The sequence below is a fragment of the Nonomuraea sp. NPDC052634 genome, from assembly GCF_040678535.1.
Classification (GTDB): domain Bacteria; phylum Actinomycetota; class Actinomycetes; order Streptosporangiales; family Streptosporangiaceae; genus Nonomuraea; species Nonomuraea fastidiosa.
The window spans coordinates 285482-343152 of the sequence record NZ_JBFATY010000007.1 but is presented as its reverse complement, the minus strand read 5'-3'; the positions used below and the strand labels follow the sequence as shown (position 1 = coordinate 343152).

Annotated in this window: 47 protein-coding genes (2 of these 47 running past the window's edge); 34 read left to right on the top strand and 13 right to left on the bottom strand. The window is 71.2% G+C overall.

Translation table 11 applies throughout. The annotated features are described in order from the left end of the window. A protein-coding gene (locus AB0K67_RS29030) for a protein kinase (protein WP_364066680.1) crosses the window boundary here: on the bottom strand, positions 1 to 1732 show its 5' portion. Its footprint begins 920 nt before the window's first position; 1732 of the gene's 2652 nt are visible here — the first part of the coding sequence; the start codon lies at positions 1730 to 1732; its stop codon lies beyond the left edge, outside the window. A 168-nt stretch (positions 1733 to 1900) separates the two neighbouring features. Next, complete coding sequence (locus AB0K67_RS29025) at positions 1901 to 3262, bottom strand: FAD-linked oxidase C-terminal domain-containing protein (RefSeq protein WP_364066678.1); 1362 nt, start codon at positions 3260 to 3262, stop codon at positions 1901 to 1903. Positions 3263 to 3314: 52 nt separating this feature from the next. Between AB0K67_RS29025 and AB0K67_RS29020 the strand changes: the two genes are divergently transcribed. Continuing rightward, a complete protein-coding gene (locus tag AB0K67_RS29020) occupies positions 3315 to 3887 on the top strand; it encodes a hypothetical protein (protein ID WP_364066676.1) in 573 nt (190 codons plus the stop codon). Between the two features lie 32 nt (positions 3888 to 3919). Here AB0K67_RS29020 and AB0K67_RS29015 read toward each other — a convergent pair whose 3' ends face one another. Beyond that, entirely contained in the window at positions 3920 to 5200 is a 1281-nt protein-coding gene (locus AB0K67_RS29015) for an aminotransferase class I/II-fold pyridoxal phosphate-dependent enzyme (RefSeq protein WP_364066674.1), read from the bottom strand. 164 nt (positions 5201 to 5364) lie between these two features. Here AB0K67_RS29015 and ctaD point away from each other — a divergent pair, with 164 nt between their 5' ends. From ctaD to AB0K67_RS29000, 3 genes are all read left to right on the top strand, one after another. After that, positions 5365 to 7074: a cytochrome c oxidase subunit I gene (gene ctaD / locus AB0K67_RS29010; protein WP_364066672.1), complete on the top strand. Its 1710-nt coding sequence runs from the start codon at positions 5365 to 5367 to the stop codon at positions 7072 to 7074. A 223-nt stretch (positions 7075 to 7297) separates the two neighbouring features. Then, positions 7298 to 9994 (top strand): immune inhibitor A domain-containing protein, encoded by a 2697-nt coding sequence (locus AB0K67_RS29005; RefSeq protein ID WP_364066670.1) that lies wholly within the window; start codon positions 7298 to 7300, stop codon positions 9992 to 9994. 47 nt (positions 9995 to 10041) lie between these two features. Then, on the top strand, positions 10042 to 10980 hold the full coding sequence (locus AB0K67_RS29000) for a diacylglycerol kinase family protein (protein WP_364066668.1): 939 nt from the start codon (positions 10042 to 10044) through the stop codon (positions 10978 to 10980). A gap of 92 nt (positions 10981 to 11072) precedes the next feature. Here the strand turns inward: AB0K67_RS29000 and AB0K67_RS28995 are convergent, their stop codons facing one another. Together AB0K67_RS28995 and AB0K67_RS28990 are read right to left on the bottom strand one after the other, a co-directional pair. Then, entirely contained in the window at positions 11073 to 11873 is an 801-nt protein-coding gene (locus tag AB0K67_RS28995) for an SWIM zinc finger family protein (RefSeq protein ID WP_364066666.1), read from the bottom strand. A gap of 16 nt (positions 11874 to 11889) precedes the next feature. After that, positions 11890 to 14871: an SNF2-related protein gene (locus AB0K67_RS28990; RefSeq protein ID WP_364066664.1), complete on the bottom strand. Its 2982-nt coding sequence runs from the start codon at positions 14869 to 14871 to the stop codon at positions 11890 to 11892. A 645-nt stretch (positions 14872 to 15516) separates the two neighbouring features. On the opposite strand from AB0K67_RS28990, the gene AB0K67_RS28985 reads away from it, so the two are divergent. The 11 genes from AB0K67_RS28985 to AB0K67_RS28935 all read left to right on the top strand — a co-directional run bounded on the left by AB0K67_RS28985 (position 15517) and on the right by AB0K67_RS28935 (position 24281). Further along, entirely contained in the window at positions 15517 to 16332 is an 816-nt protein-coding gene (locus AB0K67_RS28985) for a methyltransferase domain-containing protein (RefSeq protein WP_364066662.1), read from the top strand. A 9-nt stretch (positions 16333 to 16341) separates the two neighbouring features. Beyond that, entirely contained in the window at positions 16342 to 16527 is a 186-nt protein-coding gene (locus AB0K67_RS28980; protein ID WP_364066660.1) for a hypothetical protein, read from the top strand. Positions 16528 to 16588: 61 nt separating this feature from the next. After that, a complete protein-coding gene (locus tag AB0K67_RS28975) occupies positions 16589 to 16969 on the top strand; it encodes a phage holin family protein (protein WP_364066658.1) in 381 nt (126 codons plus the stop codon). Continuing rightward, positions 16966 to 18357 (top strand): DUF3618 domain-containing protein, encoded by a 1392-nt coding sequence (locus AB0K67_RS28970; protein WP_364066656.1) that lies wholly within the window; start codon positions 16966 to 16968, stop codon positions 18355 to 18357. The genes AB0K67_RS28975 and AB0K67_RS28970 overlap by 4 nt, the downstream gene beginning before the upstream one ends. A 64-nt stretch (positions 18358 to 18421) precedes the next feature. After that, complete coding sequence (locus AB0K67_RS28965; protein WP_364066706.1) at positions 18422 to 18877, top strand: protease inhibitor I42 family protein; 456 nt, start codon at positions 18422 to 18424, stop codon at positions 18875 to 18877. 25 nt (positions 18878 to 18902) lie between these two features. Continuing rightward, a complete protein-coding gene (locus tag AB0K67_RS28960) occupies positions 18903 to 19637 on the top strand; it encodes a DUF1838 family protein (RefSeq protein ID WP_364066654.1) in 735 nt (244 codons plus the stop codon). A gap of 21 nt (positions 19638 to 19658) precedes the next feature. After that, positions 19659 to 20063, top strand: a complete 405-nt coding sequence (locus AB0K67_RS28955) for an HIT family protein (protein WP_364066653.1) — start codon at positions 19659 to 19661, stop codon at positions 20061 to 20063. 270 nt (positions 20064 to 20333) lie between these two features. Then, positions 20334 to 21515: a histidine kinase gene (locus AB0K67_RS28950; protein WP_364066651.1), complete on the top strand. Its 1182-nt coding sequence runs from the start codon at positions 20334 to 20336 to the stop codon at positions 21513 to 21515. A gap of 33 nt (positions 21516 to 21548) precedes the next feature. Next, positions 21549 to 22298, top strand: a complete 750-nt coding sequence (locus tag AB0K67_RS28945) for a LytTR family DNA-binding domain-containing protein (RefSeq protein ID WP_364066649.1) — start codon at positions 21549 to 21551, stop codon at positions 22296 to 22298. Next, positions 22295 to 22768, top strand: coding sequence for a hypothetical protein (locus AB0K67_RS28940; protein ID WP_364066647.1), 474 nt, complete (start codon positions 22295 to 22297; stop codon positions 22766 to 22768). The genes AB0K67_RS28945 and AB0K67_RS28940 overlap by 4 nt, the downstream gene beginning before the upstream one ends. Positions 22769 to 22793: 25 nt before the next feature. Continuing rightward, positions 22794 to 24281 (top strand): cation acetate symporter, encoded by a 1488-nt coding sequence (locus AB0K67_RS28935; RefSeq protein WP_364066646.1) that lies wholly within the window; start codon positions 22794 to 22796, stop codon positions 24279 to 24281. Here AB0K67_RS28935 and AB0K67_RS28930 read toward each other — a convergent pair. From AB0K67_RS28930 to AB0K67_RS28920, 3 genes are all read right to left on the bottom strand, one after another. After that, positions 24278 to 24406: a hypothetical protein gene (locus tag AB0K67_RS28930; protein WP_364066644.1), complete on the bottom strand. Its 129-nt coding sequence runs from the start codon at positions 24404 to 24406 to the stop codon at positions 24278 to 24280. The genes AB0K67_RS28935 and AB0K67_RS28930 overlap by 4 nt on opposite strands. Then, on the bottom strand, positions 24399 to 25394 hold the full coding sequence (locus AB0K67_RS28925) for a hypothetical protein (protein WP_364066642.1): 996 nt from the start codon (positions 25392 to 25394) through the stop codon (positions 24399 to 24401). Before AB0K67_RS28925 ends, AB0K67_RS28930 begins: the two co-directional genes overlap by 8 nt. A gap of 68 nt (positions 25395 to 25462) precedes the next feature. Next, complete coding sequence (locus AB0K67_RS28920; protein WP_364066640.1) at positions 25463 to 26509, bottom strand: LacI family DNA-binding transcriptional regulator; 1047 nt, start codon at positions 26507 to 26509, stop codon at positions 25463 to 25465. 11 nt (positions 26510 to 26520) lie between these two features. Between AB0K67_RS28920 and AB0K67_RS28915 the strand changes: the two genes are divergently transcribed. The 11 genes from AB0K67_RS28915 to AB0K67_RS28865 all read left to right on the top strand — a co-directional run bounded on the left by AB0K67_RS28915 (position 26521) and on the right by AB0K67_RS28865 (position 39601). Then, the gene (locus AB0K67_RS28915; protein ID WP_364066638.1) at positions 26521 to 27678 is read left to right on the top strand and encodes a PLP-dependent aspartate aminotransferase family protein; all 1158 of its coding nucleotides are present in this window, start codon (positions 26521 to 26523) and stop codon (positions 27676 to 27678) included. A gap of 163 nt (positions 27679 to 27841) precedes the next feature. Further along, entirely contained in the window at positions 27842 to 29002 is a 1161-nt protein-coding gene (locus AB0K67_RS28910; protein ID WP_364066636.1) for a sugar ABC transporter substrate-binding protein, read from the top strand. Next, positions 28999 to 29883, top strand: coding sequence for a sugar ABC transporter permease (locus AB0K67_RS28905; RefSeq protein ID WP_364066634.1), 885 nt, complete (start codon positions 28999 to 29001; stop codon positions 29881 to 29883). The genes AB0K67_RS28910 and AB0K67_RS28905 overlap by 4 nt, the downstream gene beginning before the upstream one ends. Beyond that, entirely contained in the window at positions 29880 to 30731 is an 852-nt protein-coding gene (locus AB0K67_RS28900) for a carbohydrate ABC transporter permease (RefSeq protein ID WP_364066633.1), read from the top strand. Before AB0K67_RS28905 ends, AB0K67_RS28900 begins: the two co-directional genes overlap by 4 nt. A 205-nt stretch (positions 30732 to 30936) precedes the next feature. Continuing rightward, positions 30937 to 31266: a DUF485 domain-containing protein gene (locus AB0K67_RS28895; RefSeq protein ID WP_364066631.1), complete on the top strand. Its 330-nt coding sequence runs from the start codon at positions 30937 to 30939 to the stop codon at positions 31264 to 31266. Between the two features lie 17 nt (positions 31267 to 31283). Further along, on the top strand, positions 31284 to 32882 hold the full coding sequence (locus tag AB0K67_RS28890) for a cation acetate symporter (protein WP_364066705.1): 1599 nt from the start codon (positions 31284 to 31286) through the stop codon (positions 32880 to 32882). A 340-nt stretch (positions 32883 to 33222) separates the two neighbouring features. Beyond that, the gene (locus AB0K67_RS28885; RefSeq protein WP_364066629.1) at positions 33223 to 34614 is read left to right on the top strand and encodes an extracellular solute-binding protein; all 1392 of its coding nucleotides are present in this window, start codon (positions 33223 to 33225) and stop codon (positions 34612 to 34614) included. A gap of 49 nt (positions 34615 to 34663) precedes the next feature. After that, on the top strand, positions 34664 to 35548 hold the full coding sequence (locus AB0K67_RS28880) for a sugar ABC transporter permease (RefSeq protein ID WP_364066627.1): 885 nt from the start codon (positions 34664 to 34666) through the stop codon (positions 35546 to 35548). Further along, positions 35545 to 36372 carry a carbohydrate ABC transporter permease gene (locus tag AB0K67_RS28875; RefSeq protein ID WP_364066624.1) on the top strand — a complete coding sequence of 276 codons (828 nt, stop codon included), beginning with the start codon at positions 35545 to 35547 and terminating at the stop codon, positions 36370 to 36372. The genes AB0K67_RS28880 and AB0K67_RS28875 overlap by 4 nt, the downstream gene beginning before the upstream one ends. 8 nt (positions 36373 to 36380) lie before the next feature. Then, on the top strand, positions 36381 to 38090 hold the full coding sequence (locus AB0K67_RS28870; RefSeq protein WP_364066621.1) for a hypothetical protein: 1710 nt from the start codon (positions 36381 to 36383) through the stop codon (positions 38088 to 38090). Then, positions 38087 to 39601 (top strand): FAD-dependent oxidoreductase, encoded by a 1515-nt coding sequence (locus AB0K67_RS28865; RefSeq protein ID WP_364066618.1) that lies wholly within the window; start codon positions 38087 to 38089, stop codon positions 39599 to 39601. The genes AB0K67_RS28870 and AB0K67_RS28865 overlap by 4 nt, the downstream gene beginning before the upstream one ends. A gap of 55 nt (positions 39602 to 39656) precedes the next feature. Here the strand turns inward: AB0K67_RS28865 and AB0K67_RS28860 are convergent, their stop codons facing one another. Then, a complete protein-coding gene (locus AB0K67_RS28860) occupies positions 39657 to 41279 on the bottom strand; it encodes a beta-N-acetylglucosaminidase domain-containing protein (protein ID WP_364066615.1) in 1623 nt (540 codons plus the stop codon). A gap of 32 nt (positions 41280 to 41311) precedes the next feature. On the opposite strand from AB0K67_RS28860, the gene AB0K67_RS28855 reads away from it, so the two are divergent. From AB0K67_RS28855 to AB0K67_RS28825, 7 genes are all read left to right on the top strand, one after another. Continuing rightward, complete coding sequence (locus AB0K67_RS28855; RefSeq protein WP_364066612.1) at positions 41312 to 43159, top strand: MBL fold metallo-hydrolase; 1848 nt, start codon at positions 41312 to 41314, stop codon at positions 43157 to 43159. Next, positions 43156 to 44199 carry a LacI family DNA-binding transcriptional regulator gene (locus AB0K67_RS28850; protein WP_364066609.1) on the top strand — a complete coding sequence of 348 codons (1044 nt, stop codon included), beginning with the start codon at positions 43156 to 43158 and terminating at the stop codon, positions 44197 to 44199. The genes AB0K67_RS28855 and AB0K67_RS28850 overlap by 4 nt, the downstream gene beginning before the upstream one ends. A 1526-nt stretch (positions 44200 to 45725) precedes the next feature. Beyond that, a complete protein-coding gene (locus AB0K67_RS28845) occupies positions 45726 to 46691 on the top strand; it encodes an ROK family protein (RefSeq protein WP_364066606.1) in 966 nt (321 codons plus the stop codon). A gap of 140 nt (positions 46692 to 46831) precedes the next feature. Further along, complete coding sequence (locus AB0K67_RS28840) at positions 46832 to 47416, top strand: SIS domain-containing protein (RefSeq protein WP_364066603.1); 585 nt, start codon at positions 46832 to 46834, stop codon at positions 47414 to 47416. 29 nt (positions 47417 to 47445) lie between these two features. Further along, on the top strand, positions 47446 to 49992 hold the full coding sequence (locus tag AB0K67_RS28835) for a glycoside hydrolase family 38 C-terminal domain-containing protein (protein WP_364066600.1): 2547 nt from the start codon (positions 47446 to 47448) through the stop codon (positions 49990 to 49992). Continuing rightward, positions 49989 to 51986 carry a hypothetical protein gene (locus AB0K67_RS28830; RefSeq protein ID WP_364066597.1) on the top strand — a complete coding sequence of 666 codons (1998 nt, stop codon included), beginning with the start codon at positions 49989 to 49991 and terminating at the stop codon, positions 51984 to 51986. The genes AB0K67_RS28835 and AB0K67_RS28830 overlap by 4 nt, the downstream gene beginning before the upstream one ends. Positions 51987 to 52104: 118 nt before the next feature. Beyond that, positions 52105 to 52815, top strand: coding sequence for a TioE family transcriptional regulator (locus AB0K67_RS28825; RefSeq protein WP_364066594.1), 711 nt, complete (start codon positions 52105 to 52107; stop codon positions 52813 to 52815). Between the two features lie 180 nt (positions 52816 to 52995). Here the strand turns inward: AB0K67_RS28825 and AB0K67_RS28820 are convergent, their stop codons facing one another. The 4 genes from AB0K67_RS28820 to AB0K67_RS28805 are packed head-to-tail and all read right to left on the bottom strand — an operon-like array spanning position 52996 to position 56666. Beyond that, positions 52996 to 53583, bottom strand: a complete 588-nt coding sequence (locus AB0K67_RS28820) for an ATP/GTP-binding protein (RefSeq protein WP_364066591.1) — start codon at positions 53581 to 53583, stop codon at positions 52996 to 52998. Then, positions 53564 to 53905 (bottom strand): DUF742 domain-containing protein, encoded by a 342-nt coding sequence (locus AB0K67_RS28815; protein WP_364066588.1) that lies wholly within the window; start codon positions 53903 to 53905, stop codon positions 53564 to 53566. Before AB0K67_RS28815 ends, AB0K67_RS28820 begins: the two co-directional genes overlap by 20 nt. A gap of 35 nt (positions 53906 to 53940) precedes the next feature. Next, on the bottom strand, positions 53941 to 54363 hold the full coding sequence (locus tag AB0K67_RS28810; protein ID WP_364066585.1) for a roadblock/LC7 domain-containing protein: 423 nt from the start codon (positions 54361 to 54363) through the stop codon (positions 53941 to 53943). After that, the gene (locus AB0K67_RS28805; protein WP_364066582.1) at positions 54360 to 56666 is read right to left on the bottom strand and encodes a nitrate- and nitrite sensing domain-containing protein; all 2307 of its coding nucleotides are present in this window, start codon (positions 56664 to 56666) and stop codon (positions 54360 to 54362) included. Before AB0K67_RS28805 ends, AB0K67_RS28810 begins: the two co-directional genes overlap by 4 nt. A gap of 329 nt (positions 56667 to 56995) precedes the next feature. Between AB0K67_RS28805 and AB0K67_RS28800 the strand changes: the two genes are divergently transcribed. Beyond that, positions 56996 to 57671: the 5' portion of a terpene synthase family protein gene (locus AB0K67_RS28800; RefSeq protein WP_364066579.1), read on the top strand. It continues 362 nt past the right edge of the window; the window shows 676 of its 1038 coding nt (coding positions 1-676); it begins with the start codon at positions 56996 to 56998; its stop codon lies beyond the right edge, outside the window.

The window sequence follows — 57671 nt, the reverse complement described above, 5'->3', positions numbered from 1 at the left end:
CCTGCGCGGGAACGCCCTGTCCGGAAGCGACCTGCCCAGGAACGCCCTGTCCGGGGCTGCCTTGCGCAGGAACGCCCTGGCCTGGGCCGCCCTGTCCGGGAGAGCCCTGGTTGAAGGCATGCGGGCCCTGAGGGTGCGGTCCCGCACCCATGGGGCCGGGAACACCCGGCTGGAGACCGCCCGGCTGCTGAGGTCCGAACGGCATCGCGCCAGGCCCCTGACCGGGCGCGCCCTGCGGCCCGCCCTGCCCAGGAACGCCCTGCCCGGGAACGCCCTGCGGGCCGCCCTGAGCGCCTGCGGCCTGCCCGGGTACGCCGCCCTGCGCCGGTCCGCCGGGTCCGCCGGCGGGGACGCCGGGCGGCAGGGGACCGGTGGTCTGGGGCATGCCCGCGTGAGGAGCGCCGGGCACGCCGCCCTGACCCGGCACGCCGCTCTGACCGGGGACGCCGCCCGGTCCGGCGACGACGGTCTGCCCTGCACCACCCGGACCGGCGACGGCGGTCTGTCCCGCGCCGCCCGGCACGGGGGCGCCGGTCTGGCCTGTGCCGCCCGGCACGGGGGCGCCGGTCTGGCCCGCTCCGCCCGGCACGGGAGCGCCAGGCCCGGTGAGACCGGCCGGGCCGGTCAGGCCGCTGGGCCCGGTGATGCCCGGGTTCTGCGCGCCGGGGCCGGGCTGGGCACCGGCGGCCGGCTGGCCGTAGTCGCCGGTCTGGGGCGGAGCCGCGCCCTGAGGGCCGCCCACGACGTACGGACCGGTCCAGGGACCGGGGTACTGATCCTGCCCGGAGCCGTCACCGCCCGCCTGGGCGCCGCCCTCAAGGCCGGGCTGCCCGCCACCGGCCGGGAGGGCCGGCTGCGCGTTCCCGGCGGGGTCGGCGGCCGGGGTGGCGCCGGTGACCGGCTCGATGGCCGCCCTGGGCGCGGGCTGCCCGGTGAGGCGGACGATCAGCTCGTCCGCGGTGGGCCGCTGGGCCGGGTCCTTGGACAGGCAGGCGGCCACCAGCTCGCCCAGCACGCCGTCCAGCGACCCCAGCTCCGGCTCCTCGTTGAGGATCCGGTGCATGACGACGGGGATGGAGTCGGCGCCGAAGGCGGGCTTGCCGGTGGCGGCGAACACCATGGTGACGCCCCAGGCGAACACGTCGGCCGCCTCCGACACGGGCGCGCCGGTGAGCTGCTCGGGCGCCAGGTACGACGGCGTGCCCATCGCCATGCCGGTGGCGGTGGCGCCCGGCGAGTCGAGCGCGCGGGCGATGCCGAAGTCGATCACGACGGGGCCCTCGGGCCCCATGAGCACGTTCGCGGGCTTGAAGTCGCGGTGCAGAATCCCGGCCCTGTGGATGGCGGCCAGGGCGGTCGCGGTACTGATGGCCAGGCGTTCGAGCGCCGCCCCCCGTCGCGGCCCCTCGTTGATGACCAGCTCACGCAGCGACGGCCCCGGCACGTACTCGCTGACGATGTACGGCCGGCTGCCGTCGAGGTCGGCGTGCAGGACCGGCGCGGTGCAGAACCGCGCCACCCGCTGAGCGACGGCCACCTCGCGCAGGAACCTGGTCCTGGCGTCGGCGTCGGCTACGAGGGCGTTGTGCAGCAGCTTGACGGCGACCTGTTCCCCGGAGTCGCTCTTGCCGAGATACACAACCCCCTGGCCGCCCTCGCCGAGCCGGGCGACGATGTCAAACGCCCCCAGCCGCCGCGGATCGTCCGCCGCCAACGGCTGGAACTGATTCACGTCGGACCCCCATAACAACCCAATAGATGAGGCAAAACGCTACCAGCGCGACGCTTGAGGCGTCTGCCGTACGTGTCAGAAGTTTCGGGTTTTGACGCGCAAAGTCAGCGTTCCTGCGCAGGTCGTGTACACCGCGAACCCCAAGGTCACGGCTTGGTCAACCGAAGATCAGATCGCCTTGCCGGGGTTGAGGATGCCCAGCGGGTCGAAGAGGGCCTTGATACCCCGCTGGAGCTCGGCCGCCACCGGCCCGGACTCCAGCTCCAGCCAGCGCCGCTTGAGCAGGCCCACGCCGTGCTCGCCGGTGAGCGTGCCGCCGAACTCCAGCGCGCGCCGGAACACCTCGTCCGCCGCCGCCCACACCTCAGGCGGCGGTTCGAGCATGCCGTGCTCGAAGATGAAGACCGGGTGCAGGTTGCCGTCGCCCGCGTGCGCGACGGTCGCGATCATCACGTCGTGGCGCGCCGCCGCCTCCTCGATCGCGGTGATCATGTCGGGCAGTACGGAACGCGGCACGCACACGTCCTCGACCAGGCAGGCGCCCAGCCGCTCCTTGGCCCCGTACGCCAGCCGGCGCAGCCCCACCAGCTCGTCGGCCTCGGCCGGGCTGGAGGACACGGCCACGAACGTGGCGCCGTTCTCGGTGCAGATGCGCTGCATGCGCTCGACCACCGCCTGACCGTCGGGCGCGTCGGACTGCCCGATGAGCATGGCCTGCGTCGTGGCCTCCAGGCCGATGTTGCGCCAGTCGTCGATGGCCTTGAGCGTGGCCCGGTCGAGCAGCTCCATGAGCGACGGCTGGCAGCCGGCCGCCATGATCGCCGAGACCGCGGCGCCCGCGTCGCGCAGCGAGCCGAACTCGGCGGCGAACGTCGCGGGCGGCGCGGCGGGCGCGCGGCGCAGCCGCACGGTGGCGGCGGTGATCACGCCGAGTGTGCCCTCCGAGCCGACGAACAGGCCGGTGAGGTCGTAGCCGGTGACGCCCTTCATCGTGCGCCGTCCGGTGTTCAGCACCCGCCCGTCGGCCAGCACCACCTCGAGGCCGAGCGCGGAGTCCCTGGTCACGCCGTACTTGACGCAGCGCAGGCCGCCGGCGTTGGTGGCCAGGTTCCCGCCGATGGTGGAGATCTCGTACGACGACGGGTCCGGCGCGTACATGAGGCCGTGCTCCCTGGCGGCCTTGTCGAGGTCGGCGGTGATGACGCCGGGCTCGACCACCGCGATCTCGTCGGCGGGCGACAGCTCCTTGATCGCGGTCATCTTGGCCAGCGACAGGATGATCGAGCCGTCACCGGCGACGGACGCGCCCGCGAGTCCCGTGCCGCCGCCGCGCGGCACCACCGGCACCCGGTGCTCGCTCGCCCACTTCAGGGTCGTCACCACGTCGTCGCGCGAGGTGGCCAGCACGACGCCGAGCGGCTTGCCGGGGGCGAGGAACGTGCGGTCACGGGCGTAAGAGTCGATCACATCGGGGTCGGTCACGACACGCGCTTCGGGCAGGGCGCTCACCAAGGCATCAATCGGTCTCACACCCTGCAGCCTATGGTTTGCGCAGTGCGTTCCTTAACGCCAGACTGCCCGGGTGAATGTCGAGTGCCCGGTCTGCTCCAAGGACGACCAGGTCGTCGCGGTCCCCGGAGCGGTCGCCGCCGGGACGACATACAAGATCGGCCGGGTGCGCCTACCGGGTGCGCGCGAGGTCGCCGACCTGCCGACGGCGGCGGCGCTCGGCGCGTCCAGACACGTGATGAGCCGCACCCAGCTCGCGGTCTGGCTGTCGTTTCCCAGCCGCCACTACACGCCGTGGACCAGGAACCAGGGCTACGTGCTGCTGCTGCTCGCGGCCCTGATACACCTGGTCATGTCGCTGATCATCGCGATGGGGCAGGACCCGTCCTGGAGCGAGGTGCTGCTCGCGCCGTTCTGCCTGACCGGCCTGTTCTGGGGGTTCGGGCTGCTGAACGTGCTCGGCTCGTACGGCGCGCGCAAACGCGACCGCGTGGAGGCCCCGGCCAGGGAGAAGGCCCTGGCCGTGTGGGAGAGCCTCTACTACTGCGCCCGCGACAACGTCGCCTTCGAGCCGGGGGTCGGCGTCCCGTTCCATCCGAGCGAGACGCGCGAGTACATCTTCGGCTTCAGGCCCGGCGCCCGCTGACGGGCGCCGGGAGGTGAGACGGGCCGGCCGTATCAGCCGCGCTCTTCGGCCACCAGGCGGACGCACACGGCCAGGCCCTCGATGGCCTGCTCCAGCTCGTCCAGCTCGGGGTAGGTGGGCGCGATCCTGATCGTGCGGTCCTCGGGGTCCTTGCCGTACGGGTGCGTCGCGCCCGCCGGGGTGAGCGCGATGCCGGCCGCCTTGGCCTTGGCCACCACCTCTGCCGCGTGCGGCACCTCCAGGCTGATGAAGTAGCCGCCCTTGGGGCTGGTCCAGGTGGCCAGGCCGCTCAGCCGCTCGGTGAGGATCTTGTCGACCAGCTCGAACTTCGGCCCGATCAGCGCGGCGTGCTTGCGCATGTGGGCCTCGACCCCGGCCGGGTCGCGCAGGAACTCGACGTGGCGGAGCTGGTTGATCTTGTCGGGGCCGATGGACTGCTTCGAGGTGTTGTGCAGGAACCACTCGACGTTGGCCGGCGAGGAGCCGAAGAACGACACGCCGGAGCCCGCGAGCGTCACCTTAGAGGTGGAGGCGTAGACGAACACGCGGTCGGGGTTGCCGTGCTCGGCGGCCAGCGTGAGGATGTCGGCCAGCTCGTCGGGGGTGTCGGTGAGGTGGTGGACGGCGTAGGCGTTGTCCCAGAAGATGCGGAAGTCGGGCGCGGCGGCCGGCATGGCGGCGAGCCTGCGCACGGTCTCGTCGCTGTAGGTGATGCCGGACGGGTTGCTGTACTTCGGCACGCACCACATGCCCTTGACGCTGGCGTCGGTGGCGACCAGCCGCTCGACGACGTCCATGTCGGGGCCCTCGGCGTTCATCGGCACCGCGACCATGGTGATGCCGAGCCGCTCGCAGATCGTGAAGTGCCGGTCGTAGCCGGGCACCGGGCACAGGAACGTGACCTTCGGCTCCTCGATCCACCGGCGGGCGGCGCCGGGGACCTTGCTGAGCAGCGCGTGCACGACCGTGTCGTGCATCAGCGCGAGGCTCGCGTTGCCGCCGACGACGAGCTGCCCGGCCGGGACCTGCAGCAGCGGCGAGAACAGCTCGCGCAGCTCGGCCAGGCCCTGGAGGTTGCCGTAGTTGCGCCCGTCGGTGCCGTCGGCCGCCCGGTAGGAGGTGGGCAGTTTCAGCAGATCGTTGGAGAGGTCGAGCTGGCGCGGCGACGGCTTGCCCCTGGTGAGGTCGAGCGAGAGTCCTCGCTGGACGAGGTCGGCGTAGTCACGCTGGGCGGTCACGAGCATCTCCTCCGATTCTGGTTGGCTTACGCAGGATAGAAGATGCCGCCCGCTGATCCGGCGGGCTTCCGTCATGTGGACAGCGCGCGGGCCCCGCCTGTCACGCACGTTCCGGCGGGCAGGGGCGCGGGCGCAAAGCTTTCGGCGAGCAAACCCAAAGAACGCCTTCACGAGCGGCGGTCGTTGGCGTGCAATGGGTAGATCGGGGCAGGCACAACTCCGCGTCGGAGGGAGCAGCCGTGACGACCGTTCGGGAGACCTCGATCGAGCAGGTACGGCGCCGTCGCACCGGGACGGTGATCGCCTCGTGGCTGTCGACGACCGACCACAAGGTCATCGGGTACCTGTACCTGATCACGTCGTTCGGGTTCTTCCTGGTCGGGGGCGTCATGGCCCTGATCATCAGGGCGGAGCTGGCCGCGCCCGGCATGCAGCTGGTCAACCAGCACCAGTACAACCAGCTCTTCACCATCCATGGCACGATCATGCTGCTGCTGTTCGCCACCCCGCTGTTCGCGGGGTTCGCGAACGTGGTCATGCCGCTGCAGATCGGCGCGCCCGACGTGGCCTTCCCCCGGCTGAACGCGGTGGCGTACTGGCTGTTCCTGTTCGGCGGGCTGATGGTGCTGGCCGGGTTCGTCACGCCCGGGGGCGCGGCGGACTTCGGGTGGTTCGCGTACACGCCGCTGGCGACCTCGACGTTCTCGCCGCAGGCCGGCGGTGATCTGTGGATCATGGGGCTGGCGCTGTCCGGCCTGGGCACGATCCTCGGCGCGGTCAACTTCATCACCACGATCATCGGCATGCGCGCGCCCGGCATGACGATGTTCCGCATGCCGCTGTTCACCTGGAACGTGCTGCTGACCAGCATGCTCGTGCTGATGGCGTTCCCCGTGCTGGCCGCCGCGCTGCTGGTGCTCGAAGCGGACCGCAAGCTCGGCACGCAGGTCTTCCTGGCCGACAACGGCGGGCCGCTGCTGTGGCAGCACCTGTTCTGGTTCTTCGGCCACCCCGAGGTGTACATCATCGCGCTGCCGTTCTTCGGCATCATCACCGAGGTCATCCCGGTCTTCAGCCGTAAGCCGATCTTCGGCTACCTGGGCCTGGTGGGCGCCACGATCGCGATCGCCGGGCTGTCGATGACGGTGTGGGCGCACCACATGTTCGGCACCGGGCAGGTGCTGCTGCCGTTCTTCTCGTTCATGACGTTCCTCATCGCGGTGCCGACCGGGGTGAAGTTCTTCAACTGGATCGGCACGATGTGGCGGGGCCATCTGACGTTCGAGTCGCCGATGCTCTTCGCCGTGGGCTTCCTGGTGACGTTCCTGCTCGGCGGGCTCACCGGTGTCATCCTGGCCTCGCCGCCGCTCGACTTCCACATCACCGACACGTACTTCGTCGTCGCCCACTTCCACTACGTCGTCTTCGGCACCGTGGTGTTCGCCATGTTCTCCGGGTTCTACTTCTGGTGGCCGAAGATGACCGGCAGGATGCTCGACGACCGGCTCGGCAAGCTGCACTTCTGGACGCTGTTCATCGGCTTCCACACCACGTTCCTCGTCCAGCACCTGATCGGGCAGCTCGGCTTCCCGCGCCGCTACGCCGACTACAGCGCGGCCGACGGCTTCACGCTGCTCAACCAGATCTCGTCCGTCGGCGCGTTCCTGCTCGGCGCCTCGACGCTGCCGTTCCTCTACAACGTCTGGAAGACGGCCAGGCGCGCGCCCAGAGTCACCGTCGACGACCCGTGGGGCTACGGCAACTCCCTGGAATGGGCCACGAGCTGCCCGCCGCCGCGTCACAACTTCACCCGCATGCCGCCCATCCGCTCCGAGCGGCCCGCCTTCGACCTGCACTACCCGCACGAGGTGACGACCGGGTCGGCCTCCGGCGAGGTCGCAGGCGACGAGACCCCGCAGGTGCCGCCGCGCACCGACGCGCCCGGCTGAGACGCGCCATGCGTGCACGGTGCCCTGATGGGTGCTGTGCGTCTGATGGTGTGATTGTCGTGTTTTGATCACGTTTCAACAACGCACTTTACGATCCGTTGACGCAGGCTCTAGCGTCCGGCATTGCATACCCCATGGCCATGCGCCCGGCGAACCCGGGCAGAGAGGGTTCCTGGTGCCCAGCACAAAGCGCCTGTTAGCAACAGTCCCGGCGGTCGCCCTCTTGAGCGCCGCCCTTGCCGTGCCCCCGGCTCAGGCGACCTCCGTCGCCACATACGAGCCCACGGCCGCGGACTACTACATCAACTACGCACCCCCGCAGGTCCAGAAGGACGTCAAGGAGCCGTCACTCGGCAACCAGAAGGCCCGCTCGCTGACCCCGGCCGAGAAATTCGACCGGAAATTCAGCAGCGGCAACCCGGCCGCCGGCCGCGTGCTCGCCGCCCGCGAGCGCGAAGCCATCAGAACCGGCCGCAACCCGGCTGAATGGATCTTCAAGAAGTCGAAGCAGGCCCGCACGGCCAAGCTCCTGACCATCCTCGTCGAGTTCGACGACCAGGCCAACGACGACTTCTCCGGCTTCAACCGCCTGCGCACGGTGGACAGCGCCCCCGACGACTGCGTGGTCGAGCCGCCCGGCACCCTGCTGAACGGCCCGCTGCACAACAACATCCCCGACCCGGCGAAGCTGCCGTACAAGGACAACAACACGTTCTGGGTCAAGGACTTCAGCCCCGAGCACTACAACAAGATGCTCTACACCGACAAGGGCATCACCGAGCGCGTGCGCAAGGACCTGAAGGACCCCCGCGACGGCAAGCCCGGCATCGACATCTCCGGCCACACGCTGAAGAAGATGTACGAGGAGATGTCCAAGGGCGCCTACTCCGTCACCGGCTCCGCCGTCGGCTGGATCAAGGTCCCGCACTCCGAGGCCTGGTACGGCGCCGCGGCCTGCGGCGGCGCGCCGCAGGACATGTCCGGCCACCCGGACAACCCGCTCGGCGCGCAGCAGCTGCCCATCGACGCGGTCAACGCCCTGGCCGCCGCGCAGCCCGACTTCCCGTGGGAGGACTACGACGTCGAGGACGTCTCCGACGCCGACGGCGACGGGAACTTCGCCGAGCCCGACGGTGTGATCGACCACCTGGTGCTGGTGCACGCCGGCAAGGACAAGAGCTCCGACGGCGGCGCCGAGGGCACGTACGCGATCTGGGCGCACTCCAGCGCGGTCGCCGGCGGCCACCAGATCCCGGGCAGCGACAAGAAGATCGCCAACTACATCGTGCAGCCCGAGGACGCCGGCGTCGGCGTCTTCGCCCACGAGTACGGCCACGACCTCGGCCTGCCCGACCTGTACGACACCACCGGCGCGGCCAGCTCCGCCGTGGACTTCTGGGACCTGATGTCCAGCGGCTCCCACGCCGGCCCCATCTACCAGTCGATGCCCAGCCACATGAGCCTGTGGGGCAAGTGGGTGCTCGGCTGGGCCAACCCGAAGGTGTTCGACCCGGGCGACAAGGCCAGGCTCGTCACCGTCGGCCAGTCGTCGCGCACGCCCAAGCTCACCGAGGACGGCGTCCGGGTCAACCTGACCTCCGCCCCGCTGAAGATGGTCGAGCCGCACAGCGGATCGAACGCCTGGTGGAGCGGCCCCGAGCAGGACTGGGCCAACCTCACGCTGAACCGCGACCTTGAGGTCCCCGCCGGCTCCGACGTCAAGCTGTGGATGTGGAACAACTACGAGATCGAGTCCGACTGGGACTTCGGCTTCGTGGAGGTCTCCACCGACGGCGGCCAGACCTGGACCCAGCTCAAGATGTTCGACGAGGCGGGCAACGAGGTCACCACGCCTGACGACTACCCCGACCCGCACGGCAACCTCGTCACGTTCGGCAACAAGAAGCACGGCGTCACCGGCGGCACCGGCGGGGTCTGGCGGCACGACTACGTGGACCTGACGCCGTACGCCGGTCAGACGGTCAAGTTCCGGCTGACGTTCAACAGCGACGCCGCCTACCAGGAGCGCGGCTGGCACGCCGACGACTTCGAGCTCGTCAGCGACGGCACCACCGTCTGGAGCGACGACGTCGAGAGCGACACCGGCTGGAAGCCCATCGGCGGCACCTGGACCAACACCAGCGGCGGCGGCTGGGTCCGCAACAACGGCGAGCGCGAGATCTCCCGCTTCTACCTCGCCGAGTGGCGGAACTTCGACGGCTTCGACAAGGGCCTCGCCTACACCTACGACACCGACTACCTCCGCGAAGGGGCATGGAAGGTGCAGAAGGTGAAGTACAACGCCCCCGGCCTGGTCGTCTGGTACCGCGACTCGACGTACCCGAACAACAACCTCGTCAGCAGCCTGCAGCAGCCGCCGAGCATCGGCCCCAAGGGCAGCCTGCTGATCGTGGACTCCCACTACGAGCCGCTGCGGCGCACCGGCAAGGCGGCCGAGCTGGACCCGTCGCTCAACAAGAACCTGCAGGGCCGCGTCCAGACCTCCAACGCCGCGTTCGGGTTCGTCAAGACGTACCCGTTCAAGGAGTGCGTGGAGGCTCCGGACGAGCCGGGCAGCGCGTACTGCACGGACTTCAAGGCGCAGAAGCCGGTGAAGAACTTCACCGACGCCAAGACCTGGTACCCGGGCATCGAGGTGATCGACGGCGGCCTGTACTACCGGGACGCCGACGCCTCGGTGGTCGTGCCGTCGAAGAACGACCAGCCCTACAGCACGCGCGTCGTGCACCAGGACGGCACCCCGGCCACCGAGCTGTACGGCCAGGTGGTCGCCGGCTCGACGCTCGGCACCGGCAACCCCGGTGACGAGGGCAAGGCGCTCGGCGTGCAGTTCAACCTGGTGAGCCCGCTGCCGGGCAACCTCGGCGCGATCGTCCGCGTGGTCCCGCCGAAGAAGTGATCCATGGGGGCCGCCGGGCGTCCGGCGGCCCCCTACCATTGATGACCATGGCCGAATTGCGCAGCAAAGACGAGCACACCGCGGCTATCCGCAGGGATCGCCGGGTGGCGGTGGTGGTGAACACCCGCTCGCGCCGTGGCCGACGCCACTACTTCGAGGTGATCGAGCAGATCCACAACCTCGGGTTCGAGCCGCTGGCGGAGCTGTCGGTCTACAACCCCAAGCGGCTGCGCGAACTCCTCGACACCGCCCTCGCCACCGAGCCCGACCTGCTGATCGTCGGCGGCGGCGACGGCACCCTGTCATCCGCCGTGCGCCACGTCGCCCACCGCGACGTGGCGCTCGGCGTGCTGCCGCTCGGCACCACCAACAACTTCGCGCGCAGCCTCGGCCTGCCGCTCGACCTCGCCGGCGCGATCAAGGTGTTCGAGACCGGCAAGGTCGCCGACATCGACCTCGGCCTGGCCGACGACCGGCCGTTCGCCAACCTCGCCAGCTTCGGGGTGTCGGTCGAGGTGGCCGGCAAGGTCAAGCCGTGGCTCAAGCGCATACTCGGCCGGCCCGCCTACCCGCTCACCGCGCTGACCATCCTGCCGGGGCACCGGCCGTTCCGCGCGTACATCACGGTTGAGGGGCAGCGTCACGAGCTGCTGACCCACCAGCTCAACATCGCCAACGGCCGCTTCCACGGCGGCTGGCAGGTGGCCAAGGACATCAGCATCGACAACGGCATGCTGGTGGCGTACCAGCTCGGCTCGGGCAAGAAGCTGCGGCTGCTGGGCGAGACCCTGATCAGGGCGACCACCGGCCGCTGGCGCAGCCTGGCGGGCGGTCCTTTCGTCATCGGCAGGGAGATGCTGCTGGAGACCGATCCGCCGATGGCGGCCGACGTCGACGGCGAGGTGCGGCTGCGCACCCCGATCAGGCTGCGCGTGGTCCCGAACGGAGTGCGCGTGATGGTGCCGGCGGAATTCGAGGATCGCTGAGTCAGCGGCTCACGCCCAGGAGAAACCCATAGCCTTCGCCCTTTCCACGTGACTGACCGATGTACCCACGGTAAACGAGAGATCGCGTTCCGTCACGAGGGCTCTGCGTTCCCCAGCCTCCGGTACGCCTCCATGAGCGGGCCCGCCACCTCGGCGGGCGGCGGGAAGAGCCGCGCCAGCAGGTCGGGCGTGACCGTCACCGGGCGGCGTTCCGGCCGGTGCGCCGTGGCACCCGGGGCGTAGAAGTCGGCGAGCCGCTCGGCGAACGGCACGTCCGCCACCTCGGGCACCCCGCCCGCCGCCGGCTCGGCCGCCAGCGAGCCCAGCAGCCGCTCGCGCGTCCGCCCCCGCCAGGCCAGCACCAGGAACGGATCGTCGTCGAACGACTCGGCCAGCAGGTAGAGCACCGCCGACAGGTGCTTGCACGGGAACCCCCAGTCGGGGCACGAGCACTCCATGTCGAGATCGCGCGGGAACAGGTCGATGCCCATCGAGGCGAACAGCTCCTCGATCTCCGGCGGCATCTCACCGGCCAGCAGCCGCGCCCGGTGCACGGCCTGGGCGGCGATGCCCTCCTCGATGGCGCTCCAGCGCTCCTCGTCGTACGCCTCGATCCTGATCACGACCTCGTACGGCCGGGGCCGCGAGCCCTGCACCGACGCCCGCACCTCGCCCGCCGCCAGGTCGATCGCGAGCACCTGGCCCTTGCGGGCGTAGGACCGGCCGCGCGAGAGCCTGCCCTTGTCGCAGATGCGCTCCAGGATGTCGATGAAGCGGCGCGACCACCAGGTGGAGCCGATGCTGCCGCGCCGGGAGCGGGCCTTGATGCCGCCCTCGACCGCGATCGGGCCTGCGCTGTCGTACCAGTCGCGCCGGTGACGGCGTCCGTCCATGGGGCCCGCCATGGCCTCAGCCCACCCCCTCGGCGCTGAGCCGGAACACCTCGCGCAGCTCCTCCGTGGACAGGTCGGTCAGCCAGTCCTCGCCGGTGCCGACCACCCGCTCGGCCAGCGCCTTCTTGCGCTCGATCATCTCGTCCACGCGCTCCTCCAGGGTGCCCGCGCAGATGAGCTTGCGCACCTGGACGTTCTTGCGCTGGCCGATGCGGAACGCGCGGTCGGTCGCCTGATCCTCGACCGCCGGGTTCCACCAGCGGTCCACGTGGATGACGTGGCTCGCGGCCGTCAGGTTGAGCCCGACGCCGGCGGCCTTGAGCGACAGCACGAACAGCGCGGGCTCCGGGTCGTTCTGGAACCTGTCCACCATGCGGTCGCGGGTCTTCTTCGGCAGGCCGCCGTGCAGGAACAGCACCGGGCGGCCGAGGCGCTGGGCGAGGTAGGGCTGGAGGAGGGTGCCGAACTCGGCGTACTGGGTGAACAGCAGCGCCTTTTCCCCCTCTTCCAGAATTCCTTCTGACAACTGTTCCAACCGGGTGAGTTTTCCGGATCTGCCGGACAGGTGGGAGCCGTCCTTGAGCAGATGCGCCGGATGGTTGCAGACCTGCTTCAGCTTCGCCATCGCCGACAGCACCAGGCCGCGCCGCTCGATGCCCTCACTGTCGTCGATCTTGCCCAGCATGTCGTCCACGACCGCCTGGTAGAGCGTGGCCTGCTCGGTGGTGAGCGCGCACCACTCCTTGACCTCCAGCTTCTCCGGCAGGTCCGTGATGATCGACTTGTCGGTCTTGAGCCGGCGCAGGATGAACGGCCCCGTCGCCCTCCTGAGCGCCCGCGCCGCCTGCTCGTCCTGGCGGGCCTCGATCGGCTCCTGGAACCGCGTCCTGAACCGGGCGCGCGGCCCCAGCAGGCCCGGGTTCGCGAACTCCATGATCGACCAGAGCTCCGCCAGGTGGTTCTCCACCGGCGTGCCCGTCAGCGCGATCCTGGACGCCGCCGGGATCGAACGGACGGCCCTGGCCTGCAGCGTGCCGCTGTTCTTGATCGCCTGGGCCTCGTCGCACACCACCCGCCGCCACCGATGCTCCTTCAGCGTCGCCAGGTCGCGGTAGGCGGTGCCGTACGTGGTGATCACCAGGTCGGCCCGGCCGATCCCGGCGGCGTCGCGGGCGCTGCCGTGGTGCACGTACACGCGCAGGGCCGGCGCGAACCTGGCCGCCTCCCGCTGCCAGTTGCCGATCAGCGACATCGGGCAGACGAGCAGCGTCGGCTCCACGTCCGGTCCTGCGGCGGCGGCGCGTTCGTGGACCAGCAGCGCCAGCGTGGTGATCGTCTTGCCCAGCCCCATGTCGTCGGCCAGCACCCCGCCGAGCCCCAGCTCCGACAGGAAGTTCAGCCAGGCGAGCCCGCGCTCCTGGTACGGCCGCAGCGTCGCGTCCAGGCCCGCCGGCGTGGCAAGCGGTGCCAGCCGCCGCTCCGCCTGCCCCGACAGCAGATCGCCGAGCACCCCGTCGGCGTCCACCTCGAGCAGCGGCAGCTCCTCGTCGTCGCCCTGCACGATCCTGCGCAGCAGGTCGGCGGCGCTCGCCTCGCCCGTACGGCTGCCCTCCAGCGCCCGCAGCGCAGCCTTGAGCTGCCGGTCGTCCAGCTCCACCCACTGGCCGCGCATCCGCACCAGCGGCACCTTCAGCCTGGCCAGCTCGGCCAGCTCCTCCTCGCTGATCGTCTGACCGCCGACCGCCAGGTCCACCCGGAAGTCCACCAGGTCCGCCATCCCGAACCCTTGGCTGGTCGCCGCCGACTGCTTCTTCGTCCTGGTCGTCATCTTCAGGCCCAGCCGCGTACGGCCCGCCCAGCGCGGCAGCTGCACCCCGAACCCGGCCGCCTGCAACAGCGGCGCCGCCTGCCGCAGGAAGGCGAACGCACCCGCCGTGTCCAGCGTCAGCTCGCTCGGCTCCGGCACCCGCAGCGCCCGCTCCAGCTCCGGATAGAGCCGCACCGCCCGCCCGAGCCCGGCCAGCAGGTCGCGTTCGGGGTGCCCGGGCAGCCCCGTCACGCCGCCCCAGACGGTGGCGGCCGGGACGTAGAGGCTGGGGTCGTCGGCCGCCTGCAAGGCCAGCTCCACCCGCCACTGGTCGTGTGGCTCGGCGCTGGGCTCGGCTGTGGGCTCGAGGAGGCGGAAACACACGCGGGTGGCGCCCTCGGCCGCCGTGACGGCCGCGTACCAGCGCTCCAGCTCGGCCCGCAGCTCAGGAACGTCAGGACAGGCCGGGTCGGGCCCGGTCAGCGCGGCCAGCCAGCGATCGGACGGGGTGTCTCGCCCGCTGCTGCGGAGGGGAGCGGTGAGCGCACGGCGGACGATCGCGTCGGTGAACGCCTCCAGCGCCTCGGCCTGCACCTGCGCCGACGGCCGCTCGGCATCGGAGGTGCGGCACGCGGGCGGCATGGCCAGAGCCAGCTCACGAAAGTACGCGGCGTCGGCCCCGGTGAGCACCGGCCGCCACACGGCATGTCCCCGGCCGGCCTGCTGCGAGGCCGGGATGTCAGGGGGAGCGGTGCGGACCAGCTGCGGGATGACGCGTCCCCTGCGTACGAGGTCGCGGGCGAAGCCGGCGACGGCGGCCCAGTGGCGCAGGGTGGCGGTCTCCGTCCGCACCTCCAGCACCCGAAGGGCGTCGGCGGGAGCGGGGACGACGACGGGCACGAGCCAGGGCCGCAACCTGGGCCGTGAGACCTCCACCAGCCGCCCGGTCTCCGGCGACGGCAGCGGCTCCTTGGCCGATCCCGGCAACAACAGGGTCAGCTCGCGCACGTCGCTCGGCGCGCCGTCCTGCCCGGCCGCGTCGCGGAGAGACGCGGCGAGCGCGGAGGCCGGGACAGCGTGCGGATGGGGACGAGGAGCGGCGGTGGTACGCGAAGGCGAGGCACCGGCCGTGTCGGCGCTCTCCGCCCAGAACGCGAGCCCGTCACCCGCCCAGACCCCGTGTACCAGCACCTCGGCAGGCTACCTCCCCACATGCCAAGCCCAAGCCACAATCACGCCCACCCACCCCGACTCGCCCCTGCTCACCGCCGAGCCGCCACCGCCCGCGTGCCGGCCTTCGCTCGCCGCTGAGCTGCCGCCGTGCGTGTGCCGGCCTTCGCTCACCGTTGAGCTGCCGCCGTGCGTGTGCCGGCCTTCGCTCACCGTTGAGCTGCCGCCGTGCGTGTCGGCGCGTCACTGTCGGCCACCACTGCATACCGCCGCCTGTGTGTCGGCATCGGCCGGCCGCCGGGCCGGCGCCGCCCAGCCGAGCAGGCCGAAGTGACGTGCGGCCGCCCAGCCGAGTTGGCCGGCGCGACGCCGTCCCCGGGCGCGACGTCCTCTGGCGGGACGCCATCCCCGGGCACGCCGTCCCCGGGCACGACGTCCTCTGGCGTGACGTCGTCCCTGGCGTGACGTCGTCGCCCGGCGCGACGCCGCCTACCGTCGCCGGGCCGCCGCCACCTCACCCCCTGTGAGGACATCGGTCGGCCGTCACCCCGTCTCCGGGCCGGTCGGCTGACGCCGGCCGCGTGGCGGCGGATCGGTGTCGGCAAGCCGGGATGGGCGGAAAAGGGGCAGTTCGTCTGGAGTGGGGGCATAGGAGGGGGTGTGGTGATGAAGACGAGGAGTGCGGGGATGGGGTTCGCCGGGGCGGAGGGCGCGTGGCGTGAGCGGCTGGGCTCGTTGCGGGACGTCGTACGCCAGGAGCTCGTCACCCGTCAGCTGGCTGTGCACCTGCCCGGACGACCCTGCCGGGTGCTCGACGTTGGCGCGGGCCAGGGGACGCAGGCGCTGAGGCTGGCCGCACGGGGCCATCTCGTGACGGCGCTCGACGCGTCGGGCGAGCTGCTCGGCGTCCTGGAGGCGGGGATCCAGCCGGGCATGCACGTCAGGACCGTGCACGACCGGGCGGAGCGGCTGGACGCGCTGTTCGAGCCGGGGAGCTTCGATGTGGTGCTCTGCCACGGCGTGCTGATGTACCTGGACGACCCGGACCCGCTGCTCGCCTCCCTGGCCCGCCTGCTCGCGCCGGGCGGGCTGCTGTCGCTGCTCGTACGCAACGGCGACGCGCTGGCCATGCGGCCGGGCCTGCTGGGCGACTGGCCGGAGGCGCTGCGCGCGTTCGAGGAGACCGGCTACGTCAACCGGCTCGGCGTCGCGGCCAGGGCCGACCGGCGGGAGGAGCTGACCCGGCGGCTCGCCGATGTGGGGCTGGAGGTACGGCAGTGGTACGGCGTACGCGTGTTCACCGACACCGCACCCGACACGGCCCCCGTGCCCGACGACCTCGACGGCCTGCTGGCGGCCGAGGAGCGGGCGGGCAGGACCGACCCGTACCGGAGCGTCGCCCCGCTGACCCACTTCATCGCCGCGAGCAGCCGGCACCGAGGCGGTGGATTTTCCAGGAACGCGGCGAACGCAGGGGAGTAGGCTGAAGATATGAACACTCCCGGATCGTGGTGTGAGCGGCCCAAGCCGCAGGCTCCCTCGTGCGAGCTGCCCTCCCCGTGGAGCAGGCCGAAGCAGCCCGACAACTGGTGCAAGGCCGACAAGGCCGACGGGCCGGGCAAGGATCCGGTGGTGTCCGTTCTGGGCTTCCTGCTCAAGGCCGCCACCAAGCGATAGATCCGCGATAGAAGACCACCTGTCTGGGTAGTCGCCTTCCTCAGCGGAGGAGGCGAACGTCGTGAACGACACCCACAAGCTGGTCACCGACCTCTCCGAGCAGGTCTCCAGGCTCGTGAGGGATGAGCTCCGCCTCGCCAAGATGGAGCTGACCGCCAAAGGCAAGCGAGCGGGTCTCGGCGCCGGGATGTTCGGCGCGGCGGGGATCACCGCGTTCTTCGGCGGTGGCGCCCTTGTGGCCGCCGTCATCATGCTGCTCGCTCTCGTACTGCCCGGCTGGGCCGCCGCCGCCATCGTGGCGGTGGCGCTGTTCATCGTCGCGGCGGTGCTCGGGCTCGCGGGCAAGAAGGAGGTCAAGCGGGCTCAGCCGCCCGTCCCCAGGCAGACCATCGCCAGCGTCAAGGCCGACATCGACATGGTCAAGGAGAGTGCACGGCGATGAGCGAGACCGACCCCGGATTCAGCGATCACCATGCCGGTTACGTCGGCGCCCGCAGAGCGACCGTGGGCGAGCCGACCGACCGCGAGTCCATGAACGTCCCCCAGACCCGGCCCGGGGCCGCCGAGAACGCGCACGAGGCCGAGCTGGCACGCGAGGGCCACGAGACGTTCATTCCTGAGTCCCCCGTGCGGGACGAGCGCGAGGACGCCGCCGAGCACTCGCGCACCGAGGAGAAGTCGCTGCGGGGATCCCGCGGCGGGAGGGAGCGGCGTACGTCCAGCCGGATGAGCACCCAGGGTGAGGCGGTCCCGGTACGCGGGGACGGCCACGGAAGGACAACTGAACGCGAGGCGTCCGGGCGGCGTTCGCCTCCGATGACGGAGGACGACCTGCGCCGTGAGATCGAGGAGACCCGGCGGGAGCTGGGCGCGACGGTCGGGGCGCTGATGGCCAAGGCCAACGTCAAAAACTGGGCCGGGCACGCGGCCGGCAGAGCCAGGGCCCGCGCCAGGAACCGGGCAGGGCATGCGAGAGAGGTGGCCAGGGAGCGTGCCGAGCATGCCGCCGAGGTCGCGAGGGAGCGTGCCGAGCATGCCGCCGAGGTCGCGAGGGAACGCGCCGAGCATGCCGCCGAGGTCGCTAGGGAACGCGCCGCGGGCGCTGCTGGAGTCGTCAAGGGAAGGGCGTCGCACATGGCCGACGTGGCGATCAAGGCCCGTGAAGGGGTGCCCGAGCACGTCAAGGACGCGGCGGCCGGTGCCAGGAGGCGGCCCGCGCTGCTGGTGGTGATGGTGGCGGCGGGCGCGGCCAGCGTGTTCGCGCTGCGCCAGATGATGCGGCAGCGGTCGATGCCCGCGCGCCGGACGACTCTGGGCCGGACGGTGTTCCACCTGTCCATGACCGGTCGGATGCCGCCGCGCAGGACCCCGTTCGGCCAGGCCGTACTCGGCCGGGCCCTGCCGAGCCGGACGCCGCCGCGCGGGACCCTCGCGAGCCGGACTTTCACGCGTCGGTCCCTCATGGGCCGGACGCTCCCGAGCCGGTCCCTCATGGGCCGGACACTCCTGCGCCGGACGGAGCCGCGCCGGTCGATGGAGCGCGGGATCGAGCCCTACCGGAGCGCGCTGCGCCAGGCGATGGCGACCCGGTCGATGCCGGGCCGGTCGCTGTCGGAGCGTACGGCGCTGAGCGAGTCGGTGGCGCGCCGGGTGATGCCGGCCCGGACGGCGCTGAGCGAGTCCGTGGCGCGCCGGGTGAAGCCGAGCCGGACGGCGCGCGGCCGGTCGATGTCGTTCCTGACGAGGACGAGGCGGCCCATGGCCCGGCGTCGCCTGGTCGAGGTCGGGCGGCACCGGGACCGGATCCGGATCGTCATCAGGCTTCCATAAAGGCGGCAGAAGCCGCAGGGCCTGCGGCGGGACGCAGGGTCCCGGCGGGTAGCCTTCCAGGGTGATGCGTGGAACGGTGGCCGCCGCCCTGCTCGTCCCGCTGCTCGCCGTGTCCGGGTGCGGCGCCGGGGAGTGGGTGACCGACTACGGGAAGGTCGCCAAGGGCGGCAAGGGCACGAGCGTCCAGGTGGAGGTGACGCCGGGGCAGCGGTTCTCGCTGGCCGTGCCGGAGAACCGCTCGGTGGGCGACGACTGGGACCTGGTGGAGCTGCCCGACACGAAGGTGGCCTCGTTCATCAGCGAGGAGCACGAGAGCGAGGGCGACGAGCCCGGATCGAGCGGCACCGCGTACTTCGTCTTCAACGGCAAGCACCCCGGCACGACCGAGATCAGGCTGCGCGACTGCTGGCGCTGCGGGCAGGACAGGACGCCCGCCACCGAGGAGAGCAGGCAGCAGTCAGGCGAGGCGGTCTTCACGGTGACCGTGCGCGAGCGGCCGTCCACCGGCATTCCCCGCTAGCCGAGCCGCCCGTAGGCTGCGCGGCATGGACTTCATCCGGGTCCGCGCGTCCTCCGACGGCGCGGAGACGATCTCGTACTGGACCGGCGACGTCTACGGCTGGCAGGACGACGACGGCCCGCACCACCTGTTCGGCTTCGAGGGCGTGAACGTCGCCAGAGCCGTCGAGACCGGCGACGGGTGGCGGCTGCTCGCCCGTGAGGCGGCGCTCTACCTCGACCCCCGCGACCGGCGGGTCCTCGACACCTGGCACAACCCGCTCACCGGGCGCGACGTCGAGGTCCAGCACGTCTTCAACGACCCGGTCAACCAGCGCCTCGGCGGCCACCCGGTGCCGGAGACGCGGCTCGGCGGGCAGGTCGTCTACAACGTGGACGTCCGGCTCGCCTACCCATCGCCGCTCAAGGTGGCCGAATATCCGGAGAACTCGGCGAGCGACACCTACCGGGCGCTGGAGCTGTTCCAGTTCTTCGTCGCGGCGGCCGACCTGGACTCGGGCGTGCCGGACGTGCCGTGCGTGTTCTCGTGGTGCCGGGTCTCGCCGTGGCTGCCGTGGATGGCGATGGGGCAGCGCGGTGGCGGGCTCGTCTACCACTGCCGGGGCGCGAAGGTGCCGGAGGTCCCCGTACGGCTGCGCGAGCGGATCGGCGAGCACTTCCTGCACGCGCCGGAGCGCTGGTCGGAGCCCAACATGACGAGCTGGACGGCCTTCGCACGCCGCGCGAGAGGCGGCCAGGGCGCAGGCACGGGTGAGCGGTAGGTGGAGCGGTAGGGTCGGCGCGTGAGCACTGACCTGTTCTGCGAGATCATCGCCGGTGAGCGAAGCGCCCACATGGTGAGCTCCGACGACGTGGCGCTGGCCTTCCTCGACATCCGGCCGGTCTTCAAGGGACACGTGCTGGTGGTGCCGCGCGTCCACGTCGAGACGCTCACCGACCTCGATGACGTCGGGCCGTTCTTCGAGCGGGTCAAGGCCGTGGCGCGGGCTGTCGAGGAGGGCCTGGAGGCCGGTGGCACGTTCGTGGCGATGAACAACCGGATCAGCCAGAGCGTCCCCCACCTGCACGTGCACGTGGTGCCGCGCCACAGGAAGGACGGGCTGCGCGGCTTCTTCTGGCCGCGCACCACGTACGAGTCCGCCGACGAGGCCGCCTCCTACGCCGCCCGCATCGCCAAAGCCCTCTGAGCCCCCTCCGGAAACACCCCTGCGCTGAAAGCGCCGAGGGACCGCGTCCGCGAGCGCTCAGGGGACTGCGCTGAAAGCGCCGTGAGACCGCGCCAGCAGTGCTGAGGGGACTGAGCTGGAAGCGCCGAGGGATCCGCGCCCGGAGCGCTGAGGGGACCGCGCCGAAAGCGCCGGGGGTGCGTCGAAGACGCGAGCGGGGCGTGCGGAAAGCGCGGCCGGGGGCTCGCGCGCACTCGGCTGCGCGGCCGCTGTGAGCTAGGCTCAGGCCGCGTGGAGTACCTCGTCGGCTCGGCCGTCGTCGCGGTGCTCGTCGGCGTGCCCGGCGTCGTGCTGTGGCGGGTCATGCGCGGGCGCAGGGAGCTGGGCACCAGCCCGGCCGAGCGGGCGACGTTCGAGACCCTGCACACCGCCTCCATGGCGGGGCCGCCGCTGCGGGCCGGGCTGACCGCCGACGGCGCCGAGCGCGCCTCCCGCCACCTGCGCAAGCTGCTCGGCTCGGCCGCCCTGGCCATCACCGACGGCGAACGCCTGCTCGTCTACGACGGCGAGGGCGACGACCACCACGCCGGCCAGGCGTTCGAGCACGCGGCGGCCACGCTCAAAGACGGCCGCACCCAGGTGCTCACCATCGACTGCGACCTGCTCGAATGCCCCATCAGGCACGCCGTGGTGGTGCCGCTGACCACCGACGACCGGGTGGTGGGCACGCTCGCCGCCTACGGGCAGAACGCCTCGGCCGGGCTGGTCAGAGCCGCCCAGGAGGTGGCCGGCTGGGTGGACTCGCAGCTTGAGCTGGCCGAGCTGGACCGCTCGCGCACGCTGCTCATGGAGGCCGAGGTGCGGGCGCTGCGCGCGCAGATCTCGCCCCACTTCATCTACAACTCGCTCACCACGATCGCCTCGTTCGTGCGCACCGACCCCGAGCGGGCCAGGGAGCTGCTGCTGGAGTTCGCCGACTTCACCCGCTATTCCTTCCGGCGGCACGGCGAGTTCACCACGCTGGCCGAGGAGCTGCGCTCGATCGACCGCTACCTGATCCTGGAGCGGGCCAGGTTCGGCGACCAGCTTCAGGTGACGCTGCGCATCGCGCCGGAGGTGCTGCCGGTCGCGGTGCCGTTCCTGTGCCTGCAGCCGCTGGTCGAGAACGCCGTACGCCACGGTCTTGAGAGCAAGAACGGCGTCGGCCGCATCACGATCATCGCCGAGGACGCGGGAGCGGAGTGCCGCATCAGCGTCGAGGACGACGGGCTCGGCATGGACCCCGAGCGGCTGCGCCGCATCCTCGCGGGTGAGATCGCCCCGGCGGGCGGCGTCGGGCTGGCCAACGTGGACGAGCGGCTGCGACAGGTCTACGGCGACGAGTACGGGCTCGTGGTCGAGACCGCCAAGGGCGCCGGCACCAAAGTCAACATCCGATTGCCGAAATATCACCCAGGTGTCTCCGCCCGTTGACCTCGATCTTCGATGTCGGTTTCATCACTGTCTATGGCACAACTCCGGGTACTCGCGGTCGACGACGAGCTGCCCGCTCTGGAAGACCTGTCGTATCTGCTGCGCGCAGACCCCAGGATCGGGGAGGTGGTCACCGCGAGGGACGGCGCGGCCGCGCTGCGCCTGCTCGACCGTGCCATCGCCGAAGGAAGACCGATCGACGCCGTGTTCCTCGACATCAGGATGCGCGGCCTCGACGGCGTGGTGCTCGGACGGCTGCTGTCGCAGTTCGCCAACCCGCCCAGGGTGGTGTTCGTGACCGCGTACGAGGAGCACGCGGTGGACGCGTTCGAGATCAAAGCGGAGGATTATCTGCTCAAACCGGTGCGGCCCGAGCGGCTGGCCGAGGCGATCAGGCGGGTGGCGGTCTCGGCCGACGTGCCCGCGGAGGGCGGCGAGAGCGACACGATCCCGGTCGAGCTGGGCGGGGTGACCCGGTTCGTCTCCAGCGCCGACGTCATCTACGTGGAGGCGCACGGCGACTACGCCCGCCTGCACACCGCCTTGGGCAGCCACCTGGTGCGCATCCCGCTCGCCACGCTGGAGGAGCGCTGGTCGTCGGCCGGGTTCGTCCGCGTGCACCGCAGCCACCTGGTCGCCGTCAAGCACATCAAGGAGCTGCACATCGACTCGGGCAAGTGCACCGTACGCGTCGGGGACACCGAGCTGCCGGTCAGCCGCCGGCACACCCGGGAGCTGCGCGACCTGCTCGTGCGGCGGGCCAGGAAAGGCAGGCACGAATGAGCCCCGAGCCGCGTCAGGGCCGGCGCTCGCCGCTGCCCCGCACCGACGGGACGCGCCGCTCCGCCGACGGCTCCCGGCGCGCGCCGGACGGCCGCAGGGGCGCCGACGTGCCGCGCCGCGTCGCCGTCACCAGCCCCCGTACGGCCGCCGCCCGCCGCCCGCGCTACCCCGCCACCCGCGAGATCGACGAGCAGACCCGGCTCGGCGAGGTCTACATGCACTCGCTGCTGCGCACCCAGTTCCGGCTGGCCATGTTCGTCTGCACGGTGCTCGCCTGCGTCGTCGGCGGGCTGCCGCTGCTGTTCCTGCTCATCCCCGAGCTGCGCGAGGTGCACCTGCTGGGGGTGCCGCTCCCGTGGGCGGTGCTCGCCGGGCTGATCTACCCGGCCTTCGTCACCGGTGCCTGGCTCTACGTCCGCCAGGCGGAGCGCAACGAACGCCATTTCGCCGAACTGGTCGAACGCCGGTGAAGGCGCGGGCGGGCGGGCGGATCGCATGAGCCTGACAGCGGTGCTGGTCGTCATGGTGGCGGCCGTGCTCATCGGAGCCTTCGGGATCAGGTTCTCCCGTACGACGTCCGACTTCTACGTCGCGTCCCGCACGGTCAGCCCCCTGTGGAACGCCTCCGCCATCGGCGGCGAGTACCTGTCGGCGGCCTCCTTCCTGGGCGTCGCCGGGCTGATCCTGTCCTTCGGCGTGGACATGCTGTGGCTGCCGGTCGGCTGGACCGGCGGCTACCTTGTGCTGCTCGTGCTGGTGTCCGCGCCGCTGCGGCGGTCGGGGGCGTACACGCTGCCCGACTTCGCCGAGGCGCGCCTTGAGTCGATGACCGTGCGCCGCACCGCGAGCGTGCTCGTCGTGCTCATCGGCTGGCTCTACCTCATGCCGCAGTTCCAGAGCGCCGGGCTGGTGCTGCGCACGATCACCGGCGCGCCCGTCTGGGTGGGCGGCCTGCTCGTCGCCGTGGTCGTCGCGGTCAACGTGCTGTCGGGCGGCATGCGGTCGATCACGTTCGTGCAGGCGTTCCAGTACTGGCTCAAGCTGACCGCGCTGGCCGTGCCGCTGGTGTTCCTGCTGATCGCCTGGCACGGCGACGGCGCTCCCGGGCTCAGCCCCGCCGACCAGGCCACCTGGCAGGTGCCGCTCGTCGGCGGCAAGGAGTACGGGCTGTACTCGACGTACTCGCTGATCCTCGCGACCTTCCTGGGCACCATGGGGCTGCCGCACGTGCTCGTGCGCTTCTACACCAACCCCGACGGCCGGGCCGCCCGCCGCACGACGCTGGTCGTGCTCTCCCTGCTCGGCGCGTTCTACCTGCTGCCCGCCGTGTACGGCTGGCTCGGCCGCCTGTACGCGCCCGACCTCGTGCGCACCGACACGGTCGTGCTCACCCTGCCCAGCCGGATGATCGGCGGCACGCTCGGCGACCTGCTGACGGCGCTGGTCACCGCGGGGGCGTTCGCCGCCTTCCTGTCCACCTCGTCGGGGCTGACCGTGTCCGTGGCGGGCGTCATCGCCCAGGACCTGCTCAAGGGCGGCGTGCGCTCGTTCAGGGAGGCCACGCTGATGGCGGTCGCGGTGCCGCTGGCCCTGGCGCTGTGGGCGCGGGCGCTGCCGGTGGCGGACGTGGTGGGGCTGGCCTTCGCGGTGGCCGCCTCGTCGTTCTGCCCGCTGCTCGTGCTCGGCATCTGGTGGCGGAGGCTGTCCACGATCGGTGCGCTCGCCGGGTTGCTCGTGGGCGGCGGGCTGGCCTGCGGCGCGGTCCTCATCACCATCGTCGGCGGGCCGCAGAGCGGTCTGGCGGGCGCGCTGCTCGCCCAGCCGGCGGCCTGGACGGTGCCCATCGCGTTCACCGTGATGATCGCGGTGTCGTTCCTCACGCCGCACCGCGTGCCCGCCGGGGTGGCGCGGACGATGGTACGGCTGCACACGCCGGAGAACCTCGACCTCGACCGCGGCGACTGGCGGCCCCGCTCGTCCTAGCCCCGCCGCTTCTCTCCGTCCTGCGGGTCGGTGAGCGCGGCGGCCACGCGGAAGTCGATGCTGACGTCGCGGTACGTGACGCCGGGCTCGACCTCGTCGGGCAGGTTCGTCCGGTCGCTACCCAAAAAGCACTCGCCATCCGGCTCGACCATCGCGCGGACCACCACCTTGGGTTTGCGGTGGTGGCGCAGCTCCTTCGCCTTCGCCTTCGCGCTGATCTCCACGTCGGGGTTCGTCGGGTGTTGCGGCTTCGGCATCCTGCCTCTCCTCCTCGTTGCCAGGGATCGCGGGTGGTGCGACCTCGCGTACGACGCCCGTCGCGTCGCGTACGGTGTCGCCGGCGCTCGCGCCCACCTCGCGTACGGCGCCTCCGGCGCCGGTTCCCACGTCGCGGACCGCGCCGCCGGCCCCGGTGCCGACCTCGCGCACGGCCCCTCCGGCTCCCGTGCCCACGTCTCGTACGGCGCCTCCGGCTCCCGTGCCCACGTCTCGCACGGCGCCGCCCGCGCCTGTGCCCACGTCACGGACGGCGCCGCCCGCGCCCGCCCCGACGTCTCGTACGGCGCCTCCGGCACCGGCGCCCACGTCGCGCACCGCGTGGCCCGCACCGGCGCCCACGTCCCGTACGGCGCCGCCCGCGCCCGCACCGAGATCGCGCACGGCACCGGCCGCGCCCGCGCCCACGTCGCGGACCGCGCCGCCCGCGCCCGCACCGACGTCGCGGACCGCGTGGCCTGCGCCGGTGCCGAGGTCCTCGACCGCGCGCCCGACGCCCCTGGTGAGGTGTTCGAGGAGCTGCGGGTTGGTGTCGATGGTCTGCAGCACCCGATCGATGATGCGGGCCACGTTGTCCAGCCGGACCTTCAGCAGCGCCTGCGCCTCCACCCCCTTGATCGTGAGGTTGACGCTGCCGAGGAAGACGTCCGCGCCGACGTTCAGCTTGAGCAGGTCGAGCACCTCGGCCTGGAGCGACACCCGGGCCCGCAGGTCCTGCACGTCGAGCGTGATCTCGTCCACCTTGACCTCGGGCACGTCGAGGTAGACGTCCGGGTCGGTGTTCACCCTGGCCGCCTCGGCGCCGTCGGACGCCGGTCCGCTCCCTTGAGCCGTCATCCCGTGTGAGCTACCCGCTCAGCCGGGCGGCGTTCGCGGTCTTGTGGAGACGTGACCAGCTTTTGGACTCAGCGCGGCGGCAGCTCGCCGGAGCCGCGGGCCACCAGCTCGACGGGCACCTTCACCCTGCGCGCCGTGCGTGACGGGTTCAGCAGCAGGTCCACGGCGGCCCTGGCCAGCCGCGCGGTGTCGTAACGCACGACGGTGACGCCCGGGTTGAACACGCCGGCCAGCGCGAAATCGTCGAACCCGACGTACGCGGGCCGCTCGGGGCGCTCGCGCAGCGCCTGCAGGATGCCGATCGCGGCGCGGTTGTTGGTGGCGAAGAAGGCCGTGGGCGGTTCGTCGAGGTCGAGCAGCCTGCCCACCTCGCCCGCCACGCGGGCCGGGTCGTACACCGCGTGCACGACCAGCCGCTCGTCGGCGGGGATCGCGGCGGCGGCCAGCGCCGCACGGTAGCCGGCCGCCCGGTCGCGCACGGAGCTGATGCCCTCGTCGTCGGAGATCAGCGCGATCCTGCGGTGCCCGTGGGCCAGCAGGTGCTCGGTGGCGACCTGGCCGCCGCGCACGTCGTCGAGCAGCACCGCGTCGGCGGTGACCAGGCCGGGCGGCACCCGGTCGACGAACACCGTGGTGAGACCGGGGTGCCGGGCCAGCCAGCCGTGGTCGGCGGGGGAGGGCACGACGATGAGCGAGTCGACGCCCCGGGCGTACATCGACTCGATGAGCATGCGCTCCTTGTCGGCGCTCTCCTCGTACGAGCCGAACACGACGAGCGCCTCGTGCTCGGCCGCAGCGGCCTCCACGGCGGCGGCCAGGCGGCCGTAGAACTCGTTGGAGATGTTCTCCATGACGAGCCCGAGCGTCAGCATGGACGCGCCCCTGGCGAGCCGGGCGGCGGCCTCGTTGCGGCGGTAGCCGAGCGCGTCGATCGCCGCCTGCACCCGCTGCTGCAGCGAGGCCCGCACGTGCGGCTCCTGGTTGACGACCCGGGAGACGGTCTTGAGGCTCACGCCCGCGTGCCTGGCGACGTCGGCCATGGTGGGCTTGCGGGTGACCGCCGCGCGAGCCTCGCCGGCCGGAGCCACCAGGTCGCCCTGCTCGCGCGCTGTCATAGTGTGCCCCCATGGATGACGAATGGATCTGTAGCCGGTTGGGTGAGGACGAGCCTTGGGTGCTGGGCGCGGTCAACCCGCCGGTCTTCGAGAACTCCCTGTTCACGTTCGAGACGGCCGAAGAGCTCGGCGAGGCCGTCAGGAACGAGGACGAGCGCTACGTCTACTGGCGGGGGACCAACCCGACGGTGGATCTCGCCCAGCGTAAGCTGGCGGCGCTGGAGCGGGGAGAGCGCGCGAAGTGCTTCGGCTCCGGCATGGGCGCGATCTCGGCGACCATCTCCTCGCTGGTGTCGGCGGGCGATCACGTGCTGGTGCTCGGCGCGGTCTATGGGCCCACCACCCAGTTTCTGCGCTATCTCGAGAAGTTCGGGGTGTCGCATACGCACGTCGACGACCTCGGGGCGGGTGATAGCGCTATCAGAGCCAGCACCCGCCTACTGTACTTCGAGTCGCCGTCCTACATGGCCTACCGCGTCGTGGACATCGCGGAGGTCACGGCGTGGGCGCGCGAGCGCGGGCTGGTGACCGTGATGGACAACACCTGGTCCACCCCGCTGTTCCAGAAGCCGCTCACGATGGGCGTGGACCTCGTCGTGCACTCGCTGTCGAAGTACATCGGCGGGCACAGCGACCTCGTGGGCGGCGTCGTGGTGGGGCCGTCCCGGCTGATCAGGCCGCTGGCGCTGCAGGAGTACCAGCTCTACGGCGCCGCGATGTCGCCGCACGACGCGGCCAAGGTGATCAAGGGGCTGCGCACGCTGCCGGTGCGGATGGCGGCGCACCAGGAGCGCGGGCTCGCGGTGGCGTCGTTCCTGGAAGGCCATCCCGCGGTGCGTGAGGTGAACCATCCCGGCCTGCCGTCGCATCCCGGGCACGCGATCGCGCTGCGGCAGATGTCGGGCTTCTCCAGCGTGTTCAGCCTCGTGCTGAACACGGAGTCGCGCGCGGAGGTCGGAGCCTTCCTCGACAAGCTGCGGCACTTCCGGATCGGGGTGTCCTGGGGCGGGTTCGAGAGCCTGGTGAACGCGCCCGCGCTGACCACCGAGGAGAGCGTCCGCCGGACCATGGGCATCCCCGTCGGCCTCGTCCGCCTCTCCGTCGGCCTCGAACCGGCCGACACCCTCATCAAGGATCTCGGTCTGGCGCTGGAGGGCGTGTCCGCCTAACGTGAAGGACAGCATGTGATTGACAGCGCTGTCTGTCCCTCGCGGGAGGCTCGTCATGAGAAGTCCCCTCCTAGCCGCCGCAGCCGCCGTCACACTCGTCCTCGCGGGATGTGGCTCCTCCGGATCCCAGTCCGGGGGAGCCGAGGGAGGCGTGCGGCTGCGGATGATCGAGAGTCTGACCAGTCCCCAACGTACGAAGCTCATCAAGTCCCTCATCGAGGGCTTCGAGCAGGAGAATCCCGGTGTCACCGTCGAGCTGGTCTCCCCGCCCCTCGACAGCGCCGACCAGAAGATCACCCAGATCCTGCAGACCAAGAAGGACCTGGACGTGCTGGAGGTGCGCGACCACACGGCCAAGTCCTTCTCCAACAACGGCTGGCTGGCCGAACTGCCGACGACCGAGTGGGAGGGCTGGTCCGACCTGACCGAGCTGGCCAGGAAGAAGGCGGTCGAGGTGGGCGGCAAGGCGTACCTCATCCCGTACGGCTTCTACCAGCGCACGCTGTTCTACCGCACCGACCGCGGCATGACCCGCCCGCCCGCCACCTGGCAGGAGCTGTACGAGGAGGCCAGGAAGCAGACCACCGGCGACCGGTACGGCTACTCCTTCCGCGGCGGCAAGGGCGGCGCCGACTACGCGGTCATGATGATCAGCGCGTACAACGGCGAGGCGCTCGACCCCGAGAAGTCGTTCTTCCTCAAGGACAAGCGGACGATCTTCTCGACGCCGGAGGCGGCGCAGGCGCTCGACCTGTTCGTCAAGATCTACCGGGAGGCGTCGCCGCCCGACTCCGTGGCCTGGGGCTTCCCCGAGATGGTGCAGGGCTTCACCTCGGGCGTCACCGGCATGCTCATCCAGGACCCGGAGGTCATCAAGACGGTCGAGGAGAGCGGCCTGACCAACTGGGCCACCGCCCCCATCCCCAAGGGCCCCACCGGGTACGCCTTCCAGCCCGTCGGCTACGCCGGCTGGGGCGTCACCTCCTTCAGCGAGCACCCGGAGGAGGCGGTCAAGCTGGTGCAGTACCTGTCGGAGGCCGAGCAGAGCATCGCCTTCGCCAAGGGCAACTCGCTCATCCCGATCTCGAAGCAGGCCCAGAACGACCCGCAGTTCTCGCAAGGCGCGTGGAAGGCGTACCTGGAGGCGCAGCAGGACCCGAAACAAGTGATCACGATCAGGCCGGTGGACTACCCGGGCTGGAGCCGGTTCCTCGTGGACTCCGACCGTGACGTCCAGGCCCTGATCACCGGCAAGAAGAGCACGGCCGAGGTCCTGAAGGCGTGGGACGCGTTCTGGACCGACCAGGCCAAGAAGGTCTCTTGAGGACGTTCACCGTCCGGCGCGCCCGCTTCATCGCGCTGTGCCTGCTGCCGGGCGTGGTCTTCGTCGCGCTGTTCACCTACTACCCGATGATCCGCGGCGCGGTCATCGCGTTCCAGCGCTACTCCCTGTTCGACCTGACCTCGACCCCGTTCACCGGCCTGGAGAACTTCCGCGCGGTGCTGGCGGAGGAGCGCTTCTGGACGGCGCTGCGCAACACCGGCACCTGGGTGGCGGTCTCGCTGTTCTTCCAGTTCTTCCTCGGCTTCGGGCTGGCGCTGCTGCTGCGCAGGCACTTCCGGGGACGCGGGCTGTACCAGGCGTGGGTGTTCTTCCCGTGGGCGATGTCGGGGTTCCTCATCGGGCTGCTGTGGCGGTGGCTGTTCAACGGCCAGTTCGGCGTGATCAACGACCTGCTGCTCAAGGCGGGGATCATCGACGAGCGCATCGGCTTCCTGGCCACGCCGGGCTGGGCGATGACGTCGGTGATCGTGGCCAACATCTGGTACGGCGTCACGTTCTTCGCCATCATGATCATGGCCGCGCTGCAGTCGGTGCCCGGCGAGCTGTACGAGGCGGCGGCCGTGGACGGCGCCTCACGGTGGCGGCGGTTCTGGCACGTGACGCTGCCCCACATCAGGCCCACCCTGGCGCTGATCGTGCTGCTGCGGATCATCTGGATACTCAACTTCCCCGACCTGATCTACGCGATGACCGGCGGCGGCCCGGCCGGCAGCACGGACATCGTCACCACGTTCCTCATCCAGCAGGTCATCGGCGGCGACTACGGCAGGGCGGGCGCGGTCGGCCTGCTCGTGCTGGGGCTGCTGCTGGCCTTCAGCGTCTTCTACCTCAACGCCACGAGATTCGAGAAGGCACGATGACGGCCGAGACATCGCGCGCGCCGCTGCGGCGCCTGGCCACCGCCGCCAAGGCCGTCGTCCTGGCGGCCTGGCTGCTGATCACGGTCTTCCCGCTGTACTGGATCGTCGTCACCTCGCTCAAGCCGCAGCCGGAGATCTTCACGGTCCCGCTGCGCTACTGGCCGTCGAAGGTGACCTTCGAGCACTACGAGGAGCTGTTCTCATTCGCCGACTTCGGCACCTACCTGCTCAACTCGCTGCTCGTGTCGCTGGTCTCGGCCGGGGTGGTGACGGCGATCGGGGTGCTCGGCGGCTACACGCTGGCGCGCTTCGCCTTCCCCGGGCGCGGCGCGCTGATGCTGGCGTTCCTGGTCACCCAGATGATCCCGCTGTTCATCGCGCTGGGGCCGCTCTACCTGCTGATGTCCGACCTCGACCTGCTCAACAGGCTGGCCGGGCTGATGCTGGTGTACGTCGCCATGCTGGTGCCGTTCTCGACGATCATCATGCGCGGCTTCTACGAGCGGGTGCCGGTGGCGCTGGAGGAGGCCGCGCAGGTGGACGGCGCCTCCCGGCTCGCCGCGATGGTGCGGGTGGTGATCCCGGTCATGCTGCCGGGCATCGCGGCGACCTTCATCTTCGCGTTCGTGCAGTGCTGGAACGAGCTGTTCCTGGCGATCACGTTCATCGACAGCGAGGACGCCAAGACGATCCCGGTCGCCATGAACTCCTTCATCACCCAGTACGACATCGACTGGGGCTCGATGGCGGCGGCCACCGTCGTCTCGGTGCTGCCGACGCTCGTGCTGTTCGCCGCCGTCCGCCGCTACATCGTCGAGGGGCTGACGGCAGGCGCGGTGAAGGGGTGACGGCGAGGAGGGTGAGGAAGAGGGTGAGATAGGGCGATGAACGGTTCTATCGACCGCTCATCGCGCGAGAAAGACCTTTCACCGCAAGCCACCCCCAACTAAGCGCGGTGAGCCAGCGGCTCGCCGAACAACCCACCGGCGGCCCTCCACGACGGGTAGGTTGCGCTCTTACGTTGGGCGTGATCCGCATCACAGTGGAGGTCTCGTGACGACACAAGAACATGACGCATCGGTCTATGAACAAGTGCAGGAGAGCAGTGAGTTCCAGGACCTGAAGCGGCGCTTCCGCCGCTGGACGTTCCCCATGACCGTGGCGTTCCTCGTCTGGTACCTGCTGTATGTGGTGCTGTCGGGCTGGGCGCGCGGCTTCATGGGCATCAAGGTGCTCGGAGAGATCAATGTCGGGCTGATCTTCGGGTTGCTCCAGTTCGTCTCGACCTTCCTCATCGCCTGGGCCTACTCCAGGCACGCGGAGAAGAAGCTCGACCCGATCGCCGACAAGCTGCGTCACGAGGTGGAGGCGAAGTCCAAGTGAGCTCGACGACTCTGGGGATGATCCTCTTCCTCACCTTCGTGGCCGCCACCCTGGCGATCACGGTCTGGGCGAGCCGCCAGACCAAGACGGCCGCCGACTACTACGCGGGCGGCCGGTCGTTCAGCGGCGTGCAGAACGGCCTGGCGATCGGCGGCGACTACATGTCGGCCGCCTCGTTCCTCGGCATCGCCGGCATCATCGCCCTGTCCGGCTACGACGGCTTCCTCTACTCGATCGGCTTCCTCGTCGCCTGGCTGGTGGCGCTGCTGCTGGTGGCCGAGCTGATGCGGAACTCCGGCAAGTTCACCATGGCCGACGTCCTGGCCTTCAGGATGAGCCCCAGGCCGGTCCGCACGGCGGCGGGCGTCTCGACCATCGTCGTCAGCATCTTCTACCTGCTGGCCCAGATGGTCGGCGCGGGCGCGCTGGTCGGCCTGCTGCTCGGCATCACCGGCGAGGCGGGCAAGGCGTGGACGATCGTCGGCGTCGGCGCCCTGATGATCGTGTACGTCGTCTTCGGCGGCATGAAGGGCACCACCTGGGTGCAGATCGTCAAGGCCGTGCTGCTCATGGGCGGCGCCGCGCTGGTGACGCTGCTGGTGCTCGGCAAGTTCGGCTTCAACCTCTCGGCGCTGCTCGGCCAGGCCGCCGCCACCAGCGGCCCGGAGGGCAACCCGGAGAGCTTCCTGATCCCCGGCCTGAAGTACGGCACCGAGGCGCAGGGCCTGGCCGGCAAGATCGACCTCATCAGCCTGGGCCTCGCGCTCGTGTTCGGCACGGCGGGCCTGCCGCACATCCTCATCCGCTTCTACACCGTGCCCACCGCCAGGGACGCCCGCAAGTCGGTGCTCTGGGGCATCGCCATCATCGGCGTCTTCTACCTGCTCACCCTGGTCCTCGGCTTCGGCGCGGCGGCCCTGGTCGGCAAGGAGGACATCGCGGCGGGCGACGCGGCGGGCAATACGGCGGCGCCCATGCTGGCACAACGCATCGGTGAGGAGATCTTCGGCACCGTCGGCGGCACGATCCTGCTGGCGCTGATCGGCGCCGTCGCCTTCGCGACGATCCTCGCCGTGGTGGCCGGCCTGACGCTCGCCTCCTCCTCCAGCTTCGCCCACGACCTGTACGCGCACGTCTTCAAGCGCGGCCAGGTGACCGAGCGGCAGGAGGTCGTGGTGGCCCGCGTCTCCGCCCTGATCATCGGCGCGATCGCGATCGGCCTCGGCATCCTCGCCCAGGGCCAGAACGTGGCCTTCCTGGTGGCGCTGGCGTTCGCGGTGGCGGCTTCGGGCAACCTGCCCGCGATCCTCTACAGCCTGTTCTGGAAGAGGTTCAACACCGCGGGCGCGGTCTCGGCCATCTACGGCGGTCTCGTCTCCGCCCTGCTGCTGGTGATCTTCTCGCCGGTGGTCTCCGGCACCAAGACGGCGCTGCTGCCGGATGCGGACTTCGCCTGGTTCCCGCTGAGCAACCCCGGCATCATCTCGATCCCGCTGGGCTTCCTGTGCGGCTGGATCGGCACCGTCCTCAGCAAGGAGTACAACGCCGCCAAGTACGCCGAGATCGAGGTCCGCTCGCTGACCGGCGTCGGCGCCGAGAAGGCGAGCCAGCACTGATGATCGGGGGCTGACACCGGCAACCGCCTCCTCCGAGAAGGGGCGCCCGTCCCTGCCCCAGGGCGCCTGCACCCGAGGGCCCGGCCTACGGTTCTCCGGCCGGGCCCTCTCGCGTGCGCAGAATCCCCGGCGTGGCAGGGGTTGTGGGCGTCTGAGTGGCGCGTTCCACACCCTGGGAGTAGTTAACGTCACCGAAACGCAGTGCATGGAGTGGTTGACGGGATTTCAGCGGTATGGGTACGTTCTCAGATGTGTGAACGTTGCCACACTGGCCTGGCGCCACGTGGCCGTCATCAGCATGCCTGATGCCCCGCTTGATCAGTGTGGAGGCGAAACCCCCATGAGAACCCCACTTGTCCGCTGGTCCGTCCTGTCCGTGTCGCTGGCGCTCGCGCTGACGTCCTGTGCGAAGGGCACCGGCGGAGCGGCCGCCCCGACCTCGTCGGCCGGCCAGTTCAACCCCACTGCCTCCTACCAGGGCACGATCTCGGTCATGGGCTTCGGCGCGACCGACGAGATCGGCAGCACCCGTGTCGATCTGGCCAAGAAGGCGCTCGGCGGCGCCGACGTGAAGCTCATCGAGGGTGACCTGGACATCCAGCAGTTCCTGTCGTCCGTCGCGGCCGGCGACCCGCCGGACATCATCTACGCCAACCGCGACCAGATCGGCACTTTCGCCTCACGAGGTGCGATCGTTCCCCTGACCGCCTGTGTCCAGGGCGAGCAGATCGACACCTCGATGTACAACCAGGATGCTCTCGCCCAGGTGACGTTCGGCGGCGAGGTCTACGGCATCCCCGAGTTCAACCAGGTCCAGATCACGATGGCCAACGCCGATCTGCTCAAGCAGGCCGGACTGACCATCGACGACGTCAACGGCTCCGACTGGGACAAGATCACCGCCGCGACGAAGAAGCTGACCAAGACGTCGGGCGGCAAGCTCAAGGTGATCGGCTTCGACAGCAAGCTGCCCGAGTTCCTGCCCCTGTGGGCCAAGTCGCTCGGCGCCGACCTGCTTTCGGCCGACGGCAAGACCGCCCAGCTCAACAGCCCCGAGGTGGTCAAGGCGCTGGAGTTCGCCGTCTCCATCTACGACGCGCAGGGCGGCTTCGCCAAGGTCAAGGCCGTGCGCGACTCGGCGGACTTCTTCGGCAAGGGCAACCAGTACGCCACCAACGCGCTCGGCGCGATGCCGATGGAGCAGTGGTACGTCAACGTACTCAACGACGTCTCGCCCAAGGCGCCGATGGCCTTCGACACCTTCCGCACCCCCGAGGGCAAGCCGCTCGCCTACTCCTCCGGCTCGGCGTGGGCCATCCCCAAGGGCGCAAAGAACCCCGGCGCCGCCTGCCGCTTCGCCAAGACCATGACGCTGGTCGACACCTGGAAGGCCGCCGCCCAGGCCCGCGTCGAGAAGCGCAAGGCCGAGGACAAGCCGTTCACCGGCATCCTCACCGGCAACGTCAAGGCCGACGCCGAGATCGAGAAGATGCTCACCTCCGGCGGCGAGGTCTGGGACGCCGGCGTCAAGGCGTTCTACGAGGCCAACAAGCACACCTTCAGCCTCCCCGCCAACCCGGCCGACAAGGAGTTCAAGGACGCCTGGCAGAACGCGGTGAACCGGGTGCTCAACGGCCAGGACGAGCCGAAGGCGGCCCTCGACAAGGCTCAGCAGGAGGCGCAGGAGGCGCTGGACAAGGCGTGGGCCGGCTGGACGAAGCGTACGAACTGAGATGTCCCCTTCCCACGTCCGAGCACCGCGACGGCGGACCATGCGGTTCATGGAGACCAGGGCGGCGCTGCTGTTCATCAGCCCCTGGATCGTCGGGTTCCTGGTCTTCACCGCATGGCCCGTCATCAACAGCGCATATCTGTCGCTGACCGACTACGACGTCATCAACGACCCGAACTACGTCGGCTTCGACAACTACGTGCAGCTCTTCGAGGATCCGAAGGTCGGCCTGGCGCTGTGGAACACGTTCGTGTTCTCCGTGCTGTCGGTGCCGACCCACCTCGTGGTCGCACTCGGGCTGGCGCTGCTGCTCAACAGCGCCAGCAAGGCCACCGGCTTCTTCCGCACGGCCTTCTTCCTGCCGAAGATGACGCCGCCGGTCGCGATCGGCATCCTCCTGCTGCTGCTGTTCAACGGCCAGAACGGCCTGATCAACGCCTTCCTCGGCCTCTTCGGCATCGACGGCCCCGCCTGGACCACCGACCCCGACTGGGTCAAGCCGGGCCTGGTGCTGATGAACCTGTGGACGGTCGGCTCCTCCGTGGTCATCATCCTCGCCGCCTTGCGCGGCGTCCCGCAGGAGCTGTACGACTCCGCCCTCGTGGACGGCGCGGGCTGGTGGAAGCGCCTGTTCCGCATCACCGTGCCGATGATCAGCCCCACGCTGTTCTTCCTGTTCATCGTGGACACCATCAACGCCCTGCAGTCGTTCACCGAGGCGTACACCGCCTTCTTCGGCGCGGGCAACACCACCTACAGCAACGACGCGGCGCTGTTCTACGCGATCTACCTGTTCCAGCAGGCCTTCGAGTTCCTGCACATGGGGTACGCCTCCGCGCTCGCCTGGCTGCTGTTCATCGTGATCATGGCGATCACCGCCGTGCAGATCGTGGTGACCAGGCGCTTCGTCCACTACGAAGGGGGTAACCCATGAGGCGCGCCGCGAAGATCGCGACCTGGGTCGCGCTTGGCGCGTTCACGATCGCGTTCATCTACCCGTTCATCTGGCTGCTCAGCGCCTCCTTCAAGCCGCGCAGCGAGGTCTTCGACAACCGGATCATCCCCGAGACGTTCACGCTGGAGAACTACATCCGGGTGTGGCACGAGGCCCCGCTCGGCCTGTGGATGGCCAACACGCTGCTGGTGACGGTGCTCGCGGCGGTCGCGGTGACGATCACCAGCGCGATGGTGGCCTGGGGGTTCGCCTACTTCCGCTTCCCGGGCAGGAACTTCCTGTTCGGCATCGTGCTGGCGACGATGATGCTGCCCGGCGCGGTCACCATGATCCCGGTGTTCCTCATCTGGAACTCGCTCGGCGCGGTCGGCACGCTCACCCCGCTGTGGGCGCAGAACCTGTTCGGCAGCGCCTTCTACATCTTCCTGCTGCGGCAGTTCTTCATGGGCCTGCCGCGCGAGCCGTTCGAGGCCGCCAAGATCGACGGGGCGAACAACTGGAAGATCTTCACCCGCATCGCCCTGCCCCTGTGCAAGCCCGCGGTCGTCGTGACCCTGCTGTTCGAGTTCCAGGCCGCCTGGACCGACCTCATGCGGCCGCTCATCTACCTGCGCGACTCCAGCACCTTCACCGTGCCGCGCGGGCTGAAGGCGCTGCTCGACCAGTTCGGCTTCGGCGGCGAGTGGCACTGGGAGATCGTCATGACGGCCAGCGTCATCACCACCATCCCGATGATCATCCTGTTCTTCCTGGGCCAGAAGCACTTCATCAGGGGCATCGCCACGACGGGAAGCAAGGGATGAGCCGGCCCATGCGGATCACCACCACCGACACCGCCTACCACCTCGACAGCGGCCATTACCGGCTGACCGTCTCCCGTACCGACCCCAGCGCCGAGCTCGAAGGGTGGATGTCGCTCAACCTGCTGTCCTCGGTCAGCACCAGGGGCGGGCGCGACGAGACGTACGAGACGCTGCCGCCCGTGCTCGCCGAGCGCGACGGCGCGGCCGTGTTCGACTTCCCCCAGCGCACCACCGAGTGGCAGAGCAAGACGGTCAGGCTCACCTGCACGCCCGAGACGGTCGCGGTCGAGGTGCGGGTCGAGGGCGACGGCGTGCTCAGCGACGTGACGCTGCTCGGCGGCCGGGCCGTGCTCAACACGCGCGCGTCCGGCGTGTTCCGTTCCGGGGTGCACGCGCGCGGCGTGTTCAGCCCCACGCCGGCGCACCCGGTGAGCGTGGTGCGGCCGGTGTCCGCGCCGGTCGCGCTGACCGTCGTCGGCGACGCCTCACCAGGCCGGCTGCACGCCGTCTTCTCGCCGCCGCCGCTGGTGCTGGCCTTCTGCAAGGACGCGCCGTCCGGGGCGACGGCGGTGCCGGACGGGCCGTGGCTGGGCGCCTCCGTACGCGCCGGGATCGCCGATCTGACCTTCACCGAGGTCGCGTACGAGCCGGTGGACGGCGGCGCGCTGCTGCGCTTCGACTACGAGTGCCACACCGAGGTGCACGGCTCCTGGACCTCGCCCGCCGTCGTGCTCCGCCTCGCCGCCTCGCCATGGGAGGCGATCGGCCACCACCGGGCCGACCTGATCGAGCACGGCCTGGCCCCGCAGGGGCCGAAGGGGGAGCGGGCCGCGTGGTGGAGCGAGCCGATCTTCTGCGGCTGGGGCGCCCAGTGCGCCAGGGCCGACGGCGTCTCGCCGGTCACGCTCTCCCGCCGCGACCTGTACGACGAGTGGCTGGCCAGGCTGGAGGAGCACGGCCTGGTGCCGGGCACGATCGTCATCGACGACCGCTGGCAGCTCACCTACGGCAACCTGGAGCCCGACGAGACCAAGTGGCCGGACTTGCGCGAGTGGATCGCCGCCAGGCACGCCCGCGGCCAGCGGGTGCTGCTGTGGTGGCGGGCCTGGTCGGCCGACGGCCTGCCGGTCGAGGAGTGCATCACCGACGCCGCGGGCAGGGCCGTGGCCGCCGACCCGACGAACCCCGCCTACCGGCGGCGGGTCCGCGCCATCATGCAGCGGCTCCTCGGCGACCTCGACGCCGACGGATTCAAGATCGACTTCACGCAGTGGTCGCCCAGCGGCTCCCACCTGAAGACGTACGGCTCCACCTGGGGCCTCGCCCTGCTTCACGAGCTGCTCGCCACCATGTACGACGCCGCCAAGCAGGTCAAACCCGACGCCCTCATGGTCACCCACACCCCGCACCCCGCCTTCGGCGACGTCAGCGACATGATCAGGCTCAACGACGTGCTGGAGCTGGACGCCGCCGGCGACCCGGTGCCCGCCGTCGACCAGCTCCGCTACCGCCACGCCGTCGCCGCGCACGCCATGCCCGGCCACCTCATCGACACCGACCAGTGGCCGATGCCGACCAAGGCCGACTGGCTCGCGTACGCGCAGGCGCAGCCCGAGCTGGGCGTGCCCGCGCTCTACTACGTCGAGTCCATCGACAACAGCCGCGAGCCGATCACCGGCGACGACCTGCGCCAGGTCGCGCGATGGTGGCGGCGGTGAGGCAGGCGGAGGTCGTCGTCTACGGCGCCACGTCGGGCGGGGTGTGCGCCGCCGTGGCCGCCGCCCGGCGCGGCCTGGACACCGTGCTGCTCGAACCCGGCAGGCACGTCGGCGGCATGACCTCGGGCGGGCTCGGCTACACCGACATCGGCGACGTCCGCGTGCTCGGCGGCATGGCGGCCGAGTTCCGGCAGGCCGTCGCCGACGCGTACGGGGTCGCGCCCGGCCACTACGCGGGCCCCGAGCCGCACGTCGCCGAGCGGATCTTTTCGTCCTGGCTGGAGCGGGCCGGGGTCGAGGTCGTCTTCGACGCGCCGCTGCGCACCGTCGTCACCTCGGGCGACCGCATCTTCTCCGCCGTCACCCGGCAGGGCGACTACGCGGGCGGCGTCTTCGTGGACGCGAGCTACGAGGGCGACCTGATGGCCGCCGCCGGGGTGGGCTACCGCGTCGGCCGCGAGGACCGCTCCCTGCACGGCGAGCGGTTCGCCGGGCGGCGCGAGGTGATGCCCGGCATGCACAACTTCCCGCCGTACATCTCGCCGTTCAGGGACGACGGCACGCTGCTCCCGCAGGTCGCCGACGGCCCCATGGCCGAGGTGGGGGAGGGGGACGGCGGCGTCATGTCGTACGGCTACCGCGTCTGCATGACCACCGCGCCCGGCCGCATCCCGTTCGAGCGCCGGCCCGGCTACGACGACGACCACTGGGAGCTGGGCCGCAGGCTCTTCCGCCACTGGCGCGAGCAGGGCTACGAGCCCCGCGCGGGCCGCCTCGTCGGCCTGGAGCCGAACCTGCCGAACGGCAAGTGCGACGGCAACTCCCTCGGCCCGTTCTCGCTGAGCGTGCTCGACCGCTCCGCCTGGGCCTACCCCGACGCCGGGCCCGAGGAGCGCGAGCGCATCCGCCTGCACCACCTCCACCACGCCCAGGACCTGCTGTACTTCCTCTCCCACGACCCCGAGGTGCCCGCCTCGGTACGCGCGGAGCTGAGCCGCTGGGGGCTGCCGCCCGACGAGTTCGCCGACACCGGCCACCTGCCGCACCAGCTCTACGTCCGCGAGGCGCGGCGCATGCTGGGCGAGGTCCACCTCACCGAGCACGACCTCGTCGAGGGGCGGCGGCACGCCGACGCGGTCGCCATGGGCTCCTACCACCTCGACATCCGCGAGGTGCAGCGCACCTGGCGCTGGGTGTACGAGCACCCCGACCCCATCCCCATGGTGGTGACCGAGGGATACCTGTCGGTCGGCGTGGCGCCGTACCAGATCCCCTACCGGGCGCTGGTGCCGCGCAGGGAGGAGTGCGCGAACCTGCTCGTGCCCGTCTGCGTGTCGGCCTCGCACGTGGCGTTCTCCTCCATCCGGATGGAGGTCCAGTACCAGATGCTCGGCCACGCGGCCGGGCTCGCCGCCGCCCAGGCCGCCGGGAGCGGCAAGGCGGTGCAGGACGTGGACGTGGCCGCGCTCCAGGAGGAGCTGGTGGCGGCCGGCCAGGTCCTCTCGCTCTGACCGGTGTACGTGAGCGCCCGCCCCGGGATCCCGCCCCGGGGCGGGCGCACGTGCGTCAGGCGCCCGCGCGGTCGAGGACCTGGCGGATGAACGGCGGGATGACGCGGCGCAGCACGTTCGCCTCGTGCTCCTCGGCACGGGCCAGCGCCTGCGCCACCTGCTCGGGCGTGCGGCCCCCGTGCAGCAGGTCGAGCGCGGCCAGGCCGGCCGCGGCCATGTCGCGGGCGGCCGCCACCCAGCGCTCCAGCTCCCGCGCCAGCGCCCCCGGCACGTCCGTCGGCAGGCCCGCGAGCCGGTCCAGCTCGGCCCGCAGCCGCTCGTCCGGCCCGCCCTCCAGCACGGACGCGCACAGGGCGGTCAGCTCGGGGCTCTGGTCCGCGCCGGGCGGCCAGGCCGAGCAGGCCCGCACCAGCGGCAGCAGCTCGGCCGCGCCCGGCACCAGCCGCACCGCACGCTCGTGCGCGCTGCCCGGCTCGTACGCCGCCAGGTGCCAGGCGTAGTCGGCCACCGTCGTCAGCGCGATGCGCGAGGCCGCCGCCTGCACCATGGGGTTGGCCGTGATGCCCTCCAGCGGCGCGCCGTCCAGGTCCGTCGCCCGGCCGGTCAGCGGCCCGAGGAAGACCCGGGAGAAGTCGAAGTCGTTGACCGGGAAGTTGTCCCAGAGCGCCACCCGGTGCCCGTAGGAGTCGGCCGCCGCCCGCGTCTCGCCGGCGGTGATCGCGCCCACGACGATGTCGGACCCGGTCCACCAGACCAGCACGTCGGCGGGCAGCTCGGCGGCCAGCCGATCGCGGTAGGCCGAGCGAGCGGTGCCCGCGTAGTCGGTGGGCACCATGGTCAGCGGCCGGTCCGCGCCGCGCGGGGCGAGGAAGTTGTCCGCGAAGTCGCGGCAGACCGCCGCGTGGGCGCTCGCGCTCGCGCCCTCCGCCGTGCCGTACGCCGCCTTGTCGGGCTCGTGGCTCAGCTCGGGCGGGATGTCGTCGAACAGCAGCGCGTACTCCCGTACGCCGATCTCCCACACCTGCTCGGCCTTGGCCCGCAGCGCCGCCCGCTCGGCCGGGTCGCTGTAGACCATCGACAGGCCGGGGCTGAGCGCGAAGACGAACCTCACGTGCCGCCTGCGCGCCTCCGCGACCAGCTCGCCGAGCCTGGCCAGCTCTTCCTCCGGGTACGGCTCACGCCACCGCTCGCGGTGGTACGGGTCGTCCTTGGGCGCGTACACGTACGTGTTGAGCTTGTGCCTGGCCGAGAAGCGCAGGTGCTCCATGCGCTCCTCGTGGCTCCACGGCGTGCCGTAGAAACCCTCGATCGTGCCCCGGAGCGGCAGGTCCGGCCAGTCGCGCACGTCGATCTCCGGCACGCAGGCCGCGTGCGCGGCGCAGGGCGCGGCGAGCAGCGCGAGCAGGGTCTGCGCGCCGTAGAACGCCCCCGCGGGGTCGGCGCCGCTGATCAGCACGCCGCCCGGTCCCGCGCTGAGCGCGTAGCCTTCGGGCGGCAGCTCGGCGTCCACCCGCACCTCGACGGGCACGGCTTCGCCGGTGCCCAGAGTTTCGGTGAGTACGGCGACGGCGCTGGCCGCGGCGGGATCGCCCGTGATCCGGCACCCGCTCAAAACGACGTGATCGGTGCCGATGGTGGCCTTCTTCGGACGGGGGACAATCCACTCCAGGGCATCCATTGTGGGAACGATACCGGATAGACTCCTGGCCCGTGGGTAAGGAAGTCACCGAAGTCGCGCCCGGGGTGCTCCGCGTCGAGGACACCTGCAACGTCTACGTCATCAAGGCCCCCGACCGCCCCGACGGGCAGCGCACCGGCATCGCCGTCGACTTCGGCTCCGGCCGGGTGCTCGACCTGCTCGACGAGCTCGGCCTCGACCGCATCACCGACGTGCTGGTCACCCACCACCACCGCGACCAGGTGCAGGGGCTGCACCGCGCGGCGGCCGCGGGCGTCGCGATCCACGTGCCGCCGGTCGAGCGCGACCTGTTCGACAAGGTCGACGAGCTGTGGTCAGGCCGCCAGATCTACAACGACTACGACCTGCGCGACGACCGCTTCTCGCTGCTGGAGCCGGTCGAGATCACCAGCGTGGTGCCCGAGTACCGCACGGCCCGGTACGGCGGCATGGACGTACGCGTGCTGCCCACCCCCGGCCACACGCCCGGCTCAGTCACCTACGTGGTCGGCAGGATCGCCTTCACCGGCGACCTGATCTACGCGCCCGGCAAGGTGTGGTCGCTGGCCGCCACCCAGTGGTCGTACACCGAGAACGAGGGCCCCGCCATGGTGGTCATCAGCGCCGAGCTGCTCCAGCGCGAAGACCTTGACCTGCTGCTGCCCTCCCACGGCGACCCGATGACCGAGCCCGCCGACGCGCTGTCCCGGCTCTCGGCCGCCATGCAGCGCTACGTCGACTTCCGCCGCCCCCGCCCGTGGGACCTGCGCGGCCTGCTCACCAACCCGTTCATCGAGATCACGCCCCACCTGCTGATGAACAGGTCCAGCCAGTCCTACAGCTACGTGCTGCTGTCGGAGTCGGGCGCCGCCATGGTCTTCGACTTCGGCTACGACATGTGCACCGGCCTGGTCAAGAGCACCGCCCGCGAGGCCCGGCGGCCCTGGCTGGCCTCCCTGCCCGCACTGCGCGAGCACTACGGCGTCACCGCCGTCGAGGTGGCCGTGCCGACCCACTACCACGACGACCACGTCGCCGGCATGCCGCTGCTGCGCGACGTCGAGGGCACCGAGATCTGGACGCCGTCCCACATCGCGCCCATCCTGGCCACGCCGCTCCACCACGACCTGCCCTGCACGTGGTTCGACCCCATCCCGTCGGACCGGGTGCTCGGTCTGGGGGAGACCGTGCGCTGGCGGGAGTACGAGATCACGGTGTACGACCTGCCGGGGCACACCATGTACGCGGCGGCGTACGCGTTCGAGGTGGACGGCCACCGGGTGCTGGTCACCGGCGACCAGCAGGACGGCCTCGGCGTCCCCGGCGAGCGCCAGGAGATACTGAACTTCCAGTACAAGAACCGCTTCCAGATCGAGGACTACCGCAAGAGCGCCGCGCTCTACAACCGGCTCCGCCCCGACCTCATGGTCAGCGGCCACTGGCGGCCCCGCTGGGTGGACGACGACTACCTGCGCATGCTCACCGAACGCGGTGAGGAGCTGATCGCGCTCCACCGCGAGCTGCTGCCCTCCGACCGGTTCGATCTCGGTGCCGACGGGGTGCTGTGCCGGCTGACGCCGTACTATACGAGCGTCCCCGCGGGCGGCGAGATCACGTTGACCGCCACCGTGCGCAACCCGTGGCCGGACAAGGCGGTGGCCACCATCGAGCCGGTGGTGCCGCCCGGCTGGCGGCGCGAGCCGGGATCTTTGGCGCTTAGGCTGCCCGGAGGGGGTATGGAGCAGGTGCATCTGCGGCTCGGCGCGCCCGCGGAGCCGCGCCGCCGCGTACGCCTGGCAGTCGATCTGACCATCGGCGACCTGCGACTCGGGCAGCACGCCGAGGCGCTGGTCGACGTGGTCACGGAAGGGAACCGATGACCGTAGAACGGCGCCGCACTCCCGCAGGCCTTTCCCGCCGTCCCACGATCAAGGATGTCGCCGAGGCCGCCGGCGTCTCCCGCTCCACCGTCTCCCGGGCCCTCACCGGGCGCGGATATGCGGCCAGCGACGTGCGCGAGCGTGTGCTGCGCGCCGCCGAAGAGCTCGGCTACGTGCCCGACGTCATGGCCCGCACGCTCAAGCAGCAGGTCAGCCGCTCTGTCGGGGTGCTGGTGAGCGACCTGCGCAACCCGTTCTACGCCGAGCTCGCCGCAGGGGCCAGCGCCGCGGCCCGCGAGCGCGGCTACACCATGGTGCTCGCCGACACGAGCCTGTCCGGCGAGACCGAGACCGAGGCCGCCGAGGCGCTGGTCGCGCTCAGAGTCGCCGGCGTGATCGTCACCCCCAACTCCTCCGCCGTCTCCACCTACCTGTCCTCACACGGCATCCCCGTGGTCGAGGTCGACCGCCAGTTCGCCGCCGGCTCCACCGACGGCGTCGTGGTCGGCAACCGCGTCGGCGCCCGTACCGCCACCGCCCACCTCGTCGGGCTCGGCCACCGCCGCATCGCGCTGTTCATCGACGAGACCGACTGGACCACCGGCTACGAGCGCTACCAGGGCTACCTTGAGGCGCTGACGGCCGGCGGCATCACCGTCGACCCCGACCTCGTCGTCTCCTCCGGCTGGGACGTCGCCGACTCCCGCCGCCGCGCCCTCGACATGCTGAGCGGCCCCGACCGGCCCACCGCCGTCTTCGCCGCCAACAACGTCCTCGCCGAAGGCGTCTGGCGGGCCATCGGCGAGCGCGGCCTGGCCGTACCACGGGACATCAGCCTGGTCGCCTTCGACGACGCCCCCTGGATGAGCATGGTCTCGCCCCAGGTCACCGCCGTCTCCCAGGACACCTTCAACCTGGGCGCCACCGCCGTCCGCCGGCTCCACGAGCGCATCGAGATGCCCGACGCCGACTCGGTCACGACCGTACTCAACGTCCGCCTCATCGAACGCGAATCCGCCGCCCCACCACCCGCCCTCTGAGCGCCTCGTCTTTGCCGAGCGTTGGGACCGCCCCGCGTCCAGGGCGTGTTTCCCGCGCTCCAGGGTCTTGTCCGCCTCTGCGAGGGGTGGTTCTCGCGTCCCGCGGTGCGCTTTTTCGTGTCCTGGGGGTGCTGCCTGCGCTCGGGGGTGCTGCCTGCGCTCCGGGGGTGCTTTCCACGTCCGCGAGGGGTGCTTCCCACGTCCCGAAGCGCCTTTCGCGTCCCGGAAGGTGGCTTCCTGCGCCCCAGGGTGCTTTTCGCGCCCCGCGCCTCGGGAGAGGGCCGCGCACCACGCACCTCGCACAACCAGCCCGATCGGCACCGCGCGGGACCGGCGATCCGCCCCCGCCGCGTTTGGCGCCTTGGCGTGCGGTGCGAGTTGCGACGCGGCGGCGCCTGTGGTGTGGGGAGCGATCGTTGCGGGGTGGTGCCTGCCGATCTGCCCCCGCCGCGTTTGGCGCTCTGGCGTGCGGTGCGAGTCGCGGCGCGGCGGTGCCTGTGGTGTGGGGAGCGATCGTGCGGGGTGGTGCCTGCGGCGCCGGGGGCGACCGTCACCGTGCGGCGCCTGCGATCCGCCCGCGTCGAGCCCAGCGCTTCGGCGCATCTGGCGCGGTGCCGCCGCGTCGTGCCCTGCGATCCACGGACGCAGCCGAAGCGGCGTGACGGGGGGCTCTGGTGCGCACTGAAGGCGGCGCGATGCCCGTGGCCTGAGGCGCGAGCCACGACGGACGGCGCGTGCGCTGGAGCCCTTCGGGCCCGGCGCTTCGGCGCTACGGGGCGCGTCCGTCGCCCGGTGGCAGGCGATTCGGGGCGCGTCCGTCGCCCGGTGCCAGGCGACGCGGTCGCCAGCCGACCCCACGGGCGCTTCGTGCCGTCCACGGGCGCTTCGTGCCGTCCAGGGGCGGATGCGCGGTGTCCAGGGGTGGCTGCATGTTGTCCACGGGCGGCTGCGTGCGGTCCAGGGGTGGCTGCGTGCGGTCCAGGGACGATCGCCGGGCCGGCGACCTTCACGATCGCGCCCGCGAGGCTCCGGGCGGTGACCGAGGACGAGGCGCATGGTCGCCACGCGCCTCGTCCTCGGCTGCGTCGCGGTCGGCGCCTTCGCGACCCCAGCGTGCGGCCGGTACGGAGCGGCGCCCGTCGCCTGGGCGGCTCACTGCCGGGCGGTGCGGGTGCGGTCGCATCGAGCCCTCTTGCCCTGTGACCCCGAGGTGAGCGGCACATGCGTGCCCTACGGCTGGGCGCTTCGGTCGTCCGGCGGGTGGCCGGCGCGCGGTGTGGGTCGCGGTGCGGGTCGCGGTGCGGGTTCGTGGGCGATCGGCGGATCGCCGGCACGTCGGCGACGGCCGCTGCCCAGCCGCGTGACAGGCCCCCGGCGCTCTGCATGTCTCAAGAAGTGGACACACATGTCTGCGATCTGACATTTCACGGCCGCCGTGCGTTGACCCGCGGGGAAAACTCGCCCTAGGATCCAATGTGGGAACGATGTCATAGGCATGTGCGTCAGTCGTTCCCGTCGGAGGCCCAATGGAGCACGATCTTCCCCCAGTTCTGTCGCTGGACATCGGCGGCACCAAACTCGCCGCGGGCGTGGTCACAGGCGATGGCCTGATCCACGGCTGGCAGCTCGCCCCCACCCGCAGGAAGGAGGGCCCGCAGCGCGTCCTGGCCAGGCTGTTCGACCTGGGCAGGAAGGCGATCGCGGAGGCCGGCATGCCCGAGATCGCCGCCGTCGGCATCTCCTGCGGCGGGCCGCTGAACACGGCGACCGGCGTGCTGGAGTGCCCGCCGCACCTGCCGGGGTGGATCGACGTCCCGATCGGCGCGCTGGCCACGGAGGCGTACGGCGTCCCCTCAGCCCTTGAGAACGATGCCACGGCCGCGGCGCTGGGCGAATTCCGGTACGGCGCGGGGCGCGGCACCAGCACCATGCTCTACCTGACGATCTCCACGGGCGTGGGCGGCGGCTCGGTCATCGGCGGCCGCCTGCACCGCGGCGCGGCCGGCAACGGCGGCGAGCTGGGGCATGTCATGGTGCGGCCGGGCGGGCGCCGCTGCTCGTGCGGGCGGCACGGCTGCCTGGAGGCGTACGCGTCCGGCACCTCCATCGCCGAGCGCGCCAGGGAGGCGCTGGCCGCCGGCCGTCCCTCGTCCCTGTCCGCCATCGAGAACCCGACCGCCGAGGACGTCTCCCGCGCCGCCGAGGCCGGCGACCCGCTCGCCGTCGAGATCTGGGACGAGACCACATGGGCGCTGGGCAGCGCGCTCACCGACCTGGTGAACGCGTTCGAGCCGGAGCTGGTCGTGCTCGGCGGCGGCGTCACCCGTTCGGGCGCCCGGCTGCTCGACCCCGTCGCGGCGGCGGTCGCCAGGGACGCCATGCCGCCGGCCGCCCGCAGCGCCCGGATCGAGCTGGCCAAGCTCGGCGCGGGAGTGTGCGTGGTCGGGGCCGGTGCCGTCGCGCACGATCTCGTCGCGGGCGCCCCCCGCTGACCCCCAGAAGGCCGCTGACCCCCAGAAGGCCCTCGGCAAGGCCCCAGCCCTGATGAACCGCTCAGCGTAAGGCCCTCGAGGCGCGAAGTTCCGTCCGCAGCGGAGCCGAAGACCCACCGACCTCTCCACAGGAAAGACCCATGTCCGACGTTTCTTCCACGCCCGAGCTGCTGGCGCAGCACGTAGAAGGCCACCTCGCCGCCGCGCGCGGCATGGCGGCGCTGCTGCCCGCCGTCGAGGCCGCCGCGGACCTGCTCATCGAGACCTTCACCAGGGGCGGCACCCTCTACACGATGGGCAACGGCGGCAGCGCGGCCGACGCCCAGCACTTCACCGGCGAGCTGATCGGCCACTACCGGCGCGACCGCCGCCCGCTGCCCGCCGTGACGCTCACCACCGACGCCACCGTCATGACCTGCATCGCCAACGACTACGTCTACGAGGACGTCTTCGCCCGGCAGGTGCAGGCGCTCGCCAAGCCAGGCGATGTGGTCGCCGCCTTCACGACCAGCGGAAACTCCCCGAACGTGGTCGGCGCGCTGCAGGCCGCGCAGAGCAATGGAGCGGTGACGGTACTCTTCGGCGGCAACGACGGTGGCAAGGCCGCCGCGTACGCCGACCACCTCCTCCTAGCCCCCAGCACCGAGACCCCGCGCATCCAGGAGATCCACACACTGATGCTGCACATGATCAGCGACAAGATCGACGCGTGGGCGGCCGCATGACCAGGCGTCGTTCCAGGTCGCGGGCTCCCATGTCGAACGCGCCCTCCGGCAGCCAGCCCTCCGGGCTGTCCCGCGCGCAGCGCCCGGCGGCCACCCCCCAGCGCACCCTCCACATGATCGGCAACGCCCACCTCGACCCGGTGTGGCTGTGGCCGTGGCAGGAGGGCTACCAGGAGGCGCGGGCCACGTTCTGGTCGGCGATCCACCGCATGGACGAGTACCCCGACTTCGTCTTCACCTGCGACCAGGTCGTGCTGCTCTCGTGGGTGGAGGAGTCCGACCCCGAGCTGTTCGCCAGGATCCAGGAGAAGGTGGCGGAGGGCCGCTGGGTGATGACCGGCGGCTGGTGGGTGGAGCCCGACTGCAACATGCCGTCCGGCGAGTCGTTCGTCCGCCAGGGCCTGTACGGCCAGCGCTACCTCAAGGAGAAGTTCGGCGTCACCGCCACGGTCGGCATGAACGTCGACCCGTTCGGCCACAACGCCATGCTGCCCGCCATCCTGCGCGGCCAGGGCATGGACTCCTACACCTTCCTCCGTCCTGGACCGCACGAGAGCGAGCTGCCCGGCACCATGTTCTGGTGGGAGGCCCCGGACGGCAGCCGCGTGCTGGCCTACCGCATCCCGTTCGAGTACTGCAGCCCGCCCGGCGACGTCGCCGGCCAGACCGAGAAGGCGCTCGCCCAGCTCGACCGCTCGCTCGGCGACCTGATGATCTTCTACGGGGTGGGCAACCACGGCGGCGGCCCCACCAAGGCGAACATCGAGTCGATCCACCGCTACGACCGGATGGGCTCGTTCGGCGAGATGATCCTGTCGTCGCCGCGCCGCTACTTCGACGAGATGATCAAACGGCTGGGCGAGGAGGGCCTGGCCGAGCTGCCGGTCTGGCGCGACGACCTGCAGCACCACGCGGCCGGCTGCTACTCGTCGCACTCCGGCATCAAGCTGTGGCAGCGCCGCGCCCAGGCGGCGGTGCTGTCGGCCGAGCGGTGGGCGGCCATCGCCGGTCACGACGCCCGCGCCGACCTGGAGCGGGCCTGGAAGCAGGTGCTGTTCAACCAGTTCCACGACGTGCTGCCCGGCTCGGCCATCGAGCCCGCGTACGACGACGCCCGCGACCAGCTCGGCGAGGCCGTCGCGATCTCCAAGCGCATCATCACCAGGGCGCACAACGTGATCGCCCGCGACGTGCACGTGCCCGAGGAGCCCGGCACCCAGCCGGTGATCGTGTTCAACCCGCACCCGTGGCCGGTCTCCACCCGCGTCGAGCTGCAATACAGCGTCGCCCCCAACGGCGTGCACGTGGTGGACGCCGACGGCGCGGACGTGCCGTGCCAGCGCATCCAGTCGGTCGCCACCACCGACGACAAGGGCCGCGGCGCGACGGTGTTCAAGGCCGAGCTGCCGCCGCTGGGCTACCGCCTCTACCGGCTGCGCCAGGGCCCCGGCATGAACCCGGCCGGCACGCTGTCGGCGTCCCGGCACCACCTTGAGAACGACGTGCTGCGCCTGGAGCTCGACCCGGTCACCGGCTGGCTGTCCAGCCTGGTCGACAAGCGCACCGGCGTGGACCTGGTGGCCGGCGCGTCCGGCGAGCACACGCAGGTGTGCGAGGACCCCACCGACACCTGGGGCCACCGCGTCGTCTCCTACGACTGGCCGGGTCAGCCCATGGCCGTCACCGACATCGTGCTGCGCGAGAGCGGGCCGCTGCGCGCCCGCATCCGCGTCGAGCGCGAGTGGGGCCGCTCCACCATGGCCGAGGAGTTCATCCTCGGCGCGGGTGACGACGACGCCGTGGAGGTGCGGGTCACGCTCGACTGGCGCGAGCAGGCGCACCTGATGAAGCTGCGCTTCCCGGTCGGGCTCGAGAGCCCGGTGGCGACGTACGAGATCCCGTTCGCGCACCTCACCAGGCCCATCGACGGAGCAGAGGAACCGGCGCAGTCGTGGGTGGACCTGTCGGGCTCGATCGGCGGCACCCGCGCGGGCCTGGCCGTGGTCAACAACGCCAAGCACGGCTACGACGTCGCGCCTCCCGGGCCCGGCCGCAGCCACAGCATCGGCATCACCGCCGTGCGCAGCCCCGTCTACTCCTGGCACGACCCCAGGCTGCTCGACCCCGACGGCTTCTACTCGTACCAGGACCAGGGCGTGCAGCGGTTCTCGTACCTGCTGGTGCCGCACGCGGGCGACTGGCGCGAGGCCGGGCTCACCCGCCGCGCCGCGCTGCTCGGCTCCCCGGTACGGGCGATGCTGGAGAGCTTCCACGACGGGCCGCTGCCCAGCTCGCGCGGCTACCTCGACGACGGCGGCGGCCAGGTGATGGTGACCGCCGTGAAGCTGCACGAGGACACGCCTCGCGATCTCGTGGTCAGGGCCGTCGAGACCACCGGCAGGCCCGGGACGGCGACGCTGAACATCCCCGTCGCCGGCATCCGGCTCACCGCCGACTTCGGCCCCTGCCAGATCCGCACGTTCCGCATCCCGCTGGACGACCCGCTCTCGGCGGTGGAGACGGACCTGGTGGAGATGGAGGTCCGCAAGGGCGCGTTCACGGTGGAGCCGTGGTGACGGACGACCCCGGCCCCGCCGGAGCAGGGGGAGAGCAGGACCCGCACCCGCCCGGCGACGCCTCCGCGGCGGCCGGCGGCCTTTCGGCGGTCGCCGCTCCGGAGGCCGAGGGGGCCGCGCCCGTGGTGATCGCCGTGCCCGGCGGTGGCGAGCTGCGGGTCGAGGTGCTCGGCACGGGGCCGTTCGCGGTGGACTGGAGCTGGGGCGAGCCGCTGCCGACCGGCCGCCGCGCGCTGCGGCTCGACATACGCTACGACGGCGCCGAGCCGGCCGCGGCCACCGTACGCGTCAGCAGGTCGGTGGCCTCGGCCGCCGCCCCGTGGTGGCTGATCCCCGGCCTGTTCTACGGCGAGAACCGCCCGGCCGGCTGCCACCGCGTCTTCCCCCGCTTCGAGCCCGGCGCCGACCGTCCCGGCGAGATGGTCTCCGCCTCGTGGGGGTTCCGCGCCGACCGCGCCGCCACCCCCGCCGTCCTGGTGTGGGGCGACGACGGGGGCGCCGCGCTGATCGCCGACGAGGTCTCGCCGCTCGGCATCACCGGTCTTGAGCTCTCGTACGCGGAGGGGCGGGCGACCGTCGCGCTGCTGTTCCCGTACCGGGAGCATCCGATCACCTACTACGGCTCGGCGGACCCGCTGCCCGCCCAGGCCGCCACTCACGTCTGGCGGCCGGGCGAGTCGCGGTCGCTGACGCTCGCCACCGCGCCGCTGCCCGCCGACCGGCACGCGTACGCGCCGCTGCTGCGCGAGGACCGTGAGCTGCGGCTGCCGGCGGCCCCGATCGAGCCGTGGGAGGACGTGACCACCGCCGCCGACATCGCCGCCGAGGGCCTGTACCGCTGGCACTACGACCCCGACCCCGGCGTGCTGCTGGAGACGGTCGGCTTCGACAGGGAGGTCAGCGGCGGCGACGGGCGGCCGGTGGACCGGCAGGCCATGCACGTCGGCTGGGTGAGCGGCATCCCCTGGGCGGCGGCGCTCCTGGAACACGGCCTGCGCACCGGGCGGCCCGAGCACGTCGCCGCCGCGGAACGGGTCATCGGCTTCATCTGCGCGAACCTGTCGCCGTCCGGCACCTTCTGGGGCACCTGGTACCGCAAGAGCGGCTGGTCGCAGAGCTGGAGCCCGGTCAAGGGCGCCCTGCACGCGCGCACGCTCGGCGAGGCCACCCTGTTCCTGCTGCGCGCGCTGCGCCTGCGGCCGAACCCCGAGTGGGCCGCCGCCGCCCGCTCCAACCTGGACGTCATGGTCGCCCGCCAGCGCCCCGACGGCAACCTCGGCACCCTGCACCACGCCGAGACCGGCGAGGTGCTGTCCTGGTCGGGCGCGTCCGGCCTGACCTGGGTGGCCGCCCTCGCCGAGTCCGGCGAGCCCGGCGATCTGCGGGCGGCCGAGCGGGCGGGGGAGTACTACGCCAGGTTCGTCGAGGACGAGTTCATCTACGGCGCGCCCGAGGACGTGGACCTCGCACCCACCTCCGAGGACGGGTACGCGGCGGTCATGGCGTACATGGCGCTGCACCGCCGTACCGGCGCGGCCCGCTGGCTCGACCTGGCCCGCCGGGCCGCCGACTGGATGCTCACTTTCCGCTACACCTACAACGTGCGCTTCGGCCCGCGCACCCCGCTCGGCGCGTACGGCTTCGCCACCCGGGGCGCGGATCAGGCGTCGCCGTCCAACCAGCACCTGCACGCGTACGGGCTGGTGTGCACGGCGGAGCTGGCCGAGCTGTCGGAGGCGCTGGGGGATCCGTACTACGCCGAGCGGGCGCAGGAGACGCTCGACTGCTTCCGCCAGCTCCTCCCGGCGGCCGACGGCGACATCAACGCCTACCGTGGCATGATCACCGAACGGTACTACCAGACGGACTGCTTCCAGCCGAAGGGCATGTACCTGACGCTGTCGCACGCGTGGAGCGCGGGGGTGCTGCTGCTGGCCTGCGAACAGGTGCTCGCTGCCAAACCGGGAGACGCCTACCGAGCAGAGCCCACGTGACATTGCACCGGTTCGATCTTCCGTCGGCTCGCCGCTAGGATTGGACGCTGGTTGAACCTTCGACCCCGGTGTCCGCGCACATCCGCGCGTGCACCCTCAAATCCGGCGAGGTGCGTCGATGCCCGGTGGCCGACTGCGGCCGGTGGACCTGGCCCGCCCGCACGGCCTGTCCACCCAGGCGGTGCGCAACTACGAGCAGGCCGGCATCCTGCCGCCCGCCGCCCGCACGGAGAGCGGCTACCGCGCCTACACCCCTCGCCACGCCCAGGCGCTGCGGGCGTTCGTGGCGCTGATCCCCGCCCACGGCCACCGCACGGCCACGGCGATCATGCAGGCGATCAACCGGGGCGAGACGGACGCGGCGCTCAAGCTGATCGACGAGAGCCACGCCCAGCTTCTGGAGGACCGCCGCACCCTCCAGGCGGTGGAGGAGGCGCTGCGCGCGCTGGCCCCCGCCAGACCGGTCGAGCCGGGGGTGACGTTCATCGGCCCGCTGGCCAGAAGGCTGGGCATCCGGCCCGCCACCCTGCGCAAGTGGGAACGGGCCGGGCTCGTGCAGCCGCGCCGCGACCCGCGTACGGGCTACCGCGTCTACACCGGTGCCGACGTCCGCGACGCCCAGCTCGTCCACCAGCTCAGGCGCGGCGGCTACCTGCTGGAGCAGATCGCCCCGCTGCTCGCCCAGGTGCGCGCGGCGGGCGGCCAGGAGCCGCTGCAGAGCGCCCTGCGCGAGTGGCGGGGCCGCCTGTCGGCGCGCGGCCGGGCGATGATCAAGGGCGCGGCCGAGCTGGAGACGTACCTGAGCGAACACGTCGAGCCCGCCCCCTGACAGAGCCCGCCCCCTGACAGAGCCCGCCCCCTGACAGAGCCCGCCTCCCGACAGCCGGACAGGCCCTGGAACGCAGACCGGCCCTGAACACTGACAGGCCCTGAACGCTGACCGGCCTTGGAACGCAGAAAGGCCCGCCTTCACAGGCGGGCCTGACCGCACGGCCGGAGCAGGGAGGGGTCAGCTGCCGACCGGTTCTGCGCGCAGCCGTGCCGAATGCTTGACCAGCGTGATCAGCACCTCACGGCTGGAGTCGCGCTTGCGGGCGTCGCACATGACGATCGGGATGTCCGGCCCGAGCTGGAGCGCGAGGCGTACCTCGTCCAGCTCGAACGTCGGCGCGCCCTCGAAGCAGTTGACCGCCACCACGAACGGCGTGCCCCGCCGCTCGAAGTAGTCGACCGAGGGGAAGCAGTCGGCCAGCCGCCGGGTGTCGGCCAGGATGACCGCGCCCAGCGCCCCCTCCGCCAGCTCGTCCCACACGAACCAGAACCGCTCCTGGCCGGGCGTGCCGAACAGGTACAGGACATAGTCGTTGTTGAGTGTGATACGGCCGAAGTCCATCGCCACCGTGGTGGTGCGCTTGGCCTCCACCGAGGTGAGGTCGTCGACCCCGATGCTGCGATCGGTCAGCACCTCCTCGGTACGCAGCGGCCTGGTCTCGGAGACCGCGCCCACCATCGTGGTCTTGCCCGCGCCGAAACCGCCCGCGATCAGGATCTTGATCGCCGTCGGAAGGCGCGGACGCTCAGAGCGAGCGAAGGCCATCGAGCACCGCCCTGTACATCTTTATGTCGTGCATGTCCACCTCGGATTGCGGTTCCTGGGCAGAGACGAGTTCGCGGTCGAACAGGTCACCGAGCAGCACCCGGATCGTGCCGGCGGGCAGATCCAGGTACGCGGCTATCTCGGCGACGGACTTGGGTTCGCGGCACAGCTGCAGGATGCGCAGGTGCTCGGGGTCCAGCCCGGCGTCGGGGCCCGGCGGCGGGCCGACCGCCAAGGCCATGGAGATCAGGTCGAACCTGCCGTGGGCAGGCTGCGTACGGCCACGAGTCACCACGTACGGGCGGATGATCTCCGGATCCACCCAGTGCTCGTCCGTGGGCTCGTCGTCCGGCCCTCTCACCCGTCGCTCCCGGCGATCGCCTCGGCGTTACGGGCGCCGGAGGTGAGGTACTGGCCGACCCTGGCGACCATCATCGCCATCTCGTACGCCACCAGGCCGATGTCGGCGTTCTGGTTGCACAGGACGGCGAGGCAGGCACGCTCGCCGGCGGTGGTCACGATGAGGAACTGGCTCTTCCACTCGACGACCGTCTGCCGGACCCTGCCGCCGGAGATGTGGTCGGACACGCCCTTGGCCAGGCTCTGAAGCCCGGATGCGACGGCGGACAGATGCTCGCCGTCGGTCCGCTGCAACCCGGCCGACGACGCCATGAGCAGACCGTCGGACGACAGCACGATGGCGTGCTCCGCGTCCTTGACGCGGCCGATCAGGTCGTCCATCAGCCAGTTGAGGTCGGTGCCCGACGTGGTGGGGCTCATTCCGTACCTCCCGTCTGCTCATCCAGCATCTTGGCCGCCTCGGAGCGGCCGAGACGGGTGCCTGACTGCAGGGATCCCATCATCGCGCGGATCTCCTCCGGCGAGCGCTCGTCATCGTCCTCCTCGAAATCGGGCTGCGTGGGCGCTTCTTCACGCAGCGCTGGTGCCAGGTTGGCCTGGGGTACCCGGAAGGGCAGCCCCGACGGTGTGAACTCGGTCACAGGTTTCTGCTCCGTGGCCGGCGTTTCTTTCTGTGGTTCTCGCTCAGAAGTGTCCTCCTGAACGGGCTCGGTTTCGGTAGCCGGCCTGGTCACGGGCTCGGGCCTCGGCCGGGAGACCGGCTCGGGCCTGCTCGCGGGCTCGGGGGCCTGCCGGGTCTCCTTGACCTCGCGTACGGGCGTCGGCGCCGCGAGCGGGGTGGCCGAGCGCGCCGAGCTGAGCGTGCGGACGTTCTCCGCCAGCGGCCTGGTCGCCGTGGCGACGCCCGCCTCCCTGCCGCGCTCCCTGCCGGGGGTGCGGCGCGGCAGCCGCTCGCGCCCGCCGTCCGTGCTGTCGGGTGACGGGTCGAGCTGGACGAGCTCCTGCGGCAGCAGCACCACGACGGTCGTGCCGCCGTACGGGGACGCCTTGAGCTTCACCTGGATGTCGTGGCGCTTGGCGAGCTGGCTGACCACGTAGAGGCCCAGCTGGGCGGTGCCGGAGATGCGGAACTCGGGCGGGTCGGCGATGCGCTTGTTGGCCGCCTCCAGGTCCTCGGGCTTCATGCCGAGACCGCGGTCCTCGATCTCGATCACGTAGCCGTTGGCCACGAGCTGGCCGCTGACCTGCACGTTGGTGTACGGCGGGGAGAACGACACGGCGTTCTCGATCAGCTCGGCGAGCAGGTGGATCACGTCACCGACGGCCCGGCCGGCGAGCACCACGTCGCCCATGGGCATGAGCGAGACGCGGGTGTAGTCCTCGACCTCGGCCAGGGCGCCGCGGACGACGTCCACCATGGGGACCGAGCGCCGCCACGTACGGGCGGGGGAGGAGCCGGACAGAACGATGAGGTTCTCGGCGTTGCGCCGCATCCGGATGGCCAGGTGGTCGAGCCGGAACAGCTCCTTGAGCTCCTCCGGGTCGGTCTCCCGGCGCTCCATGACGTCGAGCACGGTGAGCTGGCGGTGCACCAGGCCCTGCGTCCTGCGGGCCAGGCTGAGCAGAATGTCGCGGATGCTGCGGCGCAGCTCGGCCTGCTCGGCGGCGACGGCGATGGCGGTGCGCTGCATGGTGTTGAACGCCTGGCCCACCTGGCCGATCTCGTCGTCACCGAAGTCGAGCGCGGGGGCCTCCTTGGCGACGTCGACCTTCTCGCCGTGGCCGATGCGCTCCACGATGCTGGGCAGACGGTGGTCGGACAGCTCGTGCGCGGCGTCGCGCAGCTTCTGCAGCTGGGCGATGAGGGCACGTGCGGTGGTGATCGACAGGACGATGGACGCGATGACCGCGATCAGGCCGAGACCACCGGCGAGGACCAGCCGGACGATGACGTTGACGGCGACGGGGATCGCCCGCTCGACGACGCGGTCACCCGCGGCGAGGACCATCGTGTTGAGGTCGTTGAGCGCGGTGTCGGTGGCCTGGCGCCAGGTCGAGGAGGTGAACGGCACGCCGCCGTTCTCCGGACCCTGCTCGGCGACGAGGGTCTCCAGGTTGCGCAGCCGGTTGAACGACTGGCCGTTGATGACCTTCTCGTACTCGGACTGGTTGAAGTCGGACAGCTCGGAGCCCGCCTGGTCGGCGACGATCTTCCAGGCGCCGGTGGTGGCGACGAACTGCGCGTGCTCGGAGGCCGACAGGCGCCCGCTGACGAGCGCGCCGGACAGCAGCGCGTCCTCCTTGGTGATGATGTCCCGGGCCCGGCTCAGCGCCAGCAGGTTGCGGATGTCGCTTGCCAGCGCCTTGTCGTCGAGGGTGGCCAGCGCGCCGTACAGGTTGAAGATCGAGTCGATGATCTCGCTGTAGGCGTCGGTGGCCGACACGCGGTTGAGCCGGCCGGCGTCGACGGCCTGGCGAGTCTGCTTGATCATGTCGAGGCGGCGGAAGACCTCGTTGAGCCGCTCCGAGCCTTCCTCGTCGGTGGCCCAGTCGACCAGCGTGCCCGTGGCGGCCTCCCTGAAGGAGGCGAGCGTGCTGTCGGAACGCTTGCGCTGGGCCTCCATCTCCTTACGAGAGCGGGAGGTGGGGTCGCTCAGGTGAACGGCCGAGATCCGGCGCTCCTTCTGCAGCTCTACCAGCAGAGGCTCACTGGGGTCGACCACGCTGTCATTGACCTGGGTGACCCACAGGAGGTTGACGCCTTCGCGTAGAGTTACCCATGCCGCGAAGACCCACAGCGCCGCCAGGGAGAGTAGCAGAGCCGTGACTTTGGTCCGCAGTCTCGTATTGCGGGAGCCCATTTTACCCACCCTGAGAAAGTGATACTGAGTGCTGGCCACCTGCACGCACGGCGGTGGCAACGGACGGTGTCGATCACGAGACTGTAGCGCAGGACAAAGTGCCCCTCAAGCAACACCAATCGCTTTGCACACAAATATCCGATTTTTGACAGATTTAGTCAGAAATCGGATAAAATGGATATCCTGCGCGGGTGCAAGACGCCAGCTCCGCATACTTCGACATTCGTAATGACCTAGCAGACCGCCTGCTCAAAGCCTCCCATCAGCTCGCCGGGGTCCCCGAGCAGGACCGCGCGGCCGTCCTCACGGCGGCGCTCGACGCCGTGCCCGAGGCCGACCGGCTGCTGCGCCCCCACACCACACTCTTCGCCGACGGCGACAGCGCCTCCAGCCGGCTCGCCTTCAGCTGCCTGTCGGCCGCCGCCACGTTCCCCGCGGCGCGCCGCGACCAGATCGCCGACCTCGGCGCGCTCACCGCCGTCCTGTTCGGCATGGACGACATCGCCGACAGCATCGCGGGCGATTGGACCGACGCCGACGTGGACGCGTTCTTCGCCCGCATCCGCGGCGTGCTGTCCGGCGACGAGCCCGGCGAGTCCGAGGACTCCGGTCCCATGGGAGAGGCGCTGAGCGCGTGGCGGGCCTGGTGCGGGCGCTTCCGCGCCCACCCGGGAGCCGAAGCGCACGTGCCGTCGCTGCTCGGCCAGCTCGACCTCGCCGGCCGCGCCATGGCGCTGGAACGCCGCTGGGCCATGGGCGGCGAGCCCTGGCCCGGCTACGACCGCTACCTCGACAACGGCGGACTGACCATCCTCTACCGCACCTGGTGGGCGGCGGCCCTGGGCGTCTGCGGCCCCGAGCCGGCCC

Bases quoted from the DNA above. Each gene is read 5' to 3' on its own strand.
- AB0K67_RS28810 (WP_364066585.1), bottom strand. From the start codon at position 54,363: ATGAGCCCCACCACGTCGGGCACCGACCTCAACTGGCTGATGGACGAC.
- AB0K67_RS28960 (WP_364066654.1), top strand. From the start codon at position 18,903: ATGGACTTCATCCGGGTCCGCGCGTCCTCCGACGGCGCGGAGACGATC.
- AB0K67_RS29000 (WP_364066668.1), top strand. From the start codon at position 10,042: ATGGCCGAATTGCGCAGCAAAGACGAGCACACCGCGGCTATCCGCAGG.
- AB0K67_RS28825 (WP_364066594.1), top strand. From the start codon at position 52,105: ATGCCCGGTGGCCGACTGCGGCCGGTGGACCTGGCCCGCCCGCACGGC.
- AB0K67_RS28845 (WP_364066606.1), top strand. From the start codon at position 45,726: ATGGAGCACGATCTTCCCCCAGTTCTGTCGCTGGACATCGGCGGCACC.
- AB0K67_RS28820 (WP_364066591.1), bottom strand. From the start codon at position 53,583: ATGGCCTTCGCTCGCTCTGAGCGTCCGCGCCTTCCGACGGCGATCAAG.
- AB0K67_RS28885 (WP_364066629.1), top strand. From the start codon at position 33,223: ATGAGAACCCCACTTGTCCGCTGGTCCGTCCTGTCCGTGTCGCTGGCG.
- AB0K67_RS28970 (WP_364066656.1), top strand. From the start codon at position 16,966: ATGAGCGAGACCGACCCCGGATTCAGCGATCACCATGCCGGTTACGTC.
- AB0K67_RS28925 (WP_364066642.1), bottom strand. From the start codon at position 25,394: ATGACGGCTCAAGGGAGCGGACCGGCGTCCGACGGCGCCGAGGCGGCC.
- AB0K67_RS28850 (WP_364066609.1), top strand. From the start codon at position 43,156: ATGACCGTAGAACGGCGCCGCACTCCCGCAGGCCTTTCCCGCCGTCCC.
- AB0K67_RS28880 (WP_364066627.1), top strand. From the start codon at position 34,664: ATGGAGACCAGGGCGGCGCTGCTGTTCATCAGCCCCTGGATCGTCGGG.
- AB0K67_RS28840 (WP_364066603.1), top strand. From the start codon at position 46,832: ATGTCCGACGTTTCTTCCACGCCCGAGCTGCTGGCGCAGCACGTAGAA.
- AB0K67_RS28870 (WP_364066621.1), top strand. From the start codon at position 36,381: ATGCGGATCACCACCACCGACACCGCCTACCACCTCGACAGCGGCCAT.
- AB0K67_RS28900 (WP_364066633.1), top strand. From the start codon at position 29,880: ATGACGGCCGAGACATCGCGCGCGCCGCTGCGGCGCCTGGCCACCGCC.
- AB0K67_RS29015 (WP_364066674.1), bottom strand. From the start codon at position 5,200: ATGACGGAAGCCCGCCGGATCAGCGGGCGGCATCTTCTATCCTGCGTA.
- AB0K67_RS28920 (WP_364066640.1), bottom strand. From the start codon at position 26,509: ATGACAGCGCGCGAGCAGGGCGACCTGGTGGCTCCGGCCGGCGAGGCT.
- AB0K67_RS28890 (WP_364066705.1), top strand. From the start codon at position 31,284: ATGATCCTCTTCCTCACCTTCGTGGCCGCCACCCTGGCGATCACGGTC.
- AB0K67_RS28985 (WP_364066662.1), top strand. From the start codon at position 15,517: ATGAAGACGAGGAGTGCGGGGATGGGGTTCGCCGGGGCGGAGGGCGCG.
- AB0K67_RS28945 (WP_364066649.1), top strand. From the start codon at position 21,549: ATGGCACAACTCCGGGTACTCGCGGTCGACGACGAGCTGCCCGCTCTG.
- AB0K67_RS28915 (WP_364066638.1), top strand. From the start codon at position 26,521: ATGGATGACGAATGGATCTGTAGCCGGTTGGGTGAGGACGAGCCTTGG.
- AB0K67_RS28980 (WP_364066660.1), top strand. From the start codon at position 16,342: ATGAACACTCCCGGATCGTGGTGTGAGCGGCCCAAGCCGCAGGCTCCC.
- AB0K67_RS28965 (WP_364066706.1), top strand. From the start codon at position 18,422: ATGCGTGGAACGGTGGCCGCCGCCCTGCTCGTCCCGCTGCTCGCCGTG.
- AB0K67_RS28835 (WP_364066600.1), top strand. From the start codon at position 47,446: ATGTCGAACGCGCCCTCCGGCAGCCAGCCCTCCGGGCTGTCCCGCGCG.
- AB0K67_RS28940 (WP_364066647.1), top strand. From the start codon at position 22,295: ATGAGCCCCGAGCCGCGTCAGGGCCGGCGCTCGCCGCTGCCCCGCACC.
- AB0K67_RS28910 (WP_364066636.1), top strand. From the start codon at position 27,842: ATGATCGAGAGTCTGACCAGTCCCCAACGTACGAAGCTCATCAAGTCC.
- AB0K67_RS28935 (WP_364066646.1), top strand. From the start codon at position 22,794: ATGAGCCTGACAGCGGTGCTGGTCGTCATGGTGGCGGCCGTGCTCATC.
- AB0K67_RS28875 (WP_364066624.1), top strand. From the start codon at position 35,545: ATGAGGCGCGCCGCGAAGATCGCGACCTGGGTCGCGCTTGGCGCGTTC.
- AB0K67_RS28860 (WP_364066615.1), bottom strand. From the start codon at position 41,279: ATGGATGCCCTGGAGTGGATTGTCCCCCGTCCGAAGAAGGCCACCATC.
- AB0K67_RS28995 (WP_364066666.1), bottom strand. From the start codon at position 11,873: ATGGACGGACGCCGTCACCGGCGCGACTGGTACGACAGCGCAGGCCCG.